Here is a 57,671-nt window from a genome sequence, read left to right on the forward strand (position 1 = left end):
CGCGATGTAGGCCACGTCGGGATCGTCGCGCAGCGCGGCGACCTGGTTCGGGGTCAGCTTCGCCGAGAAGCCGTTGAGCGCGCGGTGGTAGCGGTGTTCGACGCGCCCGCCCAGCGCCGTCGCCCGGGACACCGCCGCGCCACTTTTCGCGGCGGCACCCGTCCCCGGCTTTCCGTTGAGGACGACGATGTAACTCCCGGGTACCGCCGGTCCGGTCGCGGACAGCAGCGGGGCCGGCCCGCCCCGGTCGGTGGGGTCGGCACCGGCAGCCATTCCGGGCGCGACGAAGCTCCCGGCCAGTAGTCCGAGGAGGGCGGCGGCGGTCGTGATGCCGCGCCGTCGGGGTAACCGTTGCCGGCTCCCGACCGGGCCGTGCCGGCCAACGTGATCGTCGAACATGGACAATCTCCTTCCCGCAGGACATCCCACCGGAGCCGCCACGGATCGGACCAGCGGAGTGGGACCGGGTGGCGAACTCGTCGACAGCGTCGTCGCGTCGCCGCCACGCCTCCGCGAGATCCGACCGGCAGCACCGGGCCGTACCCGGCGATGGTCGCGGATCGGCGGGCGGTGGGATCCGGTTTCCGGACAGCGGCAGAAATCGACAGACATCTGTTGATCATTTAGAGCTGCGGTCTAGGCTTCGTCCGTCGGCCGGACACCAGAGGGGTCCCACCAGATGGCGCACCGCTCGAACGGGCATGTCTTCGACCAGTCTTCACTCGACGTGTCCGAGGTGCGGACACTGCCCGACCTGGCCACGGTGCTGCGGGCACTTCGGCGCCGGCACGCACGCCAGCGCCGGGACGGCGAACTGACCTACCGTGAGCTGGCCGCCCGTACCGGCTGGTCGACGGCGGCGGTCGCGGAGTACCTGACCGGCAGGACCCTGCCTCCCACCGACCGGTTCGACGTCCTGGTCGAGCTGCTCGGCGCCACGCCGGTGGAGCAGGGCGTGCTGGCCACCGCCCGGGACCGGGTCGCCGAACAGCAACGGCGTACCCCGCGTCGGCCGGCCAAGGCAGGTCAGCGGTCCGTCCCCCGGCAGTTGCCGGCAGACGTATTCGCCTTCGTGGGACGCGGCGAGCAGCTTGCCCGCCTCGACGCCATGCTGGCCGGCCCGGCACCGACCGCAGTGGTGATCTCGGCCGTCTCCGGTACGGCCGGAGTCGGCAAGACCGCGCTGGCGGTGCACTGGGCCCACCGGGTGGCCGACCGCTTCCCGGACGGGCAGTTGTACGTCAACCTGCGCGGCTACGACCCGGAGCAACCGATGCCGCCGACCGACGCGCTGGCCCGGCTGCTGGCCTCGTTGCGGGTGAGCGGGGCGGAGATCCCGATCGACGTCGACGAACGGGCCGCCCGCTACCGCAGCCAGTTGGCCGGCCAGCGGATGTTGATCGTGCTGGACAACGCGGCGACGGTGGAGCAGGTCCGCCCGCTGCTGCCCGGCACCCCCTCCTGCGCGGTGGTGGTGACCAGCCGGGACAGGCTGGTGGGCCTGGTGGCCCGGGACGGCGCCCGCCGGGTCGATCTCGACCTGCTGCCGCTGCCCGATGCGGTCGCGCTGCTGGGCCATCTGGTCGGGCCGAGGGCCGAGGCCGAACCCGGGGCGGTCGCCACCCTGGCGAACCTGTGTGCGCGGCTGCCGCTGGCGCTGCGGGTCGCCGCCGAACGGGCCGCCACGCACCCGGCCGCCACCCTGGCCGAACTGACCGCCGAGCTGGCGGACCGGCAGCGACGGCTGGAGTTGATGGATGCGGACGGAGATCCGCGCGCCGCCGTCACCGCAGTCTTCTCCTGGTCGCTGCAACACCTGCCGCCGCCGGTCGCCCGCACCTTCCGGCTGCTGGGCCTGCACCCCGGCGCGGACTTCGACGAGTACGCGGCTGCCGCGCTCGCGGGCACCGACCCGGCGTCGGCCCGCAGCGACCTGGACGTGCTGGCCCGGGCCCATCTGGTCCATCCCGTCGCCACCGGTCGGTACGGCATGCACGACCTGCTGCGTGCCTATGCCACGCACCTCGCTGTCACGCTGGAGTCCGATGCCGGGCGGCGCACCGCCCTGGAGGGATTGTTCGACGCCTACCTCGGTACGGTCCGCGCCGCGACGAAGTTGCTCGACCTGACCGACGCCCGTTGGCGGCTCCGGGTCGACGCTCCGACCGCCACGGGCCGTCCCCTGGCCACCCCCGAGGTCGCGCGCGCCTGGTTGGACACCGAACTGCCCAACCTGGCCGCCGTCGCCACGCACGGCGGAGCCGGCGGTTGGCCCGCACACGCCATCGACCTGTCGGCCCTGCTGTACCGCTACCTCGACGGCGGTCACTACGCCGACGCGCTGACCATACACAGCCAGGCGTACCGGGCAGCCGAGTCGACCGGCGATCGGGCCGGCCAGGCGTACGCCCTGCTCGGCATCGGCGTCACCCACCTGCACATGTGCCAGTACGAGCGGGCCGTCGACCATCTCCGGCAGGCCCTGACCGTGGCGGAGCAGGCCGATGACCGTACCCAGCAGGCGCGGGTGTTGACCGTCCTCGGCAACCTGGAACGGCTCAGGGGTCGACCCGAGCCGGCCGCCGGATATCTCGACCGGGCCATGAACCTCGCCCGGTCGACCGGCGACGACGCCCAACAGGGCCTCGCACTGAGCAACCTGGGCACTGTCGATGCCCAGCAGGGCCGCTACGAACCCGCCGTCGGACATTTCGAGCGGGCCGCCGCGCTGCTCGGCCGCAGCGGCAACCGGTTGGGCGAAGCGACCGCGTTGACCAACCTCGGGCTCGCCGAGCAGCGGCTGAGCCAGTACGAGGCCGCCGCCGGCCACCTCCGGCAGGCCCTGACCGTGTTCCGGCAGCTCGGTCACCGGCAGGGTCAGGCCAACACGCTGGACAACCTCGGCAGCGTCCATCTCAGCCTCGGCCAGCCGGACCAGGCCGTCGAGTACTTCACCGAGGCGCTGAGCCTCTGCCGCGAGATCGACGACCGGGAGGTGCAGGTATGGGTACTCAACGGTCTCGGTGAGGCCGCGTACACCACGGGCCGGCACGCCGACGCCCTCGCCCACCACACCGAGGCGCTCGCCATCGCCGACGAGATCGAGGCCCGGGAACCGCAGGCGCGTGCCCACGCCGGACTCGGCTACGCGCATCGGGACCTCGGTGACCTGGCCGGGGCCCGCCGGCACTTCGAACACGCCCTCGCCGGCTACAGCGAACTGAAGTCCCTGGAAGCCGACAACATCCGTACCCTGCTCGCCGCGCTTCCCGCCTCCGGCGACGGCTGATCAGCCGGTCGGGGTCGGCCCCGGGGGGATCACGACCTGTCGAAGGCACCAGTCTTCGAGGCGCCGATGAAGGACCGCCAGGTGGCCGGGGAAAAGGCCAGGATCGCGTCGTCGGGGCGTTTGGAGTCCCGTAACGCGATCAGGTCGGCGGTCTGGGCAACCTCCACGCAGTCGTTGTTCCCACCGCCGCTGGAGCGGGTGCTCGTGCGCCACGTCAGACCCCGCGTGTCCATAGTCGCCGACCCTCGGCCGGTACCAGGCCCTCGCGGCGACGGATCTGGTCGACCTGACACCGGAGGAGCTGCGTACCCGATTCCTGGGTTGGGTGGAAAAACCGCGTTGACCTTCCAGTTACTGGAATCCATAGCGTCGCCGGCATGGCTACCCCGAAGAAGATCTCTCGCGAGATCACCCTGGAGCTCGACGCCGGTAACGCCGCCATGGTCGAGATCGGCAAGATGCTCGGCCCGACCGGCGTCAACACCCGACAGCTGAAGCTCGACTACGACGCGGCCACCGCAGCACAGCGCGGAGAGATCGTCCCGGTCGTGGTGACCGTCTTCGAGGACCGCTCGTACGCGCTGCGCTACAAGACGCCGCCGACGGCGTACCTGATCCGCAAGGTGCTCGGGCTGGCCGGCGGATCGGCGAAGCCCGGCACCCAGGCGGTGGCCAAGATGTCTCGCCAGCAACTCCGGGAGGTCGCCGAGCGCAAACTGCCGGATCTCAACACCGATGATGTGGTGGCGGCGATGCGGCAGGTCGCCGGCACCGCCCGCTCGATGGGTGTGCTCATTGCCGACGAGTGACGGTCTCCGGCGTGGTGACGTCGATGTCACCCCAGGCGTTACTCGGCCTTGTCGACCGATGGCGGCGGCTCGGCCGGTGGCGGCTGCGCCGGCGCGGGCGGTGCCGGCGGTGCTCCGTGCGGGCCAGGCTGCGGCGGCACCGCACCCGCACCGACCGATCCCTGCGGCGGCTGAGCGCTGTAAGGCTGGGCACCGTGGGGCTGTTGGGCACCGTAGGGCTGGGCAGCGTAAGTCGGAGCGCCGTAGGGCTGTTGGGCACCGTACTGATGCGGCGGAGTGCCGTAGGCCGGCGGACCGTACGCCTGGGTCGGCGGGCCGTACGGCTGCGGCGGTACCGGGGCGCCGAACCCGGTGTTCTGCGGCGCCGGTGGTGCCGGGGGCTCCGAGGCCGACCGACCCACCCGGATGGCCAGGCGGTCCAGGTAACCGACCTGGAGCGCGGCGAACGCCAGCAGGAACACGATCAGCAGTGGCAGCGGCAGGACCAGGCTCAGACTGTCGGCCTTCGGACCATCGTATCCGGCCATCAACATCTCGGCGAGAACCGGCGCCGGCATCCTGTCGACGTCCGATGCGATCAACCGCGACCAGAACGGCTGCTGGGCACTGAACAGCCAGGTCAGCAGGAACACCGCGGCCAGCATCGGCAGCGCCGGCAGCAGCAGGGTACGGCCCACGTCGCCGCCGCTCCGCCACTTCGGGTGCTGCCCCCGGAACAGCAGAGTGAAGACGAACAGCGCCGGTACGGAGAGCCAGACCGGCGGGATCAGGCCGAGGAACGTGTTGACCTGGTCTCCCTCCGCAACTCGCTTGAAGCCGGCGACCGCCAGCGGACCGACGCCGACGAAGAGCCACGGTGCGAACGGGATCAGGAGCAGTTCACTCCACCGGCCGAGCGGTCGCAGTGCGCCGATGCCGAAGCCGGCGACCGCCGCCAGCCCGACCGAGACCAGCGCCGAGATGAACGGTGGCAGCCAGGTGTTGACGAGTACGTCCGACGTACTGATGTCGCCGGGAAGTTCGGCACCACCGAAGGCGTGCTGCAACCAGGGCGCGGACGCCCAGCCGAAGATGCCGAGGAAGACCACCAGCGCGGCGATGACTGTCCCGAGGTAGACGGTCCGGCCCGGTCCACGGGTCGGCGCGGCCGGGCCGTCGGGAGCGGCGAGAGCAGCGGGTGGAGCGGGGGTGGCCGTGGTGGTCGGGTTGCCCGGCAGTCCGCCGGACCGGTCCCGCCAACCGTCGAACTCGATCAGGGTACGGCTGGCCAGCAGCAGTCCGGTCGCGGCGAGCCCGAGCAGACCGAGCAGCAACAGCAGCACCGTGGAGCCGGCGGCGCCCAGTCCCATCCGGGCGATCCGGAAGCTGTCCTGCACCACGTCGAGCATCGGAGTCACGGTGGACCCGTCCGGCCCGCCCCCGGTGAGCAGCGTCGGCGCGGTGAAGATCTGGAGGGTCAGGGCGAGCACGGCCAGGCCGACGAACCCGCCGACGGTCAGCAGGGCCGGAGTCGGCCGGCGACCGGGTTCCCGCTGCCGCAGCGCGCTCAGGAACGCCGTCGCGGCGACCGCGACGACCAGCCCGAACGAGGTCATCGCGAGTATTCCGGTCAGCTCGAGCCGCGCGACGTCCGCGAGCGAGTCCGACTCGGCCAGCCGTACCCGCCAGCCGAGGAACAGGGCGGTCGGGGCGTACCCGGCGATCGGCAGGGCCAGCACGCCCCGGGTCACCAGTCGGGGTACCCGACCGGCCCGGTCGGCGACGACCGCGAGCAGCGGCGCGGCCAGCAGCGCGAACGCCAGTGGCAACAGGCCGAGTAGGAGTGCGAAGCCGAACTGCCCGATTAGCCCGTCCTCGAAGAGCTGCTGATAGTTCTCACCACCGGCCGGTTCCGGTTCCCCGACCAGGCTGTCGTGCTGAAAACTCGTCAGCATCGTGGACACGGTCGGCACGACGTACGACCAGACCAGCGCGACCAGCGCCGGTAGTAGCAGTGCCAGCCCGAGCAGCACCCGTCCCACCGAGCCGGATCCGACCGGCCGTACGGGATGGCCTGTTGCGGGGTTGATTGTCCCGGTCCCTGGCGGTTGCCCTGGAAAACTCATCGCATACGTCCCGCCGCTCGACTCCATGACGACGACGACCGTACCGAACGGCGCTCCATACCGGTCTTCGCTGTGGTTGTTATCCGTTCAGTGCCCGGTGGGAACGCTGCCGGTCAGGGAGGGTGGTGCCAGGAGGCGCGGGTCGCTGCGGTAGGCCTCGGTCGCCTGCGGCAGCGGGCCACCGGCCGCGCTGACGACGGCGAGACGGTCGAGCAGGTCGATGTCCGCGGAATCCAGCTCGTCATAGTGGACGGGGATGATGCCCCAGTTGTCCCAGGGCAGCGTCTCGACCCGGTTGAGGCTGGCCAGGTCCCGTAGCACGTTGCCCTGGACCTCCCACATCCCGGTGATGCCGGCGGCGCTGAGGCCGAACCGGTCGGGGTCCCGGTGACCGGCCCGGCATTCCTGCCAGGCCTGGCCACCGACGAGGAATCCGTCGCGGGGCACGTCCAGCGGGTCGACGTCGGCGTCGGTGTAGGTGCCCTTGGGCACGCTGGCGACCTGTGCGTCGATCAGGCGCCAGCCGTGGTCCTCGTCCCAGGCCTCCACCACCCAGTGATCGTCGAAGAAGCCGTCGTTGAAGTAGCCGGCGAACCCGGCTCGCGCTCGGGCCGGTACGCCGGCGTGCCGCAGCATCGCGCAGAGCAGGACTGTGAAGTCCCGACAGGTGCCGGCGAAGCGCTCCTCCGGCCGGCGCTCGTCCAGGGTGCCGAGGTGGTCGAGAATCGCCTCGACGTACCGGGTGTTGGCCTCCTCGCGACGCTGCTCCGCAAGGGTGAAGCCGAACCGCCAGGCCCAGTCACGGTGCAGCATCACGCCGCCGATCACCGTGGCCATCCCCGCGACGTCGGCCGGCAGACCGCTGAACAGGTGCTGCCTGGCACCCGGGTCGGTCGGCCGGCTGTGGCCCCGGTAGTAGTCAAGCTCGTCCATGTTCGGCAGGTTAGCCGGGCGGTACGACGGATGCCTTCCGCTCCGCCGCGGGCACCGGATCGGGAAGCGCCGGAAGGTCGGCGGAGTCCACCGGATCCGGAACGTCCGGGTCGGCGGAGAGAGGTAGTGCGGGAAGCGGCGTCAGCTCCGGTGTGGGCCGGCCGACCCGGATGGCGAGCCGGTCCAGGTAGCCGAGCTGGATCCCGACGAACGCCACCAGGAACACCAGGAAGATCGGAAGCGGAAGCACCAGGCCCAGCAGCCCGGTGTCCAGCTCACCGTCCTCGCGTGCCGCGTGCTCGGCCAGCAGCGCCGCCGAGTCCTGCGGAACTCCGGTGTTCGCCTCGATCCAGCCCGTCTGCTGGGCGCCGAGCAACGTGGTCAGCAACACCGCGAGGAGCAGCATTGGCAGCGCCGGTACCAGCAGGGCGCGTCCCATCCCACCCCCGTGCCACCGCGCATGCTGGCCCCGGAAGAGCAGGGTGAAGGCGAACAGTGCCGGAATGGAGAGCGGGGCCAGCGGGATCACCTCCAGCAGGCCACGGTGGAAGCCGAACACCATGGTGACGCGGAGACTGTGGTCCAGCAGCACGGGGCCGAGGCCGACGAAGAGCCACGGCGCGAACGGCAGCAGCAGCAGTTCGCTCCACCGCCCCAACGGACGCAGTGCCCCGATGCCGAAGCCGGCGACCGCGGCCAGTCCGACCGAGACCAGTGCGCCGATCAGCGGTGGCAGCCAGGTATGGGTGAACAGCCGCGTGGTGTCGAGGTCAGCGGGTACGCCGTCGCCGGGAAACACCTTCGTCAGCCACGGCGCGACCGCCCAGCCGACGATGCCGAGAAAGACGACCAACGCGACGACCAGCAGTCCCGGGTTCCGGTAGCGCGTCCAGCCAGTGGCCATCGGCGCCGTCTCCGCTGGCTGTACCCGACCGTCCCGCCGGCCCTCGAACTCGATCCTCGCCCGGGTGGCCAACAGCAGCCAGGCCGCGCCGAGGCCGAGCAGCCCCAGGACGAGCAGCAGCAGTGTGGAGGTGGCGGCCGCCGACCCGAGGTCGTCGATCGAGAAGGTCGACATCGCTCCCATCAGCGGCGTCATGGTGGTCCCCCACGGCCCGCCTCCGGTGATCAGGCTCGGCCCGGCGAAGATCTGCAACGCCGTGGCCAGTACGCCCAGGGCGAGCAGGCCGCCGACGGTCAGCATGGCCGGGCCGGGGCGATGCTCGGGCGTCGAACGCCGCAGCGCACTCAGGTACGCCGTGGCGGCGACCGCGACGACCAACCCGAACGAGGTGGCGGCGAGCATCCGGGTCAGTTCGAGGCGGGCACCATCCTCCAGGGTGCCCGGTGCGAACCGCTCGAATGCCCAGCCGAGGAAGACCGCGGACGGGGCGTACCCGGCGATCGGCAGTACCAGCACGGCCCGGGTCACCAGCCGGGCCACCCGTCCGGTCCGGTCGGCGAGCACGGCGAGCAGCGGCGCGGCCAGCACCGCGAAGGCCAGCGGCAGTACGCCGAGCCAGAGCGCGAAGCCGAACTGCCCCACCACCCCGTCCTCGAAGGCGAACCGGTAGTTGTCGACACCGGCCGGCTCCGACGGGCCGAACACTCCACCGTGCTGGAAGCTCGCCATCACGGTGGACACCGTCGGCACGAGGTACGCCCAGGTCAGCGCGGTCAGCGCCGGCACCATCAGGGCGAACCCGAGCAGCGTACGTCCGATCGAGCGAAACGCCGGCCGCGCCGGTGCCGCCGACGGGCCGGGCGGTTCGGGCAGGGGTGGAGCGGGCAGGGGCGGGGCGGCTTCCACCGGCGGTGCTGGCTGACTCATCGTGTACGCCCCGTTGCTCGGTCCGATTGATCACGCGGAGGATACCGATCCGTCCGAACAGGCGGGACTCCCTTATCGCCTCGACCATGTCGACATCCGGTCGAGGCTTACGTCCGACCAAAGACCACAGTGGATCGGGTCAGGGCTTTCCGGCCAGGCTGGATGGTTCGACCGGCCCGACGGCACCCGGCGCGACCAACCCACCGGTCTCCGGAACATCCGGCGTCGGCGCATCCTCGGGCGCAGGCCGGTGCGCCGTCAGTTGGCGTACGCCGGGGTTGAGCAGCATGCCGAGCACCGCCAGCAGCACCACCCCGGCGGCGACCAGCAGGGTCGGTCCGGTTCCGAGGGCCACCGCCACCGGCCCGATGGCCATCTGACCGAGCGGGATGGCCAGGAACGAGCCGAGCGCGTCGTAGGAGTAGACCCGGGCGAGCCTGTCGGCCGGGATGTTCTGCTGCATCGAGGTCTCCCAGGCGATCGAGAACTGCTCCACCGCCGCCCCGGCGATGAACCCGGTGAGCAGCAGGAGGGCGAATCCGGGGGACCAGGCCAGCCCGACCAGCAGCAGTGCGTCGGCGAACATGCAGAGCACACCGAGCAGGAGCAGTCGGCGTACCCGGATGCGCAGCGCCACCAGCGCCCCGACCACCATCCCGACGGTCTGGGCGGCGAGCACCAGACCCCAGGCCCGGCGTCCGATCGTCTCGTCCGCGACGGCCGGGCCGAGGACGTTGACCGAGCTGGCGTACGCGAAGTTGATCAGGAGGAAGCCGAGGACCACCACCCAGACCCAGGAGCGGGAGACGAACTCGGTCCAGCCCTCGCGCAGTTCCCGGAACGGGTTGGGCCGGGTGGTGCCGCGGTTGGCGACCGAAGGGACCCGTACCCGGGCGAAGGCCAGCCCGGCCAATGCGAAGGTCGCGGCGTCCGCCAGCAGACCCCAGCCCGGTCCCACGCCGGCCACCAGGATGCCGCCGAGCGAGGCACCGCCGATCATGGCCGCGTTTACGCCGAGCCGGTTGAGGGCGTTGGCCGATTGCAGCAGTTCGGCCGGCACGGTCTGCGGCACCAGCGCGGCGGCGGCCGGCCAGGCGAAGGCGGTCACCACGCCGTTGACGGCGCTGAGCGCGATCAGCGTCGGGATCGTCGCGGTGCCGGTGAGCACCAGGGCCGCGACCGCGCCCTGGGTGACCGCCGCGAGCGTGCAGGAGACCACCATCACGGCGTTGCGGGGCAGCCGGTCGGCCAGCACGCCGCCGAAGAGCAGGAACAGCACGTTGGTCAGCGACCGCGCGCCGACCACGAGGCCGAGGTCGCGCACCGACCCGGTGAGATCGAGTACGGCGAACGCGAGCGCGATCGGCGCGATCGAGTTGCCGAGCATGGTGGCGGCCCGACCGAGTGCCAGGTAGCGGAAGGGTTGGTGCCGCAGCGGCGCGAGGGCGCTGTCACCGGACCGCATCGGTGTCCTCCATCCGGAACAGGGCGACGGTCGCGCTCACCCGCTGGGTGCCGGGGGTGTGCGCCGGACGGGCGGCCCGGTGCAGCCGGGCCGACGCCTCGGCGACCGCGTTCCGGATCTCGTCCCAGGTTTCGGGGTCGACCCAGAACTCGGCATCGGTGAGAAAGTTGCCGGGGCCGGGCTGTAGCTCGGCGGAGCGGCGTCGCAGTTCGGCGGCGAGTGCGGCGTAGACCAGCCGGTGTTCCGGGGTCGGCTCGCTTCCCGCCGCTGCCGGGGGTCGGCTCGGATTGCGCGCCGGGTCGTACCGGTAGCGCTTGGCGACCCCGCCCCGGATCCGCTCCTCGCCGGCCGCCTCGATCAGACCGGCTGCCAGCAGGTGCCGCAGGTGGTAGCTGGCGTTGGCGTGGGTGAGGTCGAGTTCGCGGGCGATCTCGGCGGCGGTCATCGCCGTCGCGGTCAGCAGCGACAGGATCCGCATCCGGACGGGATGGGCCAGGCCCCGCAGCCGCGCCCGCTGGTCCGGCGCTTCGTCGGCGTCCGGCTGCGGGTCCGGACCATCAACTCCCAAGGACATGTTGGGGAGTCTAGGAGACGGAACGCCAACTATCAAACACTTATTTGGGAGTGGGCGTCAGGCCGCTCAGCGTTCCAGGATCGCCACCACGCCCTGGCCGCCGGCCGCGCAGATCGAGATCAGGCCGCGTCCCGAGCCCCGCTGGGCGAGCAGCTTGGCCAGGGTGGCGACGATCCGGCCACCGGTCGCCGCGAACGGGTGCCCGGCGGCCAGGGACGAGCCGTTGACGTTCAGCTTGGCCGGGTCGATCGGACCCAGCGGGGCGTCCAGGCCGAGCTTGTCCTTGCAGAACTCCGGTGACTCCCACGCGGCGAGGGTCGCCAGCACCTGCGAGGCGAACGCCTCGTGGATCTCGTAGTAGTCGAAGTCCGCCAGGCTCAGCTTCGCCCTGGCGAGCAGCCGGGGTACGGCGTACGCGGGAGCCATCAGCAGCCCCTCGTCGCCGTGCACGAAGTCGACGGCGGCGGTCTCGGACGGGCCGAACCAGGCCAGCACCGGCAGGTTGTGCGCCTTCGCCCACTCCGGTGAGGCGAGCAGCACCGTCGACGCGCCGTCGGTCAGCGGCGAGGAGTTTCCGGCCGTCATGCTCGCCCGGTCGGCGTCCGGGCCCCGGGTGCCGAAGACCGGCCGGAGCGCGCCGAGTTTCTCCACGCTGGTGTCCGGGCGGAGGTTCTGGTCCCGGGTCAGCCCCAGGTACGGCGTGACAAGGTCGTCGAAGAACCCGCGCTCGTACGCGGCGGCGAGCCGCTGGTGCGACCGTACCGCCAGTTCGTCCTGGTCCTGGCGAGCGACGTTCCAGCGCCGGGCGGTGACGGCGGCATGGTCCCCCATCGACAGCCCGGTACGCGGCTCGGCGTTACGCGGGACCTCCGGCCGGAACGGCTGGGCCGGGCGCAGTCGGGTGGCGGCCCGCAGGCGCCCGCCGAGGCTCCGAGCGGCGTTGATCTCCAGCAGGGTGCGCCGCATGTCCTCGTTGACCGCCAGCGGCGCGTCCGAGGTGGTGTCCACGCCTCCGGCGATGCCGACGTCGATCTGCCCGAGGGCGATCTTGTTGGCGACCAGGATCGCCGCCTCCAGGCCGGTGCCGCAGGCCTGCTGGAGGTCGTACGCCGGGGTGCGCGGGTCGAGGCGGGAGCCGAGTACGACCTCGCGGGTCAGGTTGAAGTCCCGCGAGTGCTTCAGCACCGCTCCGGCGGCCACCTCACCGAGCCGCTCGCCGGCCAACCCGAACCGGGCGATCAGCCCGTCCAGGGCGGCGGTCAGCATGTCCTGGTTGGACGCCTTGGCGTACCGGCCGTTCGAGCGGGCGAACGGAATCCGGTTGCCTCCGACGACCGCGACACGACGTACGGTTTCCATGGTGACGCCTCCGGAACGCAGGGTTGTCACAACCTTACTCGCGAGTAGGCTACGCCCATGAGTGACAGGTACGCGAGCTTCGCCCACACCGGAGCCGGTCGGGCGCTGGTCAGGCGCCTCGGCCTGCCCGACCCGCCCCGCCTGCGCCGGTACCGTCCCGGTGACCCGCTGATCCACGGCCCGGTCCGGCTGGACGCCGCCCCCGGTGGCCGGCTGCGCGAACCCCTGGCGACACTGCTCGCCACGGCCGGGATCGAACTGTCCACCGAAGCCCAGATGACCAGCGGAGCCCCGGTGCCCGGCGGAGCCCCGATGTCCGGCGGTGCCGAGCTGACCGGCGGTGCCGACGTCGCCACCGGCCTCGGGGTGTCCGCGCACGGCGAGGCGACCGGTGCCCGGCCGGCTCCGCACGGTGCCCTGCTCTACGACGCCACCGGGATCACCGAGTCGACCGGGCTGCGCGCCCTCTTCGACTTCTTCCATCCGCTGGCCCGGGCGCTGCACCCGTCCGGCCGGGTGATCGTGTTCGGCACCCCGCCGGAGTCCTGCGCCAGCCATCGGGAGGCCACCGCGCAGCGCGCGTTGGAGGGTCTGATCCGCAGCATCGGCAAGGAGTTCGGCCGGGGCACCACCGCCCAGCTCGTCTACGTCGCCCCCAGTGCCGAACGGGCCGTCGAGTCGACGCTGCGTTTCCTCCTCTCCGGCCGCTCGGCGTACGTCTCCGGGCAGGTCGTCCGGATCACCCCGGCCGACGTACCCGAGGTCGACTGGGCGCGCCCGCTGGATGGCCGGATCGCCCTGGTCACCGGGGCGGCCCGGGGCATCGGCGCGCAGGTCGCCGAGGTGCTGGCCGCCGACGGTGCCCAGGTCGTGGCGCTCGACGTACCGGCCGCCGGGGACGCGCTCGCCGAGGTCGCCAACGGCGTCGGCGGTACGGCGGTACAGCTCGACCTGACCGCCCAGGACGCACCCGTACGGCTGGCCGAGCACCTGGCCGACCGGCACGATCGGGTGGACATCGTCGTGCACAACGCCGGAATCACCCGGGACAAGACCCTCGGCCGGATGAACCCGGACTGGTGGGACCAGGTCCTGGAGGTCAACCTGTCCAGCCAGGAGCGGATCAACGAGGTACTGCTGGACCGGGGGTTGATCCCGCACGGCGGCCGGCTGATCGGGGTCTCCTCGATCGCCGGGATCGCCGGCAACCGGGGACAGACCAACTACGCCACCTCGAAGGCCGGGGTGATCGGACTGGTGCACTCGATGGCACCACTGCTCGCCCAGCGGGGAATCACGATCAACGCCGTCGCCCCGGGCTTCATCGAGACCCGACTGACGGCCAGGATCCCGCTGGTGCTCCGCGAGGTCGGTCGGCGGATGAACAGCCTGGCCCAGGGTGGCCTGCCGGTCGACGTGGCGCAGACCATCGCCTGGTTCGCCTCGCCGGGATCCGCCGGGATCACCGGCAACGTGGTCCGGGTCTGCGGCCAGAACGTGCTCGGGGCCTGACAACCGACCGGAGGCCGCGTAATGACCGATCGAGTGGAGGCCTGATGACCGACGCCGAGATCGAGCTGTCGAGGATTCCGGCCGCCGGGCCGCTCTACCGCCGGGCGGCCATCGGGCTCGCCCCGGGCTTCGGACCGGCCCGGCGGGGCGACCGGCTGCCCGACCAGGAGCTGGTGGTCCGGGGGGTCACCGTCGACCGCGACCACCTGACCGGGTACGACCAGGTGTGCGGGTTCCGGCTCGCCGACGCGCTGCCGCCGACGTACCCGCACGTGCTGGCCTTTCCCCTGGCGTTGCGCCTGATGAGCGCGCCGGAGTTCCCGCTGCCGCTGGTCGGTCTGGTGCACGTGGCGAACCGGATCACCGTGCACCGCCGGATCGACGCGGCCGAGCCGCTGGACCTGTCGGTACGCGCCGTCGACCTGCGTCCGCACGACCGGGGGCGGCAGTTCGACGTACTGTGCACCGCCTCGGTCGGCACCGAGGTGGTCTGGCGCGGCGTGTCGACGTACCTGCGGCGGGAGCGCGGCGGGACGGAGAGCGCCCGGCCGGAGCACGGTGCGGCGGCGGATGGCCGGCGCGAGGCCGGGGAGCAGCGGACGCCGCCGGTCCCGAGCGCGCTGTGGCGGGTGCCGTCCCGGGTGGGCCGGGACTACGCCCGGGTGTCCGGGGACCGCAATCCGATCCACACCTCGCGGATCGCCGCCCGGCTGTTCGGCTTCCCGGGGCCGATCGCGCACGGCATGTGGAGCAAGGCCCGCTGCCTGGCCGCGCTGGAGGGCCGACTACCGGACGCGTACGAGGTGGAGGTGGCGTTCAAGCTGCCGCTGCCACTGCCCGGCACGGTCGCGTTCCACGCCGCCCCGGCCTGGACCTTCGCCCTGCACGACCCCGGGCGCGGCCGGCCCTACCTGGTCGGCGGGGTGGCGTCGATCTAGGGCTAAGCCGACAGCCCGGACCAAACATCGAAATTTACCGTTGACAGGGGCGAAGGCGCATCGATAGTCTTCGTTATGACCTGGAAAGCGCTTTCCAGGTCCCCCGTCCCGGTGCGCCGGACCCCCCGGCCGCACCCGTCCACCTACCGCTGGCGGCTTCCGCGTCCCACCCGCGACCCGGCTGCCGGGGTGGACCACTTCCACTCGGAGGTAGCTGTGACCAGCACCAGAACCACCAAGTCCGATCGCACCCGGCGGCTCACCCGGGTGCCGATGCTCGCCGCGGCCACCGCCGCCGTACTCGCGGCCACCTCGCTGGCCGCGATGCCAAGCGCGTCGGCCGCCTCGTTCAACATGCAGGGTTGGGCGACCCAGTGCGGCGGCACCAGCGGCGGCGGCAGCGCCTCCCCGGTGACCGTCACCAGCGGCAGCCAACTGGTCAGCGAAATGCAGGCCAGCGGCGCACGCGTGATCCGGTTCTCCGGCAGCCTGTCGATCAGCGGCATGCAGAAGGTCGCCGCCAACAAGACCATCATCGGTGTGGGCAGCGGCGCGGCCATCACCGGCGGCGGGCTCAACGTCGCCAGCGTCAGCAACGTCATCATCCGGAACATCAACTTCCGGAACTGGAGCGACGACGCGATCAACGTGCAGTACTCGACCCGGGTCTGGATCGACCACAACAGCTTCACCAACGGCAACGACGGCGCGGTTGACATCAAGCGGGCCTCGGACTGCGCCACCGTCTCCTGGAACCGGGTCTTCGGCCACGACAAGTCGTTCCTGCTCGGTCACTCCGACGACAACGGTGGCGAGGACCGCGGCAAGCTGCGCGTGACGTACCACCACAACTGGTTCGACGGTTCCGAGCAGCGGCACCCCCGGGTCCGGTTCGGTAACCCGGTGCACGTCTTCAACAACTACTACAACAGCGTTGGTGGCTACGGCGTCGCCTCCACCGAGGGCGCCGGTGTGCTCGTCGAGGGCAACTACTTCGAGAACACCGACGACCCGTACCACCTGGGCGAGGCCGACTCCGGCCCCGGCACCCTGGTCGCCCGGAACAACCACTTCGTGAGCTCCGGTAGCGGCCAGACCGGCGGCAGCGTCGCGGGCCTGCCGTACAGCGTCAGCGTCGACCCCGCCGCCAACGTGAAGTCGATCGTCACCGGCGGTGCCGGCACCGGTCGGATCTGATCGTGGGTGCGGGCGTCGGCCGACTCGGCGCACAGCACACCTGATCCGCCTCACCCGGCGGTCGACGCCAGCGGGTGCTCCGGTCCAACGGACCGGGGCACCCGCTCCACCTTGCCCGACAGGGCGTACCCGGCGAGACCGAGACGGAGCAGCGCGAGGGTGCCGGCCAGCACCGCGACCACGATGATCATGTGCCCGATGTCCGGCGCGAAGAGCAGCACCTGCGCCAGACCGGCACCGTCCCAGAACGTCGGGACCCCGTACAGCACCCCGGCCGCCAGCCCGACGCAGCCGAGCACCCAGCCCAGGGTGCCGACGACGATCCGGCGGCGCGACGGCGGAGCCCCCACCGGACGTCGGCGCCGGCGGATCGCCCGCACCGACATCCAGACCAGCAGCACGAGCAGCACCCCGGCGACCGCGAGCAGGCCGGCCAGCGCCCAGCCGAAGACCGGATCGGCGGAACCCGCCTCGACGGCGCCACCCCGGACGATCCGGGCGACGTTGAACGCCGCCGAGGCCAACGGCCAGTCCATCGCCAGACTGTAGATGTTGGACAGGACGATCACGGCCAGGTCCGACCCGGGTACGAGCACCACGTTGCAGAAGAAGTTGGCGGTCGCCCCGGCATGCCAGACGATCCGGTCACCGGTCCCGTCGAGAGTGCTCTCCCGCCAGCCCATCCCGTACCGGCCACCGCCCTCGGTCGCGACCACACCGGCGTGCAGTTGGGCGACGCCCTGGCCGGAGAGGAGCGCGGCGTCGGCGTACCGGCCGTCGTTCAGTTGGGCGATGGCGTAGTGCGTCATGTCCGTCAGGCTCGCCCCGAGGAAGCCGTACGACACTCCGGAGGTGTCGAAGGGCGGGTCGAAGCGTTGCGGACGGCCGAAGTAGTAGCGGTGGCCGGCGGGTATCCCACCGATGGCCCGTGCCTCGACGTCGGTGGCGGCGGAGCGGGTCATACCGAGCGGATCCAGCACGGACCGACGCAGGTACCCGCCGTAGGTCTCCCCGGTCACCGTCTCGACGAGTACCCCGAGGATCATGTAGTTGGCGTCGCTGTACTGGTACTCCCCGCCGGGAGACACCGTCGGCGAGACCGTGGCCAGGTCCCGCACCGACCGGGCCAGGGCGCCGGGCGTGTTGTCGTACCGGTCGGTCAGGCCCATCGCCACGACCTGCGGCAGCCCGGTGGTGTGGGTCAGCAGCTCCCGTACGGTGATCCGGGCCGCGACCGACTCGTCGGCGAGCCGGAGCCACGGCACGTACCGGCGGACCGGGATGTCGAGCCCGATCCGACCGGCCTCGACGAGTTGCATCACCGCCAGGGCGGTGAACGACTTGGTCACCGAGCCCAGCACGAACGGCGTCTGCGCGGTCACCGGCGCACCGTCGCCGTCGACTCCCCACGCGCCCTGGCCGACGACCTGGTCACCCCGGACCACCGCGTACGCCAGACCCGGTGTCCGGGTGTCGGTCATGTGCTGCCGCAGGTACGCCTCGACCCGGGTGAAGTCGTCGCCGGCCGGCTCGCCCGAGGCGGGCCCGGCCGGGGTGGCCACGGCGATGGGCAGCGCCGCGACCATCGCCGCAACCGCCAGTACCACACGCCGGATGTCGATCCTCATCGCAATCCTCCGCTAGGGGTCCCCCGCCCGGTCCCTCGGACGGTCGAGCCGATCCGGCTCGGGTCGGGTCGGGTCAGCCGATCTGGCTCGGCTCTGGTCGGGTAGTCAGCCGATCTGGCTCAACAACCGCTCCAGTTCGGCCAGGCGCTGCCGGACCTCGACGAGTTCGTCACGGGTGGCCCGCAGTTCCGAGCGCATGCCCTGAAGTTCCACCGTGGTGGCCGACACGGCCTCCGCGGTCCGCTCCTCGGCGTCGGCGGTGCGCTCGGCCAACGCGCGGTACTGCTCCGCGTCGGCCGATGTCTGTCGGGCCCGGTAGATACCCAGGGCCACGTAGCCGACGATGGCGGCGAGCACGATCACCAACCCCGCCGAGGCGATCATCGTCGTCTGTGCGATGTCCAGGTCGGCGGCCAATACTCTGCTCACTGGCGTCTGTCCTCTCCCGAGCTGCCCGTTCCCGGGTCGTCCGCGCCCGGTCCGTCTGTTGCTGGTCGCTCTGTTCCTGTTCCTGTTCCGGCTGTTGCTGGTCCGTGCGTTACTGGTCCGCCGGCCGGCGGGTCCTGAGCCTCCGGTGAACGCACCGCCTCGGTGATCACCTCCGGGGTGAGCCCCACCGCGAACGGCACGACCTCGAAGTACTTCACCGAACTGCCGTCCCGGGCCGTTTCGAGGGTTCCGACGACCAGACCGGCGGCCTCCAGCCGCTGTAGGTGCATGTAGAGCAGCGGCCGGTTCATCTCCAGCTGTCGAGCCAGCTGGCTGACGTAGGTGCGGCCCTCGGCGAGTGCGGCGATGATCCGCAGCCGGTGGGGACTCGCCAACGCGGTGAGCACCCGCAGCAGTTCCTCCACCGAGTGCGGAGCGTGGTCCATGCTTCCGGTTCCCTTCCCGGGTGTCAGAGAAGACTGACACCCCCTGTCAGATGACACTGACACCCTCAGCCGGCCGCGTCAAGTGGTGATTCGGGAAGCGGCGAGGAAGGGGAGGGAAGGGGAAGCAGCGAGGCAGATCGCCCGGCGGATCGGGCCAGTCGGCCCGGTGTGGATCAGCCCTGGCGGACCGACGTCGAGCCGGAGCCGGCGACCCGGGCCCGGTAGGCGGCTACGTTGGTCCGGTTGCCGCAGTACTCGTACGAGTGCCAGCGGCGGCTGCGGTTGCGCGTGGTGTCGTAGAACACCTCGCGGCACACGTCGTTGGCGCAGAGGCGCAATCGGGACCAGTCACCGGCGCCGACGAGCGCGGCAACGTCCTGGGTGATTCGGCCGACCACCGGATCTCCGGCGACCTGGCGCAACTCCACCTGTCCGGGCACGGAGAAATCCTGCTGGAACGTCACGGCCGAGACGCGTCCGGAGAATGCGGCCCAGCCGCCGGCAGCGTCGGCGGGATCGGCCGCGTCGACCAGGGCCAGAAGATCGGATCGGACGGCCCGGACCAGGTCGAGCCGCTGCGCCGAGGGGACGCCGTCCTCCTGCCCGAAGGGACGCAGGACCTGCGCCACCCGCTCGGGGTCGTCGAGCTTGTCCGGCATATTGGCGTAGGGACGCGAGTTCAACAGGTCCACGACCGCCACAGCAGCGGCCGGGACGGCCATCTCCCGATCGGTTCGAGTCGCGCCGGTCACCATCCGGCCATAGTACGTCGACATGGTCGTCTTGACTAAGCCCATTACCGACCTGGCACATGGCATGCTAGCGTCGTAATCGGCAAAACATTTTTGCCTATTACGTAATCAGAGCGGCGTACCGAACCGGTCAGCCCCGACACGAATGGTGAGAACCCCGAGATGACCGAGCTACGAGACTTCACCATCGCCGCGCACGGTGGCCTGGAGCGGTGGAACCAACTCACCTCCCTCCGGACGCACCTGACCGTCGGTGGCGGACTCTGGGCGATCAAGCGCCAGGACGGCGCGATGGCTGACATCAACGTCCGGGTCGACCTCCACCAGCAGTTCACCAGCCACTTCCCGTTCGGCGGGCCGGGGCTGCGCACCGCCTTCACCGCGGACCGGGTCGCGATCGAGACCGATGCGGGCGAAGTGGTCGAGGAGCGCCAGGATCCCCGCGCCGCCTTCACCGGGCACAGCCTCGACACGCCGTGGGACCGGCTGCACCTGGCCTACTTCGGCGGATACGCCATGTGGACGTACCTGACCGAGCCGTTCTCGTTCGCGGACCCGGGGTTCCAGACGGAGGAGCTGACGCCCTGGCAGGAGGAGGGCGAGACCTGGCGCCGGTTGCGGGTGATCTTCCCCGAGCACATCGCGACGCACCGCCGGGAGAACGTCTACTACATCGACGCCGACGGGCTGATCCGGCGACATGACTACGTCGCCGAGGTCATCGGGTCCGACACCGGCCCGGCGGCGCACTACTCCTTCCAGCACCAGAAGTTCGACGGAATCATGGTGCCGACCAGGCGGCGGGTCTATCTGCTCGGCGAGGACGGCGCCGTGCTGAAGGACCTCATGACCGTCTCCATCGACCTCGACGACGTACGGTTCGAGTGAGCGACGTCGGGTTGCGGTGAGGCCGGTCAGTCGGCAGCGGGCGGTGGCCGCCACTGGTGCCCGGCGAGCATGCTGCCGGCGCCGGTCCAGCCGAAGTTCATCATCCGGGTGGCCATCCCGTCCGGGTCGGCGTCCGGGTGGTCCGCGAGCCAGTCGGCCAGCGACTCCGCGGCGCCGACCAGGGCGTACGCCATGACTTCGAGTTCAGCCGCGCGGACCTCGCGCCCCTGCGCGACCAGGCCCCGGTCGAGCATCCCGGCGACCACCTCGATGATCCGGCTGCGCATCGCGGCCAGATCGTCCGCGAACGGGCGCTCCCCGCGCGCCTGCCGGTAGAGCACCGCCCAGCCGTCCCGGTGCGCCCCGACGAACCGGAAGAACGCCCGCAGTCCCCGCCACAACTGCTCGTCGAACGGCAGGTCGGGTACGACCGCACCGACGATCGCCTCCATCAGCCGGGTTCCCTCCTGATGCAGGCAAGCTGTGAAAAGCTCCTCCTTGGAGCCCAGGTAGGCGTAGACCATGGGTTTGGAGATCCCGGCCTCGTCGGCGATCTCGTCCATGCTCGCCGCGTGGAAGCCGCGCCGGGAGAACACCTTGACGGCGGCGTCGAGCATCTGCTGCTCGCGTACGGCTCGGGGCAGCCGCTTGAAGGTGGGCGTGGACACCTTGCGACCTTACCTACTCGTACGTAAGGTTACGCATCAGTAACCATGACTCAGCCCGGAAGGTCCATTTCCATGACTGACTTCGATCCGGCGACCTTCACCTCGGTCGATCCCAAGCAGTTCGCCCAGCTCGTCAAGTCCACTCCGGACGACAAGCTGACCGAGGTGATGCAGAGCGACCTGCGCGACACCGTACTCAAGGCGGTGTTCGGTCGGATGCCGTCGCTGTTCCGGGCCGACCGGGCGGGCTCGACCAACACGGTCATCCACTGGACCATCACGGGCCGGCCGGACGGTGGCGCGGACACCTACGAGATCGTCATCGAGGACGCGACCTGCACGGTCTCGGAGACCCCGCAGCGGGACCCCAAGCTGACCCTCACGATGGGACCCGTCGAGTTCCTGAAGATCGTCTCTGGTGGCGCCAACCCGGTCATGATGTTCATGACCGGCAAGCTGAAGGCAAAGGGCGACCTCGGACTGGCGGCCAACATCGCCAACCTGTTCGACATCCCGAAGGCCTGACCGGGCGGTTCGGCAGGCAGCCCGACCGGCGACAGCCGACAGCAGGCCCGACTGGGCGGTGCGAAGAAGGCCTGGTCCGGCCGATCAGCTGAGGTGACCGATCCCGGCACCGGCCATGGCCGGGCCCCGGAATATGACGACGTGCGGAAAGGGGACGGCGTGACCGAGTTCTCGCTCGACCTGAACGAGGAGCAACGGGACCTGCGCGACTGGGTGCACGGCTTCGCCGCCGACGTCGTACGCCCGGCCGCCGCCGAGTGGGACGCCCGCGAGGAGACCCCCTGGCCGGTGATCCAGGAGGCGGCGAAGGTCGGGCTGTACGGCTTCGAGTTCATCGCCACCTGCTGGGCCGACCCGAGCGGCCTCTCGCTGCCGATCGCCAGCGAGGAACTCTTCTGGGGCGACTCCGGCATCGGGCTGTCGATCTTCGGCACCACGCTCGCCGTGGCCGCCATCTACGGCACCGGCACCCCGGACCAGCTCGTCGAGTGGGTGCCGCAGTGCTACGGCAGCGTCGACGAACCGGCGGTCGGGGCGTTCTGCAGCACCGAGCCGGAGGCCGGTTCCGACGTCGCCGCCATGCGCACCCGGGCCCGGTACGACGAAGCCACCGACGAGTGGGTGCTCAACGGGCAGAAGGCGTACGCCACCAACGGCGGAATCGCCGCCGTGCACGTGGTGACCGCCTCAGTGGAGCCATCGCTCGGCTCTCGCGGGCAGGCCGCCTTCGTGGTGCCGCCCGGCACCCCGGGGCTGGCCGCGACGAAGAAGCTCAAGAAGCTGGGCCTGCGCGCCTCGCACACCGCCGACGTCTTCCTCGACGAGGTACGGGTCCCCGGCCGCTGCCTGCTGGGCGGACGCGAGGCACTGCTCGAACGGCTCGACCGGGCCCGCTCCGGCCAGCGTGGAAAGAGCCAGGCGGCGATGCGTACGTTCGAGTTGACCCGGCCCACCGTCGGGGCCCAGGCGATCGGGGTGGCCCGGGCGGCGTACGAGTACGCCCTGGCGTACGCCCAGGAGCGGGTCCAGTTCGGCCGGCCGATCATCGAGAACCAGGCGATCGCGTTCCAACTCGCGGACATGCGGATGGAGATCGACGCCGCCCGGCTGCTGGTCTGGCGGGCGGCCTGGATGGGCCGGAACAACCGCCCGTTCACCGCTGGCGAGGGATCTATGTCCAAGCTCAAGGCCGGCGAGGTGGCGGTGTCGGTGACCGAGAAGGCGGTGCAGATCCTCGGCGGTGCCGGCTTCCTGCGCGACCATCCGGTCGAACGCTGGTACCGGGACGCCAAGATCTACACGATCTTCGAGGGAACCTCCGAGATCCAGCGCCTGGTCATCGCCCGCGCCATCTCCGGCCGGCAGATCCGCTGACCCCGTTAGGAAGGGCCCCTTCCTATACAGAAAACGATAGTAGGGGGCCCTTCCTTGCACTTCGCCCTTCCTTTTCTTGTCGGCACGCTGACTCGGCGCGGGTTGCTCAAGCCCGGCTCGCCGAGGCGGGTGGCGGCTCAGCTCGGCGCGCTCCGGAACTGGGGGTTCAGCCTGGCCGGGGAGCTGCGTCAGGCGGCCGCCCGGGAACCGGACCGGATCGCGTTGATCGACGAGGAGCTCGGTGAGATCAGCTACCGGGACCTGTTGGACCGGGCCGAGCGGCTGGCGCGGTCACTGCGGGCCCGCTACGGCATCGGCGAGGGCGACCGGATCGGGGTGCTCTGCCGCAACCACCACGGGCTGGTCGAGACCGCGGTCGCCGGACCACTGCTCGGCGCCGACATCGTGCTGGTCAACACCGGGCTCTCCGGGGCACAGCTCGCGGACGTCGTACAGGAGCAGCGGATCCGGCTGCTGGTGTACGACGCCGAGTTCGTCGACCGGACGATCGGACTGCCGCCGGAGCTGGACCAGCTCGACGAGCGCGGATGCGCGGACCTGATCGCCGCCGCACCCCTCGGCGCACTGCGCCGACCCGGGCGGGACGGCCGGACCATCGTGCTCACCTCCGGTACCACCGGTACGCCGAAGGGAGCCCGACGGCCGACCCCGAACGGGCTCGGTCCGCTCGTCGCCATCATCGACCGGATTCCGCTGCACGCCGGAACCCGGATGATGATCGCGGCCCCGCTCTTCCACACCTGGGGGTACGCGGCGCTACAGATGGCCTTCGCGTTGCGGGGCACCGTCGTACTGCACCGAAGGTTCGAACCGGCCGCCGCCCTGGACGCGGTCGAGAGGCACCGGTGCACCGCGCTGTTCGCCGTACCGGTGATGGTGCAGCGGCTGCTGGAGGTGCCGCCGCCGGCCACCCGACCGCCGCTGGAGGTCGTCGCGGTGAGCGGTTCGGCCCTGCCCGGCGGTCTGGCGACCCGGTTCATGGACCGGTACGGCGACATCCTCTACAACCTGTACGGCTCCACCGAGGTCTCCTGGGCCGCCATCGCCACCCCTGCCGAGCTGCGCCAGGCACCCACCACGGCGGGCCGCCCGCCACACGGGACCCGACTGGCGATCGTCGACCGGAACGGCGACCCCACCCCGACCGGTCAGGTCGGCCGGATCCTCGTCGGCAACGAGTTGCTGTTCGAGGGGTACACATCGGACGCCGGGCGGCGGGACCCGGACGACGCATCGGACGCCGGGCATCGGGAGTCGGACGACACGTCGGACGCCGGGCATCGGGAGTCGGACGAGAGGCCGGTCGACGGGACCGGGACCGGGAGCCGGAGCAGAACCGGGAGCGGGAGCGGTGGCGGGGAACCGTTGGACACCGGTGACCTCGGCCACCTCGACGCCGACGGGCTGCTCTTCGTCGACGGGCGCGCCGACGACATGATCATTTCTGGCGGCGAGAACGTCCACCCGTCCGAGGTGGAGAACCTGCTGGCCGAACTCCCCCAGGTACGCGAGGTCGCGGTGATCGGCGTGCCGGACCGGACGTACGGGCAGCGGCTGGCGGCGTACCTGGTGCTGCTTCCCGGCGAGGTGCTCGATCCCGAGGCGGTACGGGAGTACGTCCGCCGCTACCGGGCCCGGTTCTCGGTCCCCCGGGACGTCATCTTCGTACCGGCCCTGCCGCGCAACGCCACCGGGAAGGTGCTGACCCGGGAACTCCGCCGGTACCACCGGGCCTGACCCGGGTTCGCCGTCGGCCGGAGTCCGCCGGCTCGGTTCAGTCGCCGACATGTTCAGTCGTCGGTCGGTTCAGCCGCCGACCTGTTCAGCCCTGGTCGGTTCGGTCGTCGGTCGGTTAGATCCGTTGCGGCGTGTCGAGCCGGTTGGACGCGGCGAGCGCCGCGATGTCGCGCCGGTACTGCGCACCGTCCAGGCCGATCCCGGCGACCAGCGCGTACGCGGCCTCCCGGGCCGTGCTCAGGTCCGCGCCGAGGCCCGTACCCGAGAGGACCCGGCCACCGGCGGAGACCAGCGCGTCGTCGGCGGCCCGGCGGGCCGTTCCGGCGTGGATGATCCCGGCACGTCCCGCGCCGGTGATCACGTCCCCGCTGCGGGCGGTCGCCGGATAGCCGGCCGACGCGACCACCACGGTGACCGCCGCGCCGGACCGCCAGCGCAGCGGCGGATGCCCGGCCAGCGTCCCGGTCGCGGCCGCGTGCAGCAGGCCGGCGAGCGGCGTCTCCAGCAGCGCGAGTACGACCTGCGTCTCCGGATCGCCGAACCGCGCGTTGAACTCGATCACGCGTGGGCCCTGCGGGGTGATGGCGAGACCGACGTAGAGCAGCCCGCTGAACGGGGCACCACGACCACGCAGTTCCGCGAGAGTGGGATGCACCACCGTCGCCATGACCTCGTCGACGGTGCCCTCGGGCAGCCACGGCAGCGGCGCGTACGCCCCCATGCCGCCGGTGTTCGGGCCGGTGTCGCCGTCGCCGATCCGCTTGAAGTCCTGGGCCGGCAACAGCGGTAGTGCGGTCTCGCCGTCGGTGACCACGAAGAGCGAGACCTCGGGTCCGGCCAGGTACTCCTCGACGACGACCCGGTCGCACGACGCGGCGTGGTCGAGTGCGGCCGACCGGTCGTCGGTGACCACCACACCCTTGCCGGCGGCGAGCCCGTCGTCCTTGACCACGTACGGGGCACCGAACTCGTCGAGCGCCTGCGCCACCAGGGCGGCCCCCACCCCGCTGCCGGGATTGACCACCGCTCGGGCCCGGGCGGTCGGTACGCCGGCCGCGTTCATCACGTCCTTGGCGAACGCCTTCGAGCCCTCGATCCGGGCCGCCGCCCCGGACGGGCCGAAGCAGGCGATCCCCTTGGCCCGTACCGCGTCGGCAACCCCGGCGACCAGTGGTGCCTCCGGACCGACGACGACCAGGTCGGCCTGGACCTCCACGGCAAGCGCCGCGACCGCCGCCGGATCGGTGATCTCCACCGGACGTAGCTCGGCGACCGCCGCGATGCCCGGATTTCCCGGTGCGGCGATCAGGTGGTCGACGGCCGGATCGGCGGCCAGCCCGAGCGCGAGCGCATGCTCCCGCCCGCCGCCACCGAGAATCAGTACGCGCACAGCGACCGATCCTACGGGTCGACCGATCCGCGACCCGACCGGCAGGCCGACCCACGACCCGACCGGCAGGCCGACCCACGACCCCACCCGCCTGTCGACTGGCGCGCCCGCCCGCGACCCGACCGGCTGGCCGGCTCGCGGGCGGTGGAACTCCGGCCGTGGCGGCTCGGGTCCTACGGCCGGGCGGGGATCAGTTCGTGCCGGACGATGTTCTCTTCACGACCTGGCCCGACACCGACCACGCTGATCCGGCACCGGCACAGCTCCTCGAGCCGGGCGAGATAGCGACGGGCGTTCTCCGGCAGTTCCGCCTCGGAGCGCGCCTTGGAGATGTCCTCCTCCCAGCCGTCGAGCTCCTCGTAGATCGGCACCGCGTGGTGGATCGCGGTCTGCGTCATCGGCATGTCGTCGAACCGCTCGCCGTCGATCTCGTAGCCGACGCAGATCCGCACCTTGTCCAGGCCGGAGAGCACGTCGAGCTTCGTGACCACCAGGTCGGTGATGCCGTTGAGCCGGACGGCGTACCGGCCGATCACCGCGTCGAACCAGCCGCACCGGCGTTCCCGGCCGGTGGTGGTGCCGTACTCGGCGCCGATCTTGCGCAGGTGGGCGCCGTTGTCGTCGAACAGCTCGGTGGGGAACGGACCCGACCCGACCCGGGTGGTGTACGCCTTCGTCACGCCGATCACCTGGGTGATCGACATCGGCGGGATGCCGGCCCCGACGCAGGCACCCCCGACGGTCGGGTTGGAGGAGGTGACGAACGGGTACGTGCCGTGGTCCATGTCCAGCATGGTCGCCTGGGCGCCCTCCAGCAGCACCGTCTCGCCACGGTCGAGCGCGTCCCAGAGCACCACCCGGGTCTCCGCGATGTACGGCCGCAGCCGCTCCGCGTAGCCGAGGTACTCCTCGGTCACCGCGTCGACGTCCAGCGCCTTGCGGTTGTAGACCTTGAACAGCATCTGGTTCTTCTCGCGGAGCGCCAGTTCGAGCTTCTTGCGCAGGATGCCCGGGTCGAGCAGGTCCTGTACCCGGATGCCCATCCGGGCGACCTTGTCGCCGTACGCCGGGCCGATGCCCCGGCCGGTGGTGCCGATCCGGGACGAGCCGAGGTACCGCTCGACCACCCGGTCCAGGGCCCGGTGGTGCGGCATGATCAGGTGTGCGTCGCCGGAGATCCGCAGCCGGGAGACGTCGACGCCCCGTTCGGCCAGGCCGTCGATTTCCGAGATCAGCACCTTGGGGTCGACCACCACCCCGTTGCCGATCACGATCACCGCGGTCGGGGACAGCGCCCCCGACGGCATCAGGTGCAGCGCGTATTTCTGCCCGTCCGGGGTGACCACCGTGTGCCCGGCGTTGTTGCCACCCGAGTACCGGACGACGTAGTCGACCCGGTCACCCAGCAGGTCGGTAACCTTGCCTTTGCCCTCGTCGCCCCACTGCGCCCCGATGAGCACGATCGCCGGCATCTTTAAACCCGCCTCCAGGGGGCTCGGGTGCCAGGTGGCGACCGCGTGGCGAGCCCGAGGTGTCAGGCTAACAAAAAGTGACGACCCGGCCAGCAGAGGCCGGGCTGGCGGCAGGAGGCGACTCCCGGTGTACGACGTGGTACTGCTCACCCTCGACTCGGGTGAGGACGGCGCGGCGGGCTGTGGCTCGGGCGGCGACTGCTGCTCCGCCGGCCCGGCCGGCAGTCGGGCCGACTGTGCGGACACTCCACGCGTACCCGTGTTGGCCTGTGCGGATGCCCTGACGGCCCGGGGCGCCCGGGTCGAGTCGGTGACCGCCCGCTCGGACGCGGAGATCGACGCGGTACTGGCCCGGCTGGACGGCCCGCCCCGGCCGGACGGGCTCGACTGGCCCGATCCGGATGGTAAGACGCGACTCGTGATCGCTACCGCGAGTGACAGTCAGTTGCGCGCAGTAATGCGTCGGATGGTCCGCCGCTACGCCCCGCCGCCCAGCCGTCGCCCGAGCGACCTCGCCGGCAACCGCACGGTTCCCGACCTGCCGCCGGTCGGCCTGTTGCCGCTCGACCCGGCCCGGTCGGGTACGACGGCCGCGGAGACGTTCCGCGACCTGGTCGGCCAGCTCCGGCTTCCCCGCGACCCGGCCGGAGTCGCGGCGGCGGTGCTGGACGGCCGGGTACGCCGCCTCGACCTGCTCCGCAACGACGGCGGTTCGGTCACTCTGGACGGCGCACTGCTCGGCGCCGCCAACGACGACGGCCAGCCGCTGGCCTGGCGCGGACGGGTCGAGGTCGACGACGCCGTGCTGTCGGCTGGCGACGATCCGCTGTTCGCCTGCGCGATCGGCAACGCGGGCGGCTATGCCGAGTTGGCCGGGTTGGCACTGCTCTCGACGGCGGACCCGACCGACGGCGTGGTCGAGGTCGCGGTGGCCGTACCGGTCGTGGCCCGGTCCCGCTGGGGCCGCCAGCGGGTACGCCTGGAGGTGCGCCGGGCCCGGGGCCGCGCGGTTGCGGTCACCCCTCGGGATCCGGAGGTTCCGTTCCTCGACGACGGGGTTTCCGGGACGTTGAGCCGGAAGCGGTCGTGGTGGGTCGAGCCGGGGGCGTGGGCAGTGTACGACCACTGATCTCTTGTGGAAGGCTGTAGGTGGGGACCTTCGTGCCCGGCCCAAGGCCGATCGGCGGGCATATCCTCGGGTAGTGGAGGGGAGGTAGGTAGGCCGTGGTGGACAATCATGGAAACCGGGTGTACGTGCCCGGTCAGGTTCCGGCGGCGCCGCGTGCGGAAGAGCCGCTGTGGCCACCGGACGAGATCGTCGCCGAGCCTCGCGAGGACTCCGGACCGATCTCCGGTTGGGCGCCGCCCCCGCCACCGCTGCCCGATGCCACCCCGCCGCCGCCCGATCCACTGGCGGGAGTTCCGCAGCCGGTCGCGCATCCGCCGTTCCATCCGAGTACGCCGCCCGCGATCCCGGCACCGCCCGGACCCGTGCCGCCGGTGCAGGCCATCCCGCCCGCCTTCGGCCCGCCGCCCGGTCCCGCCGCTCCGCACCTCCCCGCCGTCGGCCAGCCGGTACCCATTCCACCGGTGACCGCCGTTCCGCTCGTGCCGCCACCGACTCCGCCCGTTCCGGCGCCACACTCCGGTGTGCCGAACTCGGCCGCACCTGTCAGCTCGCCCCGGGCCTGGCCCACCACCGGTGGGAGCTCCAGCCGGGGCCGCGCGACGGTGAACACCGGCGACACCCGCCGTGCCGACACGACCGGGCGTCCGGAGAACACCGGGGCGCCGGACCGGCCGGCGAACGGCACCGAGCAGCGCCCCGGACCGGTCGAACCGCGACCTTCCGGAAAGGCGTCGGTCGAACCGCGCCCGTCCGGGAAGGCCTCCGTCAGCCCGGCCGCCGGCAAGGCGTCCGTCGAGCCACGGCCCTCCGGAAAGGCGTCCGTCAGCCCGAACGCCGGCAAGGCCTCGGTCAGCCCGACCATCGGCGGGACGTCCGCGAACCCGACCCCGAATCCCGCGAACCCCGCCACGGGTTCCGGCAACCCGGCCACTGGTTCCAGCAGTCCGGCCACGGGTTCCGGCAACCTGGCGACGGGTTCCGGCAACCCGGCCACGGGTTCCGGCACTCCGGTCACGGGCGAGGCGGTCGCCGGTCAGGTCATCGGTGAGGCGTCTCCGAACCCGGTCACCGGCGCGGCGTCCGCCAACCCGGCCACCGGCGAGGCGGCGGCCAGCCCGAACACCGGGGCGGCGGCGACCAGCCCGAGCATCATCGGAGCCGCGGCCGGCCCGAACGCCGACGGGGCGCCGGTCGCCGATCCCGCCCGCAGCACCGGACGGGCCGATGCCGCAGTGGAGCAGCGCGAGTCCCCGCCCGACGGCGGTGCGGCCGAGACCGGCGCGGCCCCGGCCGAGGACGCCGTCCAGGCCGGTCGACCGGCCGAGCCGGCGCGAGGTCGGGCGACGCTGCCGGCCAGCAGCCGCAGCCAGCCGGACGTCGGCTCGACGCCCCGGCCCGCCGCCGAGTCCCCGTGGGCGCAACCGCCGCAGCGGCCGGTCACTCCGCAGCCGACCACCGGTGCGGAGCCGCCGCCGACGGGATCGGCCCCGCCGGTCGTCGGCCCGTACCCGCCCACGCTCGCCCCGAACCCGTACTCGGCTGCGGCGCGGCCGGTGTCGGCGTACCCGCCGGTGCCGGGGCCACCGGTCCATCCGCCGGCCCCGCCCCAGCAGATCCCGCCGCCCCCGGTCGGGTATCCACCGCCGACGGGGACCAACTATCCGGCCACCTCCGGCTACCCGGCTTCGCAGGGATATCCGGCCTATCCGCCGCCGCCGGTACCCGGCCCGCCGCCGACCGGACACCAGTCCGGCTGGGCACCGCAACCGCCGCCCGGCCACGAGCCCCCGCCCGTTCCGCCGCACCCCGGAGTCAGCGAGGTGCCGCAGCAGCCGTACCCGGAGGCTCCCGGCGTGCAGCGGGTGCCGAACCAGGCGTCCCAGAGCTACCCGGACCCGCTCTGGACGCCGGACTCGGGGACACCCACGGCGGAGGACTTCGCCCGCCGCCGGGCGGTCCGGCCGGCCGACCCCGTCGCGCAGATGGGCGTACGGGCCGCGGTCAACAAGACCACGCTCGGGCTGGTCCGGCTCGCGCCCGGTCGGCAGGAGCAGGAGTTCAAGCAGGACATCGAGATGATCCGCCGGAACTTCGGCGGGCTGCGTCAGGTGACGGTGGTCAACCCGAAGGGCGGCGCCGGAAAGACGGTGGCGATCCTGCTGCTGGCGATGACCTTCGGGCAGAAGCGCGGCGGCTACGTGCTCGCCTGGGACAACAACGAGACCCAGGGCACCCTCGGCATGCGGGCCCAGCAGGACTTCCACTCCCGGACCGTCCGGGACATGCTGCGGGACCTCTACCAGTTCCGGGGCGCGCAGGGCCGGGTCGGCGACCTGTCGCAGTACGTGCGTTCGCAGAGCGAGGGCATGTTCGACGTACTCGCCTCCGACGAGTCGGCCACCGGCGGCGAGATGCTGACCGCCGCCGCGTTCGCGGAGATCCGTGAGGTGGTCAGCCGGTTCTACAAGCTGATCTTCGTGGACACCGGCAACAACGTCCGGGCCCAGAACTGGCAGGCGGCGATCGACGCCACCGACCAGCTCGTGGTGACCATGTCCGCCCGTAACGACTCGGCCGAGACCGCCGCCCGGATGCTGGACCACCTGGAGCAGAGTGGCCGACAGCGGCTGGTCCGGCAGGCGGTGACGGTGGTCTCCATGCCACCCTCCCGCAAGGAGATCGACCTGCCGGCGATCGAGCGGCACTTCGCGGCCCGGACCCGGTCGGTGCTGCTGGCCCCGTACGAGCGCCTGATCGACACCGGCGAGCCGATCCGGTACGCCGGGCTCTCGTCCGCGACCCGGGACGCCTGGTTGAAGATCGCCGCCTCGGTGGCCGAGGGGCTGTAGGAGGAATCCCGAGTCAGAACGAGCGGGTGAACTCCAGCCGGTCCGCGAAGTTGTCGTAGCCGGCGCGCTGGAAGCCCTTGTACATCGCGACGTTCTGGACGTCGCAGTCGCCACGGATCTCGGTGGCACCGTTCTCGACCAGGATGCTGGTCCCGCGTGCCACGACCGAGCGGCTGTAGCCCCTGCCCCGGTGCGCGGGGGCGACGCCGACGAAGCCGATCACCGGAAAGGCGGGGCTGCGGGCCGGCAGGCTGACCACGGCCGGGCTCCCGTCGGCGGCGTACCCGATCTCCCACCACTGCGGTTCGTGGTCGAGTTCCGCCGACTCCTCGAACAGCAGCTCGGCCGCCCTGCGTACGCCGTGTCGCCGGACGTCCGCGCCGAGCCGGGCGTCGGCGGTGTCCGCCAGGAGGGCCGCCAGCAGGTCGACGAAGGGTTCGGGGCCCAGCTCGGCGAGGGACCGGAAGTGCAACCGTGGATCCGGCGCGGGCAGTTCGGCGCCGGCCAGCCAGCGGAAGCGCCGGCCGTCCCGGGCGACGGCGAACCCGGCCCGGCTCAGTAGGTCGATCCGGCGCTCGCGGTCGCGCTGGAACTGCGGCGCCTGGGCCGGCGAGTCGACGACGTGGCCCAGCCCGGTGGCCCCGTGCCTGCCCGCCACGACGGCCGCCTCGGTGAGCAGCGCGAGCCCGACGGCCGGCTCGGGGTCGGCCCAGGGAGCCTCCAGGAGTACGACGTCGGTGGGCACCTCACCGCCGGGCAGGGCCCAGAGCACCACGCTGCCGACCAGGTGGCCACCGCCCTCGGCCACCAGGCACCACTGCGGCCGGGTGCAGCCCTTGGCGAGCAGGTCGGTCAGGTACGCGCGGGTGGCGTCGTTCCGCTCGACGTCGTCGGGGTACTGGACGAGGGCCGGAATCTCCTCGGGATGGGCGGTTCGGATCATCGTCATCGGAACAGTCCTTCGCAGTTGAGATACCGCCTAAGCGTTTTCACTGGCATCGCGAGCAGTGGAGCACGGTACGGCGATACCGGTCAACTGGATATGCTGGTCTCTATGACCGAGGACGCCGACGCCCGACGCCCCGCACCGGGCCGGCTCCGCCTCGTACAGGACTTCTGCAACAGCGTGGACTTCGAGGGCGGCTGGGACGACCTCGCCGAGGTCGACAGCCTCGTGACCTGGCTGAACGCCAATGGTCATCCGGCGGACGTACCCGAAACGGGTCCCGCCGAGGTGCACCGCGCGCTGCGGTTCCGCGAGGCGCTCCGGGACCTGCTGAGCGTTCCGGCGATCCCCGGTCAGCCCGGCCCCGCAGCGGCGGACCCGAGTGGGGACCGTCGGGCCCGGGGCCGGAGCGTGCTCGCCGAAGCCGCCGCCGACCTGCCGCTCACCGTCGTGGTCGGCGAGACGATCACCCTCGCCCCGACCCGTGCCGGGCTGCCCGGGGCGCTCGCGGCGATCCTGGCGGCGCTGGCCCTCGGCGACGCCGACGGCACGCTTGGCCGGCTGAAGGTCTGCCAGGCCGACAGTTGCCGCTGGGTCTTCTACGACCAGTCGCGCAACGGATCCAGCCGCTGGTGCACGATGCGGCTGTGCGGGGCCCGGAACAAGAACCGCAGCTATCGGCGCCGCCTGCGCGAAGCCGCCCACTGACTTCCGCCCGGGTACACCGACCGGGTCGGCCAGCGGGTCGATCATCTCCCGTCGACCGCCCCGGTTAGTCTCGGCGGATGTCGCATCCGACACACCCCGTCGACGTCATGCTCCTGCTGGCCCACGGGGACCGGGTGCTGCTCGCGCTCCGGGACGGCACCGGCTACGCGGACGGCCAGTGGAATCTGCCCAGCGGCAAGCTCGAGGCCGGCGAGGACGCGCGGACCGCCGTGATCCGGGAGACCCGCGAGGAGATCGGGCTGGACCTGGACCCGGGGGAACTGCGGCTGGCCACCACGGTGCACCACCGCAACGCGGCCGGTCAGGGACGGATCGGCCTCGTCTTCGCCGCCACCTACGATCCGGACCGACACGGGACGCCGGTGAACGCCGAACCGCACAAATGCGCCGAGATCAGGTGGGTCCCGGCTCATCGGCTGCCCGGCAACACCTTCCCGTACACCAGCGCCGCAGTGGCCGCCCACCGTGCCGGCGATGTCTTCCGGCTCGATGGCTGGCCCTAGGCGCATCGCCCGCCGCACACCACCGCGCCCGGCGGGGTCGGCGCCGGGCGAGGCAGGTCAGAGAGGGTCAGGTGCCGGAGAGGGCGTCACCGGCCGCCGGGTCGCAGTCCCGGAGGAACTGGGCACACCGGGCCGCCTCGTCGGACTCACCGATCTCGCCGGCCGCCCGGGACAGCACGTGCAGGCAGCGCAGGAACCCCTGGTTGGGGCCGTGTGCCCAGGGCACCGGACCGTGTCCCTTCCAGCCGCTGCGGCGCAACTGGTCCAGACCCCGGTGGTAGCCGGTCCGGGCGTACGCGTAGGCGGCGACGACCTGGCCGGCGGCCATGGACCGGGCTGCCAGCACCGCCCAGGCCGCACTGAAGGTCGGATGCTGTGCGGCGACCGAGGCGTACGCCTCGTCGGTGTCGGCCTGCCGCGCGGCGGCGAGCGCTTCCTCGGCGTTGTCGTCCGCGGAAAGGAGCGTTGCCGGCGGTTCGGGCAAGAGGTTCTGCATCGGACCATTCAACCCGGCCCCGGCCGGCCCCGACCAGCGGGGTGTGTCACGCATGCTGGCTGAACGGTTGAGGGACCCGTCACGCGTGCGGCCGGTGCGGTTCAGCGCGGACTGGACTACAAATGAAGGTCCGGAGCCTCCCCAGGACCCGGTAACAGAGAGCCCGGCGACCCTGGTCGTCGGGCTCTCGCCGGTTTGCCGCCCGCCCCCACCCGACAGACGCGTGACAGAGCCCGGCGGCCGGGCGGTTGCCCGCCCCCGGCAAGATGGCAGGGTGCCCACCCCGCCCCCCGCTGACGTCCTCGAACCGCACGACGACACCGCCGACGAGATCGAGTCGCGTGCGGAACTCGACTCCCATCTCCGGGCCGGCAGCCTCGCCCGGCTGACCGTGCAGGGGCTGCGGCTGGATCTCGACCCGGTTCCGGACCTGGAGTCCGTCGACCTGACCGGCACCCTCTTCGTGGGCTGCCGGTTCGCGTCCCGGGAGATCGAGGCAGGTCTGGTACGCCGTGGCGCGCACGTCGTACCGGCGTTCACCGCGCTGCCGTACCCGACCCATCCGCCCCGGCTCTACACCCCGGACGACCTGGCCGCCGGCTTCGCGTCGGACGGGTTCGCCGGGATGTACGACGCCGTGGTCTACGACCACTTCCGGCTGCACGGCGGCGCGCTGCCGGAGGTACGCGAGGCGCTGGCCCAGCGGCTGCACGACCACGCCATCGACAACGCCCTGGCCGACGCCACCCGGTCCTGGCTGGCCCGGCACGGCCCCGGCTCGATGGTCGGGGTGATGGGTGGGCACGCCGTACCGCGTGGCACCGCCGCGTACCGGCTGGCCGCGACGCTGGGCTGGGAACTCGCCCGGGCCGGGCGGCTGGTGGTGACCGGTGGCGGGCCGGGGGTGATGGAGGCGGCGAATCTCGGCGCCTACCTGTCCGAGCGCTCGCCGGCCGACCTGAGCGCGGCAATCGACCTCCTCGCCACCGCTCCGGACTTCAGCGACCACGACCCGTACACGGCCGCCGCGCTCGGAGTCCGGGCCCGGTTCGAACCGGCGGTCCCGCACGCGCGGACCGGTGAGGGTGCGGTGGACGCCGACCCGCACGGCTGGGCCCGGCGTGGTGGCCTGGCCATCCCCACCTGGCTGTACGGGCACGAGCCGGCGAACCTGTTCGCGGGCCGGATCGCGAAGTACTTCTCCAACGCGATCCGCGAGGACACCATCCTGCGGCTGGCCCGGGGCGGGATCGTGTTCGCCGCCGGTCGGGCCGGCACCGTGCAGGAGGTGTTCCAGGCGGCGACCAAGACGTTCTACGGCACCGACGGCGCGAGCGGCCCGTACGTCTTCCTGGACAGCGTCTTCTGGACCCAGACCCTGCCGATCGAGGCGCTGCTGCATCCGTTGCTGGCCCTGTCGCCGGCCGGTGACCTGGCCCACCTCGTGCACATCACCGACGACGTGCACGAGGCGGTACGGCTGCTCACCACGGGCCCCTGACCCCGGCCCGGGTACGACGACGGCGGACGGCCACCCGGCCATCCGCCGTCAAAGGGCCCTACTTGGCCAGGGTCGTACCGGTGGAGCGGAGGTGCTCACACGCCTCGACGACCCGCTGGGACAGCCCGGCCTCGGCCGCCTTGCCCCACACCCGAGGGTCGTACATCTTCTTGTTGCCGACCTCGCCGTCGACCTTCAGCACGCCGTCGTAGTTCCGGAACATGTGGTCCGCGACCGGGCGGCTGAACGCGTACTGGGTGTCGGTGTCGATGTTCATCTTCACCACGCCGTAGTCCAGCGCCTCACGGATCTCCTCCAGCAGCGAGCCGGAGCCGCCGTGGAAGACCAGGCTGAGCGGCTTGTCCTTGCCGAACTTGGCGCCGACCGCCTGCTGGATCTCGTTGAGGATCTCCGGACGCAGCTTCACGTTGCCGGGCTTGTAGACGCCGTGCACGTTGCCGAAGGTCAGCGCCGCCATGTAGCGGCCCTTCTCGCCGAGGCCGAGCGCCTCGACCATGGCCAGGCCGTCCTCGACCGTGGTGTAGAGCTTGTCGTTGATCGCGTTCTCGACGCCGTCCTCCTCGCCGCCGACGACCCCGACCTCGATCTCCAGCACGATGTGCCCGGCCGCCGCGTCGTCGAGCAACTGCGAGGCGATCTCCAGGTTCTCCTTGACCGGTACGGCCGAGCCGTCCCACATGTGCGACTGGAACAGCGGCTCCTCGCCCCGGGCCACCCGGTCCTTGGAGATGGCCATCAGCGGGCGGACGAAGCCGTCCAACTTGTTCTTCGGGCAGTGGTCGGTGTGCAGCGCGACGTTGACGCCATAGTTCTTGGCGACCTCGCGGGCGTACGCCGCGAACGCGACCGCGCCGCTGACCATGTCCTTGACGCTGGGGCCGGAGAGGTACTCGGCACCACCGGTGGAGACCTGGATGATGCCGTCGCTCTCCGCGTCGGCGAAGCCGCGCAGGGCCGCGTTCAGGGTCTGCGAGGAGGTCACGTTGATCGCGGGGTACGCGAACCGGCCCGCCTTGGCGCGGTCGAGCATCTCGGCGTAGACCTCGGGGGAGGCGATGGGCATGTCAAATGCTCCTTACTAACCGCTCTCGGCCTCGACGGCCGCTGTCTGATGTAGTGCGCCGGACCGCGCTGTCCTCCGCCCGAAGTATCCCGCAGCCCGCTCGCGGCACCGCAACCCACCCGTCCCCAGGTTCAGCGCTCGGACCGGTCCGGTACGACGACGCCGATCAACCAGGTCACCACCGCCATCACGATGGCGCCCCAGAAGGCCGGCCAGAAGCCGTCGATCTCGAACGGCAGGTCGAACAGGTGCGCGATCCAGTCCGTGAGCAGGAAGAGCAGCGCGTTGACGACCAGGGCGAACAGCCCCAGGGTGAGGACGTAGAACGCGCAGCCGACGACCCGGATGATCGGCTTCACGACCGCGTTGACGACACCGAAGATCAACGCCACGACGAGCACCGTCAGCGCGTCGTCCAGGGCGGACCGGCCGGTCAGTTCAATGCCGGGCACCGCCAGACTGGTGATCCACAGCGCCACCGCGCCGATCAGCAGTCTGATCAGGAAACTCACCGCCCCATCCTGACATGGGGGTCAAACCCGGACGGGCGGTTTAGCCGGCTCGGGACCGGGCACCGTGCTCTCCGGTGCCGGCGGCGCGAACAGCCCGTACGGTGGGAAAAGCAGCACGGACCGGCAGGAGCGGTGGGAAGAGCAGCACGGACCGGCAGGAGACATCATGGGACAGCCCGACGAGGACTTCGCTCCCGGCGATCACCTCACCCCGGACGAGCGCGACCCGGAGGCGCCGCCCGCGGACGCCGTGGAACAGGCGACCGTCGCGGACCCGACGACCGAGGAACAGTCGGACGTCCAGCGCGGCCCGGAGGTCAACGAGGCCGACGCGATCGAGCAGGCCCAGGTGGTCGGCCCCGAGGACGACTACCGCTGACCCACCCGCGTCGACCCGGCCACCGCCGACACCGGCACCCGGTCCGCTCCGGACGTCTGGTCCGGCGGGCCTGCGGGATCGGGCAGCAGGCGGCGGTAGACGGCGTCGAGGATCTCGGCCTGAGCCGCCCAGGTCCAGCCGGCGAGTAGTCCCGGCCGGTCGTAGGCGGCCCGGTACCGCTCCCGGTCGGCCAGTACGGTCCGGACCGCGCGTACGTAGTCGGCGACGTCCTCGGCCCGGAACACCTCCCCCTGGCCGGTCGACCGCACCGTCTCCGCCATGGTCCGTACGTCGCTGACCACCACCGGCAGGCGGGCGTGGGCGTACTCGAAGAACTTCGTGATCAGGGCGATCTCGTGGTTGGGCCAGTGGTGGATCGGGATCACCCCGACGTCGGCGGCGGCCAGGAACGGCACCACCTGCCAGTGTTCGACGTACGGCAGCACGTGCACCCTGTCTGTCAGGCCGAGCCGGCCGACGTGGGCGACGAGCTTCTCGACGTACCGCAGGGCGGGGTTGACCACCAGGGCGACGTGCACGCCGGGCAGCTCGGGCAGGGCGTCGACCATCGTGCGGAGCCCACGCGGCTCGGCGGCACTGCCGCTGTAGACCAGCAGCGGAACGTCGGCACCCACCCCGCAGAGCTGGCGCAGGTCCGGAACGGGCTGGTCCGGGCTCCCCGGATCGTGCTCGACGGCGGGGGCGTTGAGCACCACGGCCGGGGTCTCGGCGAGGTGATGCTCGGCGCGCAGTAGCTCGGCGAGGGCGTCCGAGACGGTGACCACGGCATCGGCGTACGGGGCGTACTCGCGCTCGTGTGCCCGATGCGCGGGCAGCCAGCGGATGTTCGGCTGCCACGGGCGGATCCCGGGCAGGAACTCGTGCGCGTCCCAGACGAGTTTGACCGGCCGCCCCGCGGCGCGGCCCCGGATCGCGGCCCGGGCGCCCACCCCGAGCATCCGGAAGTCGTTCGCGTGGATCAGGTCCGGGGCCAGCTCGTCGAGGACCGGCCCGTACGCCAGCTCGTAGTCCCACAGCCCCGGTTCGAGCCGACGCCAGGCACCGTCGCCGTGCACCGACTGCCAGAACCAGGTGTACGCCCGGTCCCACGGGTTGCGGTACCGGCGGGCGTGCTGGGCCCGGTTGTGCATCTTGGTCCGGACCCAGACCCAGTAGCCGAGCAGCCGGGCCAGCACCAGTTGGATCCGTCGCCACCGCTGCGCCATCGGCCGGGGGCGGCGGCCGGACCGGGCGTCGAGGTCGAGCAGGGCGCCCCGGACCCGCAGGTCCGCCTGCCAGGCCGCCACCTGCTGCGCCCGGTGTTCGGCGATCCCGGTGGGCGGATAGGCCAGCGGCCAGCGCAGCCAGGCGCGCCGGAACTGGTGGCGCTTGCGGAACAGCGGCTCCGGCATGGGGAGCAGCCGGACCAGCGCCGCGCCGAGTCGCCAGCTCTGCGGCGCTCCGGTCGGCGACCGGCCCAGCAGGGTCACGTCCCAGCCGGCGTCCGCCGCCGAACGGGCCTGCTTCTGTACCCGGGAGTCCCCGTTCACGCCGTTGTCGACCAGCATGACGATCCGGCCCGGCGTACGGCGGGGTCGTCCGGCGTCGTCGTGCGTCATCGTTCGCGCCTCCGTCCCGCCGGACCGCCCCGCGGACCCGGCGAGTGTACGGGCCACGCCTCTGACCAGGGCAGGAACGAGATGACGGGGACGTGAACAGTTCACGACGAGATCGACCGGCACCCCCGCCCGTCCGCCGTCGACGGGGTTCGGCCGGGCGCCCCGCTCACCGGGTGACCCGGGTCGGATGCTCGCCGGCCCAGTCGTCCAGCGCGTCCCGCCGGAGGGCGTCGAACAGACTGCGGCCCTCCGCCTGGTCCAGGCTCTCGTACTCGCCCCCGGGCCCACGCGCGGAGTGGTACGTCCAGCCGATCCCCACCGCGTCCGCCGCGGCCACCGTCCGCAGCGCGCTGAACAGCTCCGCCGGGGTCATCCCGTCGAGATCCAGTACGAGGTTGTCGCCGACCGCCCGAACCAGCTCGGTGACCCGGATCGGATTCATCGCGGTCGCGGGATCGGTGACCCGGTGCATCAGCGCCTCGGCGAACCGCTGCCCGTTGCGGTCGCGGTCGTGTGCCCCGTTTTTCAGCTTGTACCGCTGACGGAGCAGGTCCTGCGCCCCGGCCCCGTCGAGTTCCTGGCAGCCGGCCGGGAAGTTCCGGGCGGTGTGGTGCGACCGGACCGGCTCCGGGAGGCACACCCGTACTCCGCCGACGGCGTCGGTCAGTTCCCGCAGTCCGGCGTAGGTGAGCGTGGCGGTGGCGTCGAACCGCACCTTGGACAGGTCGGCGACGGTCCGCTCGGTGAGCGCCGCGCCGGCCGCCAGGTCGGGCCGGGCGCCCGGCCGGTGACTGCCGAGGTAGAACGCGGAACTCAGCTTGCCGAAACCGTGGCCGGGCACCTCGACGCCGAGGTCACGGGGCAACGAGACGAGATAGGACCGGCTCCGGTCCGCCGGTACGTGCACGATCAGCACGGTGTCCGCGCGGTGGCCGTTGGTCCGGCCGTCCCCGCCGTCGACGCCGAGCAACAGGAAGTTCAGCGGCTCGGCGGGGACGGTCGTTCCGACCGCCAGCGGCGGCACCGCGATGTCCACGATCTGCGGTACGCCCACGCCCCGACCCAGCGTCGGCAGCACGAGTACGCCCAGCATCGCCAGCGCGGCACCGGTCGCCTGCAACGAACGCCGCCGGCGCCGCCGCCGGGCCGTCGCCGCGACCTCGATCGCCGTACGCAGCGGCCCGACGTCCGGGGTCAACTCCTCGTGCCGGGCGAACGTCGCCCGCAACTCGTTCTCGACCGCTACCGGGTCCGGCCCACGCGAGTACTCGAACACCCGCCCGTCGTCGTCGCTCATCTCAGGCCTCCACGAACTCGGCACGAAGGGTGGCAAGCGCCCGGGATATCGCCGACCGGACGGTGCCGACCGCACAGCCGAGTACCTCCGCGATCTCGGCGTCGGGCAGGTCCTCGTAGTACCGCAGCACCAGCACCGCCCGCTGCCTGCGCGGCAGCCGGGCCAGCCAGGTCCAGACCTGGTCCCGGTCCACGGTCGCCTCGGCGTGGTCGACGTGTACGACCACGGCCTCGTCGGGGTCCGCCCGCAGCAGCACCCGCCGGACCCAGGATCCCCGCTGCCAGTCGAGGTACTGGTTGGTCAGCATCCGCCGGACGTACCGGTCGGGAACGTCGGCACGGACGACCCGACGCCAGTTGAGCTGAACCCGCACCATCGTCTCCTGAACGAGGTCCTGGGCGAGATGGGGATCACCGGTCAGCATCACCGCATAGCGCAGCAGCGCGGTGAGCCGGGAGTCGGCGAACTCCTCGTACGTCACGTACACCTCCGGGCCTCTTGCCTAAGAGGACGGATCGACGGGGGCAAAAGATTGCTGGACGTCGGAGATCGGCCGTTGCGCCTTGCCTGGCTCGGTACGACCGGCGCGCTCGTCGCGCTCGTCGCGGTCGCCGGCCCGACATCGACCCAGGCGCCCGACGCCACCCTATTCGCACCGCTCCCCAACAGCGCCGTCGCCGTCGACGGCGCCGGTACGGCGCAGGCACCGAGGCTGCGCCTGCGACGGGCGGACAGCGACATCGATACCGTCGTTCCAGGGGCGGCGGTAAACGGGGCGACGGGCCCTGCGGCGACCTGTCAGCATGGTTGCCGTGTTGATCACCGTGACCACCACCCACCAGCCGGCCACCGACCTGGGCTACCTGCTCGTCAAGCATCCGGACCGGATGCACTCGTTCACGGTGCCCACCGGTACGGCGTACGTGGTGTATCCGGAGGCCAGCGCCGAGCGGTGCACCGCCGCGCTGCTGCTCGACACCGATCCGCTGGCCCTGTCCGGTGGCCGCCGTCGGGGCAGGCCGGGCCGGGGTGCCGGCACCGCCACCCCCGACGACTTCACCCTCGGCCAGTACGTCAACGACCGCCCCTACGCCGCGTCGAGCCTGCTCTCCTCGGCACTGTCCATCGTGTTCCGTTCCGCACTGCGGGGTGCCTCGAAGGACCGTCCGGAGCTGGCCGCGACGCCGATCCCGCTGGAGCTGCGGGTGCCCGCGCTGCGCTGCCGGGGCGGGGCCGAGCTGGCCGGCCGGCTGTTCGCCCCGATGGGCTGGACGGTGAACGCCAGCGCAATCCCGCTCGATCCCGAGCATCCCGCCTGGGGCGACAGCCGATACGTCGACCTCACCCTTCGCGGAACGCTCCGGCTCGCCGACGCGCTGAACCACCTCTACGTCCTGCTGCCGGTGCTGGACGACGCCAAGCACTACTGGGTCGCGCCGGACGAGATCGACAAGCTGCTCCGGGCCGGCGCGGGATGGCTGGCCGACCATCCGGAGCGGGGCCTGATCACCCGGCGTTATCTGGCACACCGGCGGGCGCTGGCCGGAACCGCGCTGGCCCGGCTCGCCGAGTTGCGGCTGGCGGACGAGCCGGCCGAGGTGGACAGCGTCGTGGAAGTCACCGACGGCGGGGCCGACGAGGATGCCGGGATGCCGGGCACGGTTGTCCGGCAGCCGCTGGCGGCACTGCGCCGGGCCGCCGTACTGGAGGCGCTCCGCTCCAGCGGTGCCACCCGGGTTCTCGACCTCGGCTGCGGCGGCGGCGCGCTCCTGACCGACCTGGTCCGGGACCGCCGCTACACCGAGATCGTCGGCACCGACGTGTCGTCCCGGACCCTGGACCTCGCACAGCGGCGGCTGCGCCTCGACCGGCTGCCCACCCGGCAGCGCGACCGGATCAAGTTGTGGCAGTCCGCGCTGACGTACCGGGACGACCGGCTGCGCGGGTTCGACGCCGCCGTACTGATGGAGGTGATCGAGCATCTCGATCCACCTCGCCTGCCGGCGCTGGAGGCGGCCGTGTTCGGCCACGCCCGGCCGGAGACGGTGATCGTGACCACCCCGAACGTCGAGTACAACGTGCGTTATCCGGGCCTGCCCGCCGGCACCTTCCGGCACCGCGACCACCGCTTCGAGTGGACCCGGGCCGAGTTCGCCGACTGGGCCGAGGGCGTCGCGGCGAGGCACGGCTACACCGTGACGATCAGCGGTGTCGGTGACGAGGACCCCGAGGTGGGCGCCGCCACCCAACTCGCCGCCTTCACCCGGTCCGCCCCCACCGCACCGCCGGCACCAGCGGCACCGGTCGTGGGAGAGGAGAGCTGAGATGACCACACTGGACATTCCCGAGCTGGCCCTGGTTGCCCTGGTCGGCATCTCCGGGTCGGGCAAGTCGACCTTCGCCCGCCGGCACTTCGGGCCGACCCAGGTGCTCTCCTCGGACACCTTCCGGGGCATGGTGGCCGACGACGAGAACGACCAGTCCGCCTCCACCGACGCGTTCGACGTACTGCACTACGTGGCCGGGAAGCGGCTGCGGTCCGGTCGGCTGACCGTGGTCGACGCCACCAACCTCCAGCAGCACGCCCGGGCCGGACTGGTCACCGTCGCCCGGGAACACGACGTACTGCCGGTGGCGATCGTGCTGGACGTGCCCGAGCCGCTGTGCTGGGAGCGTACGCAGGGCCGGGCGGATCGGACGTTCGGCCGGCCCGTACTCGGCCGGATGCAGCGCGACCTGCGGCGCAGCATCGGACGGCTGGAGCGCGAGGGCTTCCGGAAGGTGCACGTGCTGCGCGGCGTCGAGGAGATCGAGGCCGCCGAGATCCGCTACGAGAAGCTGTACAACGACCGCCGGGAGCTGACCGGCCCGTTCGACATCGTCGGTGACGTGCACGGCTGCCGCGCCGAACTGGAGGCGCTGCTGGTCCGGCTCGGCTGGACGCTGCACCGCGACGAGGCCGGGCGGCCGGTGAACGCGGTCCATCCGGAGGGACGTACCGCGATCTTCGTCGGCGACCTGGTCGACCGGGGGCCGGACTCGCCCGGCGTACTCCGGCTGGTGATGGGGATGGTCGCGGCCGGTACCGCGCTCTGCGTGCCCGGCAACCACGAGCAGAAGCTGCTCCGCAAGCTGCGCGGCCGTAACGTCACGGTCTCGCACGGCCTGGCCGAGACGCTGGCCCAGCTCGACGCCGAGTCCCCCGGCTTCGTCGCCGAGATCTCCGCCTTCGTCGACGGCCTGGTCAGCCACTACGTGCTGGACGGCGGGCGGCTGGTGGTCGCGCACGCCGGGCTGAAGGCGGAGTACCAGGGCCGGGCGTCCGGCCGGGTCCGGGCGTTCGCGCTGTTCGGCGAGACCACCGGCGAAACCGACGAGTACGGCCTGCCGGTGCGCTACCCGTGGGCCCGGGAGTACCGAGGCTCGGCCATGGTCGTCTACGGCCACACCCCGACCCCGGTACCCGAGTGGATCAACAACACCATCTGCATCGACACCGGCTGCGTCTTCGGCGGCACGCTGACCGCCCTGCGTTATCCCGACCGGGAACTGGTCTCGGTGCCGGCCGCCAGGGAGTACTACCCGCCGGCCCGGCCGCTCCTCGTCGAGCCGGGCCGGACGGGTGGAACCCCGGGCGACGCCGAGCGGGACGACCTCGGGCTCGACCTGCGGGACGTCGCCGGACGCCGGCACATCGACTACGGCTACGGCGCGGTGACCGTACCGGCGGAGAACGCCGCCGCGGCGCTGGAGGTGATGAGCCGGTTCGCCGTCGATCCGCGCTGGCTGCCCTGGTTGCCGCCGACGATGGCACCCTGCTCGACCTCCACGGTCGAGGGGTTCCTGGAACATCCGGCGCAGGCGTTCGACGACTACCGCAGCGCCGGGGTGGACCGGGTGGTCTGCGAGGAGAAGCACATGGGCTCCCGCGCGGTGGTGCTGGTCTGCCGGGACGACGGCACCGGCGCCCGCCGGTTCGGCCCAGGCGACGGGGTCATCTACACCCGCACCGGCCGGCCGTTCTTCGGCGGGGAACAGGACCGGGCCCTGCTGTCCCGGGTACGCGCCGCCGTCACCGCGAGCGGGCTGTGGGCGGAACTCGACAGCGACTGGCTGCTCCTCGACTGCGAGCTGCTGCCCTGGTCGGCGAAGGCCGGTGGACTGATCCGGGAGCAGTACGCCGCCGTCGGCGCGGCGGGACGGGCGGCGCTGCCGGCCGTACTGGAGCTGCTGGACCGGGCCGACGGGCGGGCCCTGCCGGTCGGCGAACTCCGGGACCGGATGGCCCGGCGGCACGCGGACCTCGTCCGCTACACCGAGGCGTACCGGGGGTACGTCCGGCCGACCGACGGTCTGGACGGGGTGACCCTGGCGCCGTTCGCCGTGCTCGCCAGCGAGGGGGTCACGCACACCGGTCGGGACCACGGCTGGCACCTGGCCCTGGCCGACCGGCTGTACACCGCCGATCCGGAGCTGTTCACCCCGACCCGTCGCCGGGTGGTGGACCTCGCCGACCCGCAGGCGACCGCCGAGGCGACCGACTGGTGGCGGGAGCTGACCGACTCCGGCGGCGAGGGAATGGTGGTGAAGCCGTACGCCGGGCTGGCCGCCCGGGACGCCAAGGGTCGTCTGCTCCAGCCGGGGGTCAAGTGCCGTGGCCGCGAGTACCTGCGGATCATCTACGGCCCGGAGTACGCCGAACCGGAGCAGTTGGCCGTACTCCGGGACCGGTCGTTGGGCCGCAAGCGGGGGCTGGCCCTGCGCGAGCACGGGCTCGGCCTGGCGGCGCTGGACCGGCTGGCCGAGGGCGCTCCGCTGTGGCGACGGCACGAGTTGGTCTTCGCGATCCTCGCCAACGAGTCGGAGCCGGTCGATCCCCGGTTGTAGACCGCCTCGATCTCCGGGGCCGCACCGGCGTCGCCGGCATCGCCCGACGGCTGCCGGTGCGGTCCGCCTAGACTGCTGTGGTACCCGCCACCATGCTGGCGGGTCCCTCGCCGCGCCACGCCGAGAATTCCGGAGGTCTGCTCGTGCCGACGCCCACCACCACGCTGGCCCTAGGTCCTGAATTCCTGGATCCGGAGTGGTTGATCTCCACGTTCGGGCTACTCGGCATCCTGGCCATCGTCTTCGCCGAATCCGGCCTTCTGATCGGCTTCTTCCTGCCCGGTGACTCGCTGCTGTTCACCGCCGGACTGCTCACCGCGGACGGCGAGTACATCACCTACCCGCTGTGGCTCGTCTGCCTGCTCATCACGGTTGCGGCGATCGCCGGGGACCAGGTCGGTTACGCGTTCGGCAAGAAGGTCGGCCCGTCGCTGTTCCGGCGGCCCAACTCCAAGCTGTTCAAGCAGGAGAACCTGCTCAAGGCGCACGAGTTCTTCGAGAAGTACGGAGCCCGCTCCATCGTGCTGGCCCGGTTCGTGCCGATCGTCCGGACCTTCACCCCGATCGTCGCCGGGGTGAGCGGGATGCGCTACCGCACCTTCGTGATCTACAACGTGATCGGCGGCGTCCTCTGGGGCACCGGGGTCACCGTGCTCGGCTTCTTCCTCGGCCAGATCCCGTTCGTCAAGGAGAACATCGAGCTGATCCTGATCGGGATCGTGTTCGTCTCGGTGGTGCCGATCGCCGTCGAGCTGCTGCGGGCCCGGCTGGCGGCCCGGCGTGGCACCACCCCGGCCGAGCAGGCCGAGTTGGAACACGCCGCGCAGGAGGCCCAGCGGCACCGGCGCGAGTACTAGGCAGTCGCGAGTACTACTCAGTCGAGTACTAGGCAGTACGGACGGAATCGAAGCGGGTCGGCCGGTCAGACGCTGGTCGGCCCGGTGTCGTTTATCCGGGCGAGAAACTCGGCGGGGCAGTCGGGAAGGTCGTCCAACCGTCCGGCGGCCAGCGCCCGATAGGTCAGCCGCGCCGCTTCCTCGAGGTTGGCGGCCCGCTTGTGGGCCAGTTCCACGCTGTCGCCCAGCACCGAGCAACCGTGCTGGCTCAGCACCAGGCAGTTGGTGCCGTCCCGGGCCGCGTCGGCGGCCAACTCGGCGAGTTCGGTGGTGCCGGGCGACCGGAACGGTACCCGGGCGACCCGACGCAGGTAGAAGTTGTGATCGGTGGTGACCAGCCGGATTCGTTCGCCCAACGCGTCGAGCAACAGGACCGTCTGCGGATGCAGGTGCACGATCGCCTGGACGTCCGGACGGGCCCGGTAGGTCGCCAGGTGCAGTCCGACCTCGCTCGTCGCCATCGGCTCCGGCATCGTCGACTCCGGCATCGTCGGCTCCGGGAATGTCACGGAGTCCGGAGACGTGACGGGGTCCGGCAGGGTCACCGGGACACGTGGCGCGGGCGGCCGGACGCCGTCCAGGATGGTTGATCCGTCCTGGACAGTGAGCGGACCCGGCAGCACCGACCCGGCCGGATGCACCGACTCCGCCGGGTACACCGACCCGGCCGGGTACATCGCCCCGTCCGAGATCCGTACCCGGACGAAGGAGGCCCGGTCGAGCCGGTCCAACCAGGTGCCGCTCGCGGTCACCCAGCAGGAATCACCGTCGGGCAGCCGGGCGGACAGGTTACCGCCAGAGCCGACCACGAGGCCCGCCCGCACGACGTCGTGTCCGACGTACGCGAGCTGATCCCGCAGGTCGCCCTGGAGGTAGTTCACGCCGCTGGTCCGGCTGGACCCACCGCGCCATCAGCGGTTGGACCGCCTGGCGCCGTCCTTGACAGGGCGGACACCAGACGGGCCGCGCGCTGAGTCAGCGAGCCTTCTTGGTGGCTCGCTTACGCGGCGGGGTCAGCAGATCGGCGATCGTCGCGATCGCCGTCGGCACCAGGCGGTAGTAAGCCCACACGCCCCGCTTCTCCCGCTCCAGCAAGCCGGCTTCGGTGAGGATACGGAGGTGATGGCTCACCGTCGGCTGAGAGAGGCCAAGCGGCGCGGTGAGATCACACACGCACGCTTCGCCCTCGGGCGCCGACTGGATGAGGCTGAGCAGCCGCAGCCGAGCGGGGTCAGCGAGGGCCTTGAGGACCCCCGCAAGCCGCTCAGCGTCAGCACGCTCGATCGGCTCGCCGGCAAGCGGCGAGATCTGAGGCATAGTCATTTCGGCCAACGCAGTTCCCACGTATTCCATCCTTCCACCAGCAGCATCGACCCGCCTGCATATCAGCAGATCCGAATCGGCAAACTTTTAGGCCACTAGGCCGAGGTCAGCCAACGTATAGGCTGCCCGGTATGGCAATCCGGCGGCTCGTACGGCGTCGCCCGCACCTCGATCAACAATAACCGCCACGCCCACGACCACGGCCCCGGCCTCTTGTAACGCCTCCACTGCGGTCAGCACACTGCTTCCCGTCGTAGAGGTGTCTTCGACCGCCAACACTCGGCGACCACGCACCTCCGGACCTTCGATCCGGCGCTGCAGACCATGCGCCTTACCGGCCTTGCGCACCACGAAGGCATCCAGCCGACGCTGCGTCGCCGAGGCGACGTGCAGCATCGAGATGGCAATCGGGTCCGCACCCAACGTCAGGCCGCCAACCGCCTCGAAGTCCCAGTCCGACGTGAGGGCAAGCATGGTCCGACCAACCAACGGTGCCGCCGCGTGATGCAGAGTCACTCGCCGCAGATCGACGTACCAGTCCGCCTCACGACCTGAGGACAACACAACCCGTCCGTGTACGACGGCGAGGTCAGTGATGAATTTACGCAGGTCGTCGTGGTCCCCCATGGCGGGTAAGGGTACTGCGCCGAAGTGAGAGCCGAACGGCCGACCCGGCGGCAGGCCCGGTCAGGCCGCTCGGATGGTGGCCGACGAGGCGTAAAATCGGCTACTCTCCGCACTGAATCTTGCCCATGCGCGGGTGCCACGCACCTCGCCGGTCGGGTCAACCGCATCGACCACACCGCGTGAGTGATCAGCCCTCCGTGCGACCGGTCCGACCCCGGGTGTCCCGGGCCACCGCCCGCCACAGTCGATTCGGCGCGTGCCGCAGGCCGAAGACCACCAACTTGTACTTCCAGTCCGGCACGCTGACCATGCGGTCCCGATCCAGGTCACGTAACGCGTCCCGGACCACGTCGTCGGCCCGCAGCCACATCCACTCCGGAGTCTTGGCCGTGTTGATGCCGGCCCGGTCGTGGAACTCGGTACGGGTGTAGCCGGGGCAGAGCGCCATCACCCGTACACCGGCCGGACGCACCGACTGGGCGACCGACTCGCTGAAGTTCGTCACCCAGGCCTTGCTGGCCGAGTACGTCGACCCGGGCATCACCGGCCCGAAGCCGGCAACGGAAGAGACATTTATCACTGCCCCACTGCGCCGCTCGGTCATCCCAGGCAGGGCGGCAAGGGTCAGCCGGAGCACCGCGTGCACGTTCAACCGGAGCAGTCGCGACTCGTCCTCGACGGTCGAACGGACGAAGGACCGGTTGAGGCTGATCCCCGCGTTGTTGACCAGAACGTCGATCGGTTCCGACGTGTCGGCCAACCGCCGCTCCACCGTCGCGCAACCCTCGTCAGTGGCCAGGTCGGCGGGCAGGATTCCGACGGCGACGCCGTACCGCGTGGTCAGCTCGGCCGCCGTCTCGGCGAGCCGCTGATCGTCCCGGGCCACCAGCACGAGGTGGTAGCCCTCCTCGGCGAGCCGCCGTGCGAAGGCCGCCCCGATCCCGGCGGTGGCGCCCGTGATCAGGGCCCGTGCCGACTGTCCGGCCCGGTCCCCGGCCGATCGCCAGGCATGGCGGGACGCGCTGCCGTGCCGGGTGGAGGCTTGGGCCACGGGCGGTTCCTCGGGTCGGCGGCTTCCAGGAGGTGGCTCGGACCGCAGTAACCGGGCGAGCGCGGTCGTCCGCGCGCCGGGAAACAGCGACGGCACCACGGGGCGGTACCGCTCCCACAACGTAGCGGAGCCGCCCCGGCCAGAAAAGAGCGACTCCGGACGGACCCCGACGCACCGGTACGGGACCGGCGATCCGGCCGGGCTGGCGATCCGGCCCCGGACGCGAAGATCCCCCGGCGGTACGTCGAGTCCGGCCGGGGGATCGTCGCGCGAAGTCAGCTGGTCGGTGGGTTGCTCGGTGGTCCGGGCGGGTTGTTCGGCGGGTTGCCGGGCGGGTTGTTCGGGTCGGTCCCGGACGGCGGCGTCTGCCCCGGGTACGCCGGATACGCCGGATCGGCGCCCGGCGAGGGCGACTGCCCCGGATAGCTGGGGTACGCCGGGTCCACCCCGGCCGACGGTGCCTGCCCCGGGTACGCCGCCCCCGGTACCGGAGGCTCGAAGCCGGCCGGCTGCTTCCGGAAGAAGGCGTTGGACGCGGGCAGCGCCAGCAGGACGATCGCGGCCAGCAACGCCACGAAGACGAGGATCGAGAAGATCAGGGTGAGCGGCCCGCTCCACGACGGCAGGGCCGCCTCCAGCCGTTCCTGGATCACCTGCGGATCCGGCATGTCTCCTGTGGAGCTCGTTCCGGTGTTCATGCCACCGGCCGCCGTACCGCCGAGGCTGATCCCGGTGCAGCAGGCCCCGAGACCGGCCACCACCCAGGTGGTGATCCGTGCGGCGTTGCGCCCCTGGTTGTTCAGCAGCGCCAGCACCACGAAGGCGGCGGCGAAGAGCAGTTGCACCACCGCGAAGAACGCGGTGACGCCGACGATGAAGCCCTCCGCGCCCTCGACCGACGTCCCGGCGTACGCGTCACCGAAGATGTCCGAGACGGTGCCGAGGGTGGCCAGGCCGGTGATCGCGACGACGGCGAGCAGTACGGCCGCCGCGTAGAGCAGGTAGCTGGAGATGGTGACGCTGCCCGGACGCGGCCTCGCGGCCACCGGAGGATTCACTGGTTCCGACACGGCTCTCCCTTCCCTAGATGAAGTCCCTGGCTCAGGATTTCCCGAAGTCGGGTTCCCCGAATCAGGTGTCTCCCGGAGCAAGATTCCCGAATTTCGGACCACCGTATCGGTAGGCACCTCATCGACGGTTGGCGAACCGCCGCTGACGGCGCCGAGGACTGGCCCGCGACCAGGGCGGACGGCCGGCCGGACCGGTCGGGACAGTCAGTCCTGCCCGAGCCGCGCGGCGGCGTACTCGCCCAGCGTGGTCTGGTCCATCAGGCAGCCGCTGAACGTGGTCAGCTCCGCCTCCTCGTCGACAAGTGCCCGCCAGGCGGCACGGGCCGCGGCGGGATCGACCTCGCCGAGCAGGGTGGCGGCGTACGCCCGACCGGCGGCCGAGCCGTTGCCCAGCAACCAGTCCAGCCGGGACCGGACCGCCTCGGCCCGCTCGGGCAGCGCCGCCTCGATCACCCGGTACGCCTCGGTCGGCGGCAGGACCTGGCCGGCGAGGCCCACCCCGCCGAACGCGACGACGTCGGCGGTGGCCAACTCGCGCACCGCCGACGTCAGGTCGTCGAACTGTCCCGGCAACTCCGTCATGCCGTTCATCCTCGCCCGGCGGGCAGCGGTTCGCCCGTCGGAGCACCGCCCGGTCCCCCGGTGCGCTCTCCTGCCCGCTCCGAGGCGCTCGTGCCCGTTCCGAAGCGCCGGTCAGGCCCGGACGACCGTCAGGCCCTCCTTGGTCTCGGCCAGCTCCACCCGCACGGTGTCACCGTCGCGTACCTCCCCGGCCAGCAGGGCCCTCGCCAGCCGGTCGCCGATCGCCGACTGCACCAGTCGACGCAGCGGCCGGGCGCCGTAGATCGGGTCGTACCCGTGGTCGGCCAGCCAGGTCCGGGCCGCGTCGCTCACCTCCAGGCCAAGCCGACGTTCGGCGAGCCGCCGCCGGAGCCGGTCGAGCTGGATGTCGACGATGCCGCGCAGTTCCGGACCGGTGAGCGTGGCGAAGACCACGATGTCGTCCAGCCGGTTCAGGAACTCCGGCTTGAAATGGGTCCGGACCACGGCGAGCACCGCCTCCCGGCGCTCCTCCTCCGAGAGCGTCGGATCGGCGATCGTGGCCGAGCCGAGGTTGGAGGTGAGAATCAGGATCGCGTTGCGGAAGTCGACCGTCCGTCCCTGGCCATCGGTGAGCCGGCCGTCGTCGAGCACCTGGAGCAGGATGTCGAAGACGTCCGGATGGGCCTTCTCCACCTCGTCCAGCAGGATCACCGAGTACGGCCGGCGGCGTACCGCCTCGGTGAGCTGCCCGCCCTCCTCGTACCCGATGTAGCCGGGCGGGGCACCGACCAGCCGGGCCACCGAGTGCTTCTCGGCGTACTCGCTCATGTCGATCCGGACCATCGCCCGCTCGTCGTCGAAGAGGAACTCGGCGAGCGCCTTGCCCAGCTCGGTCTTGCCGACCCCGGTCGGGCCGAGGAAGAGGAAGCTGCCGGTGGGCCGGTCCGGGTCGGCGACGCCGGCACGGGCCCGGCGTACCGCGTCGGAGACCGCGCCCACCGCCTCGGCCTGGCCGACGACCCGGCCGCCGAGCGACGACTCCATCCGGAGCAGTTTGGCGGTCTCGCCCTCCATCAGCCGGCCGGCCGGGATGCCGGTCCAGGAGGCGACCACGGTGGCGATGTCGTCGGCACCGACCTCCTCCTTGAGCATCGCCCCGTCGGCCTGGAGCCCGGCGAGTTCCGCCTCGGCCCGGGACAACTCGCCCTGGAGGCCGGGGATGCGGCCGTACCGCAGTTCGGCGGCGCGTTCCAACTCGCCGTCCCGCTCGGCCCGCTCGGCCTCGCCACCGAGCCGTTCCAGCTCCTCCTTGGCGGTGGAGATCCGGGTGATGTGATCCTTCTCCAGCCGCCACCGCTCGCTGAGCGCGGTGAGCTGCTCCCGCTTGTCCGCCAGCTCCCTGCGGAGCCGTTCGAGGCGTTCGGCCGAGGCCGGGTCGGGCTCCTTGGCCAGCGCCATCTCCTCGATCTCCAGCCGGCGTACCGCCCGCTCGATCTCGTCCACCTCGGTCGGCCGGGAGTCGATCTCCATCCGGAGCCGGGAGGCGGACTCGTCGACCAGGTCGATCGCCTTGTCCGGCAGGAACCGCTCGGTGATGTACCGGTCGGAGAGGCTGGCGGCGGCGACCAGCGCGGCGTCGGTGATCCGTACCCCGTGGTGCACCTCGTAGCGTTCCTTGAGGCCGCGCAGGATGCCGATGGTGTCCTCGATGGTCGGCTCGCCGACCAGGACCGGCTGGAACCGCCGCTCCAGCGCCGGGTCCTTCTCGATGTGCTCGCGGTACTCGTCCAGGGTGGTCGCGCCGACCATCCGGAGCTCACCCCGGGCCAGCATCGGCTTGAGCATGTTGCCGGCGTCCATCGACCCCTCGCCCTTGCCGGCGCCGACCACGGTGTGCAGTTCGTCCAGGAACGTGATGACCTGGCCGTCGGAGTTCTTGATCTCCTCCAGCACCGACTTGAGCCGCTCCTCGAACTGGCCCCGGTACTGCGCCCCGGCGACCATCGCGCCGAGGTCGAGCGAGACCAGTTTCTTGTCCCGCAGCGACTCGGGCACGTCGCCGGCCACGATCCGCTGGGCCAACCCCTCGACGATCGCGGTCTTGCCGACTCCGGGCTCGCCGATCAGCACCGGGTTGTTCTTGGTACGCCGGGACAGCACCTGGACGACGCGGCGGATCTCGGCGTCCCGGCCGATCACCGGGTCGATCTTGCCTTCCCGGGCCAGGTCGGTGAGGTCGACGCCGTACTTCTGCAACGCCTGGTAGGTCTGCTCCGGGTCGGCGGTGGTGACCCGGCGGTCGCCGCCGCGTACCGCCGGGAAGGAGGCGACCAGGTTCTCCTCGGTGGCTCCCGCGCCCTTCAGGGTGCTCGCGACCGCGCCGCCGACCCGGGCCAGCCCGGCCAGCAGGTGTTCGGTCGAGGTGTACTCGTCGCCGAGCGGGCGGGCGATCTGTTCGGCCGCACCGATGGCGTTGACGAACTCGCGGGACAGGCTCGGCTCGGCAACGCTGGAACCCCGGGCGGCCGGCTGGTTCTCCACCGCCCGGGCGGCGGCCCGCCGGACGTCGGCCGGATTGGCCCCGACGGCCCGGAGCAGGCCGGCTGCGGTGGAGCCGCCGGTATCCAGCAACGAGAGCAGCAGGTGCCAGGGCTCGACGGTGGCGTGGCCGCGCTGGTTCGCCGTCGCGACGGCGCCGGTGATGACTTCGCGGGTCTTCGTGGTCAGACGTTCGGCGTTCATGGGCTCCCAATACGGTCCGCCGGCCGCGGTACGGGCCGGCATCGGCAGCGTGGCGTCGGCGTCGCCGCCCAACGGGCGACACCGCCTCCAGTACTGACGACACAATCAGAGTTGAGTCTATTCCACTCAACTTCACCACCGTGACGTCGGTCACATCCGCTTCGGCTGCCGGCCGGGGTGCCGCCGCTCCGCCCACTGTCCCAGACCCGGCCGGCCCCCGATGCTGGCCGGCCGCGCGATGGACGGCGGGTTGGCGACCGTCCGCCCGCAACTTTCGGGACAGCCTCCACATAGCTCCCAGTGTCGAGTCGACGGCCCGTTCCCACCGCCTCGATGTTCCGGGGCCGCCCGTTCCGCGAAGCACCACTTCCCGGCCCTCGATCGACAGGCGGTACCGTTGGCCGGGTGCGAGTACGTGTGGAACAGACGGCACTGCCCGGAATCGGTGTACGCCACGACCTGGTGACGACCTCCGGCCGTCGGCTCGGCGTGGTCACGCACCGCAATGGTCGACGAGACCTGGTGTTGTACGACCCCGACGATCCGGATTCCTGCACCGCCGACATTCCGCTCACCGATGACGAGGCGGAGGCGCTGGCGGACATCCTCGGCGCCTCGCTGATGCTGGGCCAGCTCTCCGGCCTCCGGCAGCAGGCCGCCGGACTGCTCACCGAGCAGGTCTCCATCCCGGCCGGCTCGCGGTACGTCGGCCGCCGGCTGGGCGACACGCAGACTCGCACCCGTACCGGCGCCTCCATCGTCGCGGTCCTTCGGGAGCGCGAGGTGATCGCCTCTCCAGATCCCACCTTCCGGTTCGAGGCCGGCGATGTAGTGGTCGTGGTTGGCACCCGCCAGGGACTCGACGGTGTCACCGCGATCCTCGCCGAGACCGATCCGGACGGCTGAGGCGTATGCATCACACCACAGTCCTGCTCATCGAGGTCGGTGCACTACTGCTCGTCCTCGGGCTGCTCAGCCGGCTCAGCCGGCGGATCGGGCTCTCGCCGATCCCGCTCTACCTGCTCGCCGGGCTCGCCTTCGGGCACGGCGGGGTACTACCGCTGTCTGCCAGCGAGGAATTCTTCGAGGTCGGCGCCGAGATCGGCGTGATCCTGCTGCTGGTCATGCTGGGCCTGGAGTACTCGGCCAGCGAACTCGTCGGCAACCTGCGCGCGGCCGCGCCGGCCGGGCTGGCCGACGGTCTTCTCAACGCACTGCCGGGCGCGGCCTTCGGGCTACTGCTGGGCTGGGGCTGGGTCGGCGCGATCGTACTGGCCGGGGTGACCTGGGTGTCGTCGTCCGGCGTCATCGCCAAGGTGCTCGCCGACCTGGGCCGGCTCGGTAACCGGGAAACCCCGGTGATCCTGTCGATCCTGGTCATCGAGGACCTCGCCATGGCCCTCTACCTGCCGTTGGTGACCGCGATCCTCAGCGGCCAGGGACTGCTCGGTGGCAGCATCGCGCTGACCGTCGCGGTGGTCACGGTGGTCGCGGTGCTGGTGGTGGCGATCCGGTACGGCCACGTCATCTCCCGGATGTTCTCCGCGCAGGACCCGGAGGCGTTGCTGCTGGGCGTACTCGGGCTCACCCTGCTGGTCGCCGGACTCGCCGCCGGCCTGCAGGTGTCGGCCGCGGTCGGCGCGTTCCTGGTCGGCATCGCCCTGAGCGGGCCGGTAGCGCACAACGCGACGGAACTGCTCTCACCGCTGCGGGACCTCTTCGCCGCCGTCTTCTTCGTGTTCTTCGGCCTGAACACCGATCCGCGGGCCATCCCGCCGGTGCTGCTGCCGGCCATCGCGCTGGCCGTGGTCACCATGGCCACCAAGGTGCTCACGGGCTACCTGGCGGCCAAACGGGTGGGTATCGCCCTGCCGGGTCGCTGGCGGACCGGGCTGGCGTTGGCGCCCCGGGGCGAGTTCTCGATCGTCATCGCCGGGCTGGCCGTCGGTACCAGTCTGGTGAATCCGCAGCTCGCCCCGCTCGCCACCGCGTACGTGCTGGTAACCGTGGTGACCGGTCCGATGTTGGCCCGGTTGCCCGACTTCGCGTGGTTCAAGCGCTGGCTGCGCCGGCAGGCGGCGCGTGGGCTACCGCCAGCGGCGGCGACCGAGTGACCGGTGCGCTGCCCCCGGGTCGCGCACCACATAGCGGGATCGCCGTTCGGCCGAGTGCACGGACACGTAACGGGTTGATGAAATAGCACTTGGCGACCCTTCCGCAGCTTGGCAACAGCGCGTTACCGTGTCGCCGCAGTAGACACTGGCACTCGCCGGGGCCAGGCGTTCCGGCGGTCGCGCGAGCGGAAAGGCGGCCCGTTTGAGCGTGCAGGACTCCGCGTTCCGAGGATTCGCCAACCCGGTCGACCCATCGCCCGCCGAGCTGCGGGCCTGGGCGTACGAGCCTGACTCGGTGCCGTTGCACACGATGCCGAAGGACTGGGATCTGCTCGTCTCCGGCGATCGGCTGATCACCACGCTGTTCGACCTGGCGATGGATCGGTCCTGTCCGGCCCGCCGGTTCGCGCTGCACTGCCTCTACATCTACGCGGCGGACGGGATCCGGACCAAGTTCCAGGCCCACCCGAAGCGGCGGTTGCGCAAGCTGGTCGAGCAGGCCGAACGGCAGGGTGACGAGCAGATGGCCATCTGGGCGCACAACACCCGGATGCTCCAGGCGAGGCCGGAGCTGTTCGACTACCGCGACTGGTGCGAGGGTGGCCTGGTCCGCCAGGCCCGCCGGCTCGGCTGACCGCGACTCGGCCGACCGGATCTCCTCGGGGCGTCGACGCCTCCGCAGCCGCGGGTGCCGCTGGGGGCGTCGCTGCGGGCGGAAGTGGTCCGGGACCCCCCGTGGACCCCGGGCCACCAACCACCACTGGTGCCGACGCCGGAGCACGGGACCTGACCTGCGTACCGGTCCACCCGGAGTTCCGGGCGGCACCACTGGTCAGGTTACTGACCTCGTCGGCCGCGTGCGCCCGAATCGGGCAGCCGGCCGAGCGGGGTACTCGGACCGTCCGGGGTTCCGTCACCCGGGGTCCGGCAGGAAGAGCTGGCGCTCGAACCACCTGTCTACGAGCGCCAGCGATAATCTTCGCTTGAGCCGTCGCGACGCCGACCGGCCACTGCCGTACCGGCGTGCGTCGTTGTTGCCCTTCTAGGTCTGCACCGGGATCCGGTCCCGGTCCTGACTACTCGCACCGCATCCAGTTGAAGTGGTACGTCGTGCTGACGCTGCCGTCGGTGGAGTCCATCATCATGAAGCTGGTCGTCGTCGCGGGCGACGAACCACGGATCACCCGCAGTTCAGTGTTGATGTTGAACAGGCGTACCTGGCCACAGGGGGCGTAGACCAGCGAGGCCACGTCGGTGGTGTCGGTCGTCTGCCAGCTGTCACTGACCGGACCGGCGAAGGAGTGCGAGCGGGCGTCCGTCGGTGACGTGCCCTGGATGTAGTAGCTCGCCCGTTGCATGCCGCTGGCACCGCGCTCCAGATGGGCGAATCCGCGATAGTCGGCCTGCCCGATCGCGTACGTGAAGCCGCCCGGAACCTTGACCTCCAGGACCAGTTGGCAATTCTTCCGGAAGTCGGTGGGCGCGGTGCCGGCGCCGGCCTGGGCGAGATAGTCGCTGTAGGTCACCGTGAATGCCGTGTTGTCGGGCGCCGTGGCGACCGCTGCCGTACCGGCCCGGCACCCCGATCCGTTGACGGTCACAATCTCGACGGTGATGCGCTCGGCCGGCGGATTCGTGGTCGGCACGGGGTCGGCGAGTACCGGCAAGCCCAGTAACGAGGCCGCCAGACTGCCGATGACTAACGTGTGCAACATTTGCAGGGCTCCCTTCGGTCACCGTCGCGCGAGCCGTTGCCCGCGCGATGTATCACACTTCATCCATCGATCGGATGGCCCTTTTTGCGGGGCACCCGCGCCGGCTGGACAATGCCGGCCGGGCGGGTACCCACCCCTGGGACGGAGTACGGGAACAGAAACCCGATCCACGACTCAGAGGTACTACGTCAGGACTCTTCGCACTTCTTCCATGCGAAGTGGTAGATGGTGTTGATGCCACCGTCCGTCGAGTCCATAGCCATGAAACTGGTGGTGGTCGCCGGGTTGGACGTACCGACGTTCACCCGCAGTTCGGT

General features: G+C 71.5%; 51 protein-coding genes and 1 pseudogene (2 of these 52 only partly in view). 21 read left to right on the forward strand and 31 right to left on the reverse strand.

Annotated features, from left to right (window positions below; all coding sequences use genetic code 11):
- On the reverse strand, positions 1-399 hold the 5' portion of the coding sequence (locus H4W31_RS07660) for a S8 family peptidase (RefSeq protein ID WP_192766019.1). The gene continues 1,323 nt to the left of window position 1, outside the view; only the first 399 of its 1,722 coding nucleotides appear in the window; the start codon lies at positions 397-399; its stop codon lies beyond the left edge, outside the window.
- 280 nt (positions 400-679) lie between these two features.
- Between H4W31_RS07660 and H4W31_RS07665 the strand changes: the two genes are divergently transcribed.
- The gene (locus tag H4W31_RS07665) at positions 680-3,289 is read left to right on the forward strand and encodes an ATP-binding protein (RefSeq protein ID WP_192766020.1); all 2,610 of its coding nucleotides are present in this window, start codon (positions 680-682) and stop codon (positions 3,287-3,289) included.
- A 29-nt stretch (positions 3,290-3,318) separates the two neighbouring features.
- Here H4W31_RS07665 and H4W31_RS07670 read toward each other — a convergent pair whose 3' ends face one another.
- Positions 3,319-3,522 (reverse strand): DUF397 domain-containing protein, encoded by a 204-nt coding sequence (locus H4W31_RS07670; protein ID WP_192766021.1) that lies wholly within the window; start codon positions 3,520-3,522, stop codon positions 3,319-3,321.
- A 144-nt stretch (positions 3,523-3,666) separates the two neighbouring features.
- Here H4W31_RS07670 and H4W31_RS07675 point away from each other — a divergent pair, with 144 nt between their 5' ends.
- Positions 3,667-4,098, forward strand: a complete 432-nt coding sequence (locus H4W31_RS07675) for an uL11 family ribosomal protein (RefSeq protein ID WP_192766022.1) — start codon at positions 3,667-3,669, stop codon at positions 4,096-4,098.
- A 38-nt stretch (positions 4,099-4,136) separates the two neighbouring features.
- On the opposite strand, the gene H4W31_RS07680 is transcribed toward H4W31_RS07675, so the two are convergent.
- The 6 genes from H4W31_RS07680 to H4W31_RS07705 all read right to left on the reverse strand — a co-directional run bounded on the left by H4W31_RS07680 (position 4,137) and on the right by H4W31_RS07705 (position 12,365).
- Complete coding sequence (locus tag H4W31_RS07680) at positions 4,137-6,119, reverse strand: sugar ABC transporter permease (protein ID WP_192766023.1); 1,983 nt, start codon at positions 6,117-6,119, stop codon at positions 4,137-4,139.
- Positions 6,120-6,290: 171 nt separating this feature from the next.
- Positions 6,291-7,136, reverse strand: coding sequence for a transglutaminase-like domain-containing protein (locus H4W31_RS07685; RefSeq protein ID WP_192766024.1), 846 nt, complete (start codon positions 7,134-7,136; stop codon positions 6,291-6,293).
- Positions 7,137-7,146: 10 nt separating this feature from the next.
- Positions 7,147-8,967, reverse strand: coding sequence for a sugar ABC transporter permease (locus H4W31_RS07690; RefSeq protein WP_192766025.1), 1,821 nt, complete (start codon positions 8,965-8,967; stop codon positions 7,147-7,149).
- 139 nt (positions 8,968-9,106) lie between these two features.
- Entirely contained in the window at positions 9,107-10,432 is a 1,326-nt protein-coding gene (locus H4W31_RS07695; RefSeq protein WP_192766026.1) for an MFS transporter, read from the reverse strand.
- Complete coding sequence (locus tag H4W31_RS07700; RefSeq protein ID WP_192766027.1) at positions 10,419-11,006, reverse strand: ArsR/SmtB family transcription factor; 588 nt, start codon at positions 11,004-11,006, stop codon at positions 10,419-10,421. The genes H4W31_RS07695 and H4W31_RS07700 overlap by 14 nt, the downstream gene beginning before the upstream one ends.
- Before the next feature lie 66 nt (positions 11,007-11,072).
- Positions 11,073-12,365, reverse strand: a complete 1,293-nt coding sequence (locus tag H4W31_RS07705) for an acetyl-CoA C-acetyltransferase (RefSeq protein ID WP_192766028.1) — start codon at positions 12,363-12,365, stop codon at positions 11,073-11,075.
- Positions 12,366-12,422: 57 nt separating this feature from the next.
- Here H4W31_RS07705 and H4W31_RS07710 point away from each other — a divergent pair, with 57 nt between their 5' ends.
- The 3 genes from H4W31_RS07710 to H4W31_RS07720 all read left to right on the forward strand — a co-directional run bounded on the left by H4W31_RS07710 (position 12,423) and on the right by H4W31_RS07720 (position 16,012).
- A complete protein-coding gene (locus H4W31_RS07710; RefSeq protein WP_192766029.1) occupies positions 12,423-13,877 on the forward strand; it encodes a 3-oxoacyl-ACP reductase in 1,455 nt (484 codons plus the stop codon).
- A 44-nt stretch (positions 13,878-13,921) separates the two neighbouring features.
- Positions 13,922-14,815, forward strand: a complete 894-nt coding sequence (locus H4W31_RS07715; RefSeq protein ID WP_192766030.1) for a MaoC/PaaZ C-terminal domain-containing protein — start codon at positions 13,922-13,924, stop codon at positions 14,813-14,815.
- 273 nt (positions 14,816-15,088) lie between these two features.
- On the forward strand, positions 15,089-16,012 hold the full coding sequence (locus H4W31_RS07720; RefSeq protein WP_192771916.1) for a pectate lyase family protein: 924 nt from the start codon (positions 15,089-15,091) through the stop codon (positions 16,010-16,012).
- A gap of 50 nt (positions 16,013-16,062) precedes the next feature.
- Here H4W31_RS07720 and H4W31_RS07725 read toward each other — a convergent pair whose 3' ends face one another.
- From H4W31_RS07725 to H4W31_RS07740, 4 genes and pseudogenes are all read right to left on the reverse strand, one after another.
- A complete protein-coding gene (locus tag H4W31_RS07725; protein ID WP_192766031.1) occupies positions 16,063-17,640 on the reverse strand; it encodes a serine hydrolase domain-containing protein in 1,578 nt (525 codons plus the stop codon).
- Positions 17,641-17,745: 105 nt separating this feature from the next.
- A complete protein-coding gene (locus H4W31_RS07730) occupies positions 17,746-18,069 on the reverse strand; it encodes a hypothetical protein (RefSeq protein WP_192766032.1) in 324 nt (107 codons plus the stop codon).
- Positions 18,070-18,188: 119 nt separating this feature from the next.
- Positions 18,189-18,515, reverse strand: a pseudogene (locus tag H4W31_RS07735) (ArsR/SmtB family transcription factor); the annotation flags it as partial.
- A 173-nt stretch (positions 18,516-18,688) separates the two neighbouring features.
- Entirely contained in the window at positions 18,689-19,270 is a 582-nt protein-coding gene (locus H4W31_RS07740; protein ID WP_192766034.1) for a CGNR zinc finger domain-containing protein, read from the reverse strand.
- Positions 19,271-19,429: 159 nt separating this feature from the next.
- Here H4W31_RS07740 and H4W31_RS07745 point away from each other — a divergent pair, with 159 nt between their 5' ends.
- A complete protein-coding gene (locus tag H4W31_RS07745) occupies positions 19,430-20,155 on the forward strand; it encodes a hypothetical protein (RefSeq protein WP_192766035.1) in 726 nt (241 codons plus the stop codon).
- Between the two features lie 26 nt (positions 20,156-20,181).
- Here the strand turns inward: H4W31_RS07745 and H4W31_RS07750 are convergent, their stop codons facing one another.
- Positions 20,182-20,772 (reverse strand): TetR/AcrR family transcriptional regulator, encoded by a 591-nt coding sequence (locus tag H4W31_RS07750; protein ID WP_192771917.1) that lies wholly within the window; start codon positions 20,770-20,772, stop codon positions 20,182-20,184.
- Positions 20,773-20,895: 123 nt separating this feature from the next.
- Between H4W31_RS07750 and H4W31_RS07755 the strand changes: the two genes are divergently transcribed.
- From H4W31_RS07755 to H4W31_RS07765, 3 genes are all read left to right on the forward strand, one after another.
- Positions 20,896-21,348, forward strand: coding sequence for an SCP2 sterol-binding domain-containing protein (locus H4W31_RS07755; RefSeq protein ID WP_192766036.1), 453 nt, complete (start codon positions 20,896-20,898; stop codon positions 21,346-21,348).
- A 159-nt stretch (positions 21,349-21,507) separates the two neighbouring features.
- Positions 21,508-22,722 (forward strand): acyl-CoA dehydrogenase family protein, encoded by a 1,215-nt coding sequence (locus H4W31_RS07760; protein WP_192766037.1) that lies wholly within the window; start codon positions 21,508-21,510, stop codon positions 22,720-22,722.
- A gap of 54 nt (positions 22,723-22,776) precedes the next feature.
- Positions 22,777-24,480: an AMP-binding protein gene (locus H4W31_RS07765; protein ID WP_225945430.1), complete on the forward strand. Its 1,704-nt coding sequence runs from the start codon at positions 22,777-22,779 to the stop codon at positions 24,478-24,480.
- Between the two features lie 115 nt (positions 24,481-24,595).
- Here H4W31_RS07765 and purD read toward each other — a convergent pair whose 3' ends face one another.
- The gene (purD, locus tag H4W31_RS07770) at positions 24,596-25,870 is read right to left on the reverse strand and encodes a phosphoribosylamine--glycine ligase (protein ID WP_192766038.1); all 1,275 of its coding nucleotides are present in this window, start codon (positions 25,868-25,870) and stop codon (positions 24,596-24,598) included.
- Between the two features lie 173 nt (positions 25,871-26,043).
- Entirely contained in the window at positions 26,044-27,342 is a 1,299-nt protein-coding gene (locus H4W31_RS07775; RefSeq protein ID WP_192766039.1) for an adenylosuccinate synthase, read from the reverse strand.
- 127 nt (positions 27,343-27,469) lie between these two features.
- Here H4W31_RS07775 and H4W31_RS07780 point away from each other — a divergent pair, with 127 nt between their 5' ends.
- Entirely contained in the window at positions 27,470-28,471 is a 1,002-nt protein-coding gene (locus H4W31_RS07780) for a diacylglycerol kinase family protein (RefSeq protein WP_192766040.1), read from the forward strand.
- Between the two features lie 98 nt (positions 28,472-28,569).
- On the forward strand, positions 28,570-31,320 hold the full coding sequence (locus tag H4W31_RS43670; RefSeq protein WP_192766041.1) for a MinD/ParA family ATP-binding protein: 2,751 nt from the start codon (positions 28,570-28,572) through the stop codon (positions 31,318-31,320).
- 13 nt (positions 31,321-31,333) lie between these two features.
- On the opposite strand, the gene H4W31_RS07790 is transcribed toward H4W31_RS43670, so the two are convergent.
- The gene (locus H4W31_RS07790; protein ID WP_192766042.1) at positions 31,334-32,269 is read right to left on the reverse strand and encodes a GNAT family N-acetyltransferase; all 936 of its coding nucleotides are present in this window, start codon (positions 32,267-32,269) and stop codon (positions 31,334-31,336) included.
- Between the two features lie 105 nt (positions 32,270-32,374).
- On the opposite strand from H4W31_RS07790, the gene H4W31_RS07795 reads away from it, so the two are divergent.
- Positions 32,375-32,974, forward strand: coding sequence for a CGNR zinc finger domain-containing protein (locus tag H4W31_RS07795; protein ID WP_192766043.1), 600 nt, complete (start codon positions 32,375-32,377; stop codon positions 32,972-32,974).
- A 77-nt stretch (positions 32,975-33,051) separates the two neighbouring features.
- Positions 33,052-33,498 (forward strand): NUDIX hydrolase, encoded by a 447-nt coding sequence (locus H4W31_RS07800; RefSeq protein ID WP_192766044.1) that lies wholly within the window; start codon positions 33,052-33,054, stop codon positions 33,496-33,498.
- Between the two features lie 67 nt (positions 33,499-33,565).
- On the opposite strand, the gene H4W31_RS07805 is transcribed toward H4W31_RS07800, so the two are convergent.
- Entirely contained in the window at positions 33,566-33,994 is a 429-nt protein-coding gene (locus H4W31_RS07805) for a DUF3151 domain-containing protein (RefSeq protein WP_192766045.1), read from the reverse strand.
- A gap of 274 nt (positions 33,995-34,268) precedes the next feature.
- On the opposite strand from H4W31_RS07805, the gene H4W31_RS07810 reads away from it, so the two are divergent.
- Entirely contained in the window at positions 34,269-35,495 is a 1,227-nt protein-coding gene (locus H4W31_RS07810; protein WP_318783078.1) for an LOG family protein, read from the forward strand.
- A gap of 58 nt (positions 35,496-35,553) precedes the next feature.
- Here H4W31_RS07810 and fbaA read toward each other — a convergent pair whose 3' ends face one another.
- Both fbaA and H4W31_RS07820 read right to left on the reverse strand, forming a co-directional pair.
- Positions 35,554-36,579, reverse strand: coding sequence for a class II fructose-bisphosphate aldolase (gene fbaA, locus H4W31_RS07815; protein ID WP_192766047.1), 1,026 nt, complete (start codon positions 36,577-36,579; stop codon positions 35,554-35,556).
- A gap of 131 nt (positions 36,580-36,710) precedes the next feature.
- Positions 36,711-37,091 (reverse strand): phage holin family protein, encoded by a 381-nt coding sequence (locus H4W31_RS07820; RefSeq protein WP_192766048.1) that lies wholly within the window; start codon positions 37,089-37,091, stop codon positions 36,711-36,713.
- 166 nt (positions 37,092-37,257) lie between these two features.
- On the opposite strand from H4W31_RS07820, the gene H4W31_RS07825 reads away from it, so the two are divergent.
- Complete coding sequence (locus H4W31_RS07825) at positions 37,258-37,470, forward strand: hypothetical protein (RefSeq protein ID WP_192766049.1); 213 nt, start codon at positions 37,258-37,260, stop codon at positions 37,468-37,470.
- Here the strand turns inward: H4W31_RS07825 and H4W31_RS07830 are convergent.
- From H4W31_RS07830 to H4W31_RS07840, 3 genes are all read right to left on the reverse strand, one after another.
- On the reverse strand, positions 37,461-39,038 hold the full coding sequence (locus tag H4W31_RS07830) for a glycosyltransferase family 4 protein (RefSeq protein WP_192771919.1): 1,578 nt from the start codon (positions 39,036-39,038) through the stop codon (positions 37,461-37,463). The genes H4W31_RS07825 and H4W31_RS07830 overlap by 10 nt on opposite strands.
- Before the next feature lie 217 nt (positions 39,039-39,255).
- Positions 39,256-40,386, reverse strand: coding sequence for an LCP family protein (locus H4W31_RS07835; RefSeq protein WP_192766050.1), 1,131 nt, complete (start codon positions 40,384-40,386; stop codon positions 39,256-39,258).
- A 1-nt stretch (position 40,387) separates the two neighbouring features.
- On the reverse strand, positions 40,388-40,867 hold the full coding sequence (locus H4W31_RS07840; RefSeq protein WP_192766051.1) for a SigE family RNA polymerase sigma factor: 480 nt from the start codon (positions 40,865-40,867) through the stop codon (positions 40,388-40,390).
- Positions 40,868-41,198: 331 nt separating this feature from the next.
- On the opposite strand from H4W31_RS07840, the gene H4W31_RS07845 reads away from it, so the two are divergent.
- The 3 genes from H4W31_RS07845 (at position 41,199) to H4W31_RS07855 (ending at position 46,130) form a co-directional block, all read left to right on the forward strand.
- Complete coding sequence (locus tag H4W31_RS07845; protein ID WP_192766052.1) at positions 41,199-42,710, forward strand: 3' terminal RNA ribose 2'-O-methyltransferase Hen1; 1,512 nt, start codon at positions 41,199-41,201, stop codon at positions 42,708-42,710.
- A 1-nt stretch (position 42,711) separates the two neighbouring features.
- Entirely contained in the window at positions 42,712-45,273 is a 2,562-nt protein-coding gene (locus tag H4W31_RS07850; protein WP_192766053.1) for a polynucleotide kinase-phosphatase, read from the forward strand.
- A 143-nt stretch (positions 45,274-45,416) separates the two neighbouring features.
- A complete protein-coding gene (locus tag H4W31_RS07855) occupies positions 45,417-46,130 on the forward strand; it encodes a DedA family protein (protein WP_192766054.1) in 714 nt (237 codons plus the stop codon).
- A gap of 65 nt (positions 46,131-46,195) precedes the next feature.
- On the opposite strand, the gene H4W31_RS07860 is transcribed toward H4W31_RS07855, so the two are convergent.
- From H4W31_RS07860 to clpB, 7 genes are all read right to left on the reverse strand, one after another.
- A complete protein-coding gene (locus H4W31_RS07860; RefSeq protein ID WP_192766055.1) occupies positions 46,196-47,050 on the reverse strand; it encodes a class II aldolase/adducin family protein in 855 nt (284 codons plus the stop codon).
- Between the two features lie 94 nt (positions 47,051-47,144).
- Positions 47,145-47,522: an ArsR/SmtB family transcription factor gene (locus tag H4W31_RS07865; RefSeq protein ID WP_007073957.1), complete on the reverse strand. Its 378-nt coding sequence runs from the start codon at positions 47,520-47,522 to the stop codon at positions 47,145-47,147.
- 57 nt (positions 47,523-47,579) lie between these two features.
- Positions 47,580-48,119, reverse strand: coding sequence for an orotate phosphoribosyltransferase (pyrE, locus tag H4W31_RS07870; protein WP_192766056.1), 540 nt, complete (start codon positions 48,117-48,119; stop codon positions 47,580-47,582).
- A gap of 187 nt (positions 48,120-48,306) precedes the next feature.
- Positions 48,307-49,083 (reverse strand): SDR family NAD(P)-dependent oxidoreductase, encoded by a 777-nt coding sequence (locus tag H4W31_RS07875; protein WP_225946288.1) that lies wholly within the window; start codon positions 49,081-49,083, stop codon positions 48,307-48,309.
- A 362-nt stretch (positions 49,084-49,445) separates the two neighbouring features.
- Complete coding sequence (locus H4W31_RS07880; protein WP_318783079.1) at positions 49,446-50,240, reverse strand: hypothetical protein; 795 nt, start codon at positions 50,238-50,240, stop codon at positions 49,446-49,448.
- 204 nt (positions 50,241-50,444) lie between these two features.
- Positions 50,445-50,822 (reverse strand): hypothetical protein, encoded by a 378-nt coding sequence (locus H4W31_RS07885; protein WP_225945433.1) that lies wholly within the window; start codon positions 50,820-50,822, stop codon positions 50,445-50,447.
- A gap of 111 nt (positions 50,823-50,933) precedes the next feature.
- On the reverse strand, positions 50,934-53,525 hold the full coding sequence (gene clpB, locus H4W31_RS07890; RefSeq protein ID WP_192766058.1) for an ATP-dependent chaperone ClpB: 2,592 nt from the start codon (positions 53,523-53,525) through the stop codon (positions 50,934-50,936).
- 405 nt (positions 53,526-53,930) lie between these two features.
- Here clpB and H4W31_RS07895 point away from each other — a divergent pair, with 405 nt between their 5' ends.
- From H4W31_RS07895 to H4W31_RS07905, 3 genes are all read left to right on the forward strand, one after another.
- Entirely contained in the window at positions 53,931-54,431 is a 501-nt protein-coding gene (locus tag H4W31_RS07895; protein ID WP_192766059.1) for a cation:proton antiporter regulatory subunit, read from the forward strand.
- A 5-nt stretch (positions 54,432-54,436) separates the two neighbouring features.
- Positions 54,437-55,639 carry a cation:proton antiporter gene (locus tag H4W31_RS07900; protein ID WP_192766060.1) on the forward strand — a complete coding sequence of 401 codons (1,203 nt, stop codon included), beginning with the start codon at positions 54,437-54,439 and terminating at the stop codon, positions 55,637-55,639.
- 202 nt (positions 55,640-55,841) lie between these two features.
- Complete coding sequence (locus H4W31_RS07905) at positions 55,842-56,273, forward strand: hypothetical protein (protein WP_192766061.1); 432 nt, start codon at positions 55,842-55,844, stop codon at positions 56,271-56,273.
- Between the two features lie 442 nt (positions 56,274-56,715).
- Here the strand turns inward: H4W31_RS07905 and H4W31_RS07910 are convergent, their stop codons facing one another.
- Entirely contained in the window at positions 56,716-57,354 is a 639-nt protein-coding gene (locus tag H4W31_RS07910) for a DUF4360 domain-containing protein (RefSeq protein ID WP_192766062.1), read from the reverse strand.
- Positions 57,355-57,542: 188 nt separating this feature from the next.
- Positions 57,543-57,671, reverse strand: partial view of a DUF4360 domain-containing protein gene (locus H4W31_RS07915; protein WP_192766063.1) — the final stretch only. 519 nt of this gene lie beyond the right edge of the window; only the last 129 of its 648 coding nucleotides appear in the window; its start codon lies beyond the right edge, outside the window; it ends in the stop codon at positions 57,543-57,545.

The sequence above is a fragment of the Plantactinospora soyae genome (assembly GCF_014874095.1).
Lineage (GTDB): Bacteria > Actinomycetota > Actinomycetes > Mycobacteriales > Micromonosporaceae > Plantactinospora > Plantactinospora soyae.

Bases quoted from the DNA above. Each gene is read 5' to 3' on its own strand.
- H4W31_RS07665 (WP_192766020.1), top strand. From the start codon at position 680: ATGGCGCACCGCTCGAACGGGCATGTCTTCGACCAGTCTTCACTCGAC.
- H4W31_RS07670 (WP_192766021.1), bottom strand. From the start codon at position 3,522: ATGGACACGCGGGGTCTGACGTGGCGCACGAGCACCCGCTCCAGCGGC.
- H4W31_RS07675 (WP_192766022.1), top strand. From the start codon at position 3,667: ATGGCTACCCCGAAGAAGATCTCTCGCGAGATCACCCTGGAGCTCGAC.
- H4W31_RS07685 (WP_192766024.1), bottom strand. From the start codon at position 7,136: ATGGACGAGCTTGACTACTACCGGGGCCACAGCCGGCCGACCGACCCG.
- H4W31_RS07690 (WP_192766025.1), bottom strand. From the start codon at position 8,967: ATGAGTCAGCCAGCACCGCCGGTGGAAGCCGCCCCGCCCCTGCCCGCT.
- H4W31_RS07695 (WP_192766026.1), bottom strand. From the start codon at position 10,432: ATGCGGTCCGGTGACAGCGCCCTCGCGCCGCTGCGGCACCAACCCTTC.
- H4W31_RS07700 (WP_192766027.1), bottom strand. From the start codon at position 11,006: ATGTCCTTGGGAGTTGATGGTCCGGACCCGCAGCCGGACGCCGACGAA.
- H4W31_RS07705 (WP_192766028.1), bottom strand. From the start codon at position 12,365: ATGGAAACCGTACGTCGTGTCGCGGTCGTCGGAGGCAACCGGATTCCG.
- H4W31_RS07710 (WP_192766029.1), top strand. From the start codon at position 12,423: ATGAGTGACAGGTACGCGAGCTTCGCCCACACCGGAGCCGGTCGGGCG.
- H4W31_RS07715 (WP_192766030.1), top strand. From the start codon at position 13,922: ATGACCGACGCCGAGATCGAGCTGTCGAGGATTCCGGCCGCCGGGCCG.
- H4W31_RS07720 (WP_192771916.1), top strand. From the start codon at position 15,089: ATGCTCGCCGCGGCCACCGCCGCCGTACTCGCGGCCACCTCGCTGGCC.
- H4W31_RS07725 (WP_192766031.1), bottom strand. From the start codon at position 17,640: ATGAGGATCGACATCCGGCGTGTGGTACTGGCGGTTGCGGCGATGGTC.
- H4W31_RS07740 (WP_192766034.1), bottom strand. From the start codon at position 19,270: ATGGTGACCGGCGCGACTCGAACCGATCGGGAGATGGCCGTCCCGGCC.
- H4W31_RS07745 (WP_192766035.1), top strand. From the start codon at position 19,430: ATGACCGAGCTACGAGACTTCACCATCGCCGCGCACGGTGGCCTGGAG.
- H4W31_RS07750 (WP_192771917.1), bottom strand. From the start codon at position 20,772: ATGCTCGACGCCGCCGTCAAGGTGTTCTCCCGGCGCGGCTTCCACGCG.
- H4W31_RS07755 (WP_192766036.1), top strand. From the start codon at position 20,896: ATGACTGACTTCGATCCGGCGACCTTCACCTCGGTCGATCCCAAGCAG.
- H4W31_RS07775 (WP_192766039.1), bottom strand. From the start codon at position 27,342: ATGCCGGCGATCGTGCTCATCGGGGCGCAGTGGGGCGACGAGGGCAAA.
- H4W31_RS07790 (WP_192766042.1), bottom strand. From the start codon at position 32,269: ATGACGATGATCCGAACCGCCCATCCCGAGGAGATTCCGGCCCTCGTC.
- H4W31_RS07795 (WP_192766043.1), top strand. From the start codon at position 32,375: ATGACCGAGGACGCCGACGCCCGACGCCCCGCACCGGGCCGGCTCCGC.
- H4W31_RS07800 (WP_192766044.1), top strand. From the start codon at position 33,052: ATGTCGCATCCGACACACCCCGTCGACGTCATGCTCCTGCTGGCCCAC.
- H4W31_RS07805 (WP_192766045.1), bottom strand. From the start codon at position 33,994: ATGCAGAACCTCTTGCCCGAACCGCCGGCAACGCTCCTTTCCGCGGAC.
- fbaA (WP_192766047.1), bottom strand. From the start codon at position 36,579: ATGCCCATCGCCTCCCCCGAGGTCTACGCCGAGATGCTCGACCGCGCC.
- H4W31_RS07825 (WP_192766049.1), top strand. From the start codon at position 37,258: ATGGGACAGCCCGACGAGGACTTCGCTCCCGGCGATCACCTCACCCCG.
- H4W31_RS07830 (WP_192771919.1), bottom strand. From the start codon at position 39,038: ATGCTGGTCGACAACGGCGTGAACGGGGACTCCCGGGTACAGAAGCAG.
- H4W31_RS07835 (WP_192766050.1), bottom strand. From the start codon at position 40,386: ATGAGCGACGACGACGGGCGGGTGTTCGAGTACTCGCGTGGGCCGGAC.
- H4W31_RS07850 (WP_192766053.1), top strand. From the start codon at position 42,712: ATGACCACACTGGACATTCCCGAGCTGGCCCTGGTTGCCCTGGTCGGC.
- H4W31_RS07865 (WP_007073957.1), bottom strand. From the start codon at position 47,522: ATGGAATACGTGGGAACTGCGTTGGCCGAAATGACTATGCCTCAGATC.
- pyrE (WP_192766056.1), bottom strand. From the start codon at position 48,119: ATGGGGGACCACGACGACCTGCGTAAATTCATCACTGACCTCGCCGTC.
- H4W31_RS07885 (WP_225945433.1), bottom strand. From the start codon at position 50,822: ATGACGGAGTTGCCGGGACAGTTCGACGACCTGACGTCGGCGGTGCGC.
- clpB (WP_192766058.1), bottom strand. From the start codon at position 53,525: ATGAACGCCGAACGTCTGACCACGAAGACCCGCGAAGTCATCACCGGC.
- H4W31_RS07900 (WP_192766060.1), top strand. From the start codon at position 54,437: ATGCATCACACCACAGTCCTGCTCATCGAGGTCGGTGCACTACTGCTC.
- H4W31_RS07910 (WP_192766062.1), bottom strand. From the start codon at position 57,354: ATGTTGCACACGTTAGTCATCGGCAGTCTGGCGGCCTCGTTACTGGGC.